Origin of the sequence: Streptomyces sp. NPDC048352, from assembly GCF_040651895.1 — a bacterium.
Lineage (GTDB): Bacteria > Actinomycetota > Actinomycetes > Streptomycetales > Streptomycetaceae > Streptomyces.
In genome coordinates this window covers 57,672-113,514 of record NZ_JBEZKZ010000013.1, presented here as the reverse complement: position 1 = coordinate 113,514, position 55,843 = coordinate 57,672, and the positions used below count along the sequence as shown (strand labels likewise).

Sequence of the window (55,843 nt, the reverse complement as noted above, 5' to 3'; positions counted from 1 at the left end):
AACGTCCCGGCGCTGCCGGCCGCGACCTGCGCCAACCCGCACGGCGTGGCGGTCCGCGAGGACCTGAACGTCATGGTGGCCAGCGACTTCGCCGAGGCCCGCAACTTCATGACGCCCGACTCGGCGCTGAAGGAGAACCTGGCCCGCCAGACGGTCCGCGTCTTCGACATCACCGACCGCGACAACCCGACGCTGAAGTCGGTGTCCAAGGTCGCCGACGGGCCGCGCGGGGCGCAGGAGCAGCGGGCCTTCTTCCGCGAGTCGCGGGTGGTCATGGAGACCGCGCTGACCAACCGGCCCGGGCACAAGGGTGCGTTCGTCTCCTCGATGGCCGGCGGGGCCGTCTTCTACACCCCCGACATCACGGTGCCCGACCCGCAGTGGAAGGAGGTCTTCGACGACACGACCGCCTACCGCAGCTTCCGGCGCGACAAGGACGTCACCGGCAGCGGCGACAACGGCAGCTGGCTGGCCGTCAGCCCCGACGACCGGTTCCTCTTCCACACGGTGATGGGCCAGTCGGTGCCCTACGGCAAGCCGCTGGAGGAGACCACGGGCATGATCTACGTCCTGGACATCCAGAAGCTCCTCGCCGCCGGCGACGGTGCCACGTGCTCCGTCGACGAGCTGGGCGAGGCGGCCCGGGGCGGCCGTGAGCGGGACTGCCCGGAGCTGGTGAGCACCGTGCCGATCCGCGACGTCAGCTCGGGCGGCCCGCACTGGGGCGCCATGGACAACTTCAGGCGCGGCGCGGACGGCGTCTACCGGGAGACGACGCAGGTCAGCCGGATCGCGGTGGCCAACTACTTCGTCGCCGGCTCCTTCGGCGGCGGCGGTGACCACCGGGTGTGCATGTTCGACGTCGACCGGCGCGGCAGGGTGTCCCTGGACCGGTCCTTCCGGGACGAGAACACCGGCAAGCCCTGCGTCGGCTTCGACCGTGCCTCCTGGCCGCACGGCGACTTCGGCGACGCGCAGCCGCACGGCGTCCTGTTCGTGGTGAGCGACAGCGTCGTACGGCGGTGAACGCGGTCCTCGCGGCGGCGGTCGTCCTGACCGCCGCCCTGGCGCTGGGCGCGCTGCTGCTCCTGCGCACGCGGCTGCTCGCACGCCGTACCACCGCCTCGGCGTACTTCGCCGCGGCGGTGGCGTGCGCGGTCCTCGCGGGGGCGTGGGGCGGGCCGCTGCTGCCGGGGGATGCGGGCGGGGCGGGGCCGGTGTCGGCCGGGCCGCTGCTCGGCTCCCTCGGGATGGGCGGCGCGCAGGTGCCGGTGCTGGTGGTGCCGAACCGGCCGGGGTACAACCTGGTGGGCGTCGCCGCCCCCGAGGCCTCGGCCGGGACGGACCGGGAGCGGCTCGTGCGGGGCGGCCGGCGGCCCGGCTCGGCGCTGACCTGGGTACCGGTCGAACTGCCCGCGGGGCCCGGGCGGGTGTGGGTCTCCGCCGGCGGGTCGCTCGCGCCGCTGGCGGTGGACACGGGCCGCGCGGGCGGGAGGGCCGCGCCGGCCGGGCTGAGCGGCGCCGACGGGCCGGAGTGCGCGAGCGCCGCCGCCGGTGCGGTGCTGGGCGGCAGCGCGGAGCCGCCGGCCGGGTGCCCGGCCGACGCGCTGGCGGAGGCGGACGCGGCCGCGCTGCGGGAGACCGTGGGCTTCCTCGCCGGGCGCGGGACGCGTGCGCTGGCCCTGGTGGAGGACGACTCGCCGCGCGGGCGGGCCGCGGCCGCACAGGTGCGCGGCGCTGCGGCCCGCGCGGGGATCGCGGTGGGCAGGCCGGACTCGACCCGCCGGCCCCTGGTGGTGACCTCCGGCTGGGCCGGCGCGGACACCGCCGTACGCGACGTCGAGGCGGGGCGCGCCGTCGCCGAGGGCACCTACCTGGCGCCCTGGCTGCTGAGCGCACCGCTGCTCTCGCCGAGCGCGGGCCAGCTCATCCCGTTGCGGTACGCGCCGAACGGCCCGGCCGCCGTGGAGTACGCGGCGGCGCTCGGCGCCCGGCTGCCGGGCGAGGTCCCGACCGCCGCCGGGTACGAGGCGTGGCGCGCGGCCCGCGGCTCTGCCGGGCCGGCGCCCGCGAAGCTCTACGCCGCCGCGGTGCTCTACGTACCCGGCAGCGGGGGTCCGGCCGCGGGCGGCGGACACCACCACACCGAGTCCGCGAGCTGGCTGCCCAGCGGAATGATCGTCCCCGTCGCGGGCCTCGGCACCACCCCTTGAGGAGGAGCAGGACCATGACGGAAACAGTCGCCGCGCCACCGGTCCGGACCGCCGGATCCGCGCGCCCCGCCGCCGCGAAGCGCCCCGAGGGGCAGTGGGCGCTGGGCGGGCGCGCACCGCTCAACGCCAACGAGGAGTTCAAGGCGGTCGAGGACCCGCTGCTGGTGCGCGAGCGCATCGAGCGGATCTACTCCACGTCCGGCTTCGCCTCGATCGACCCCGACGACCTGCGCGGCCGGATGCGCTGGTGGGGCCTGTACACCCAGCGCAGGCCCGGGATCGACGGCGGCAGGACCGGCTCGCTCGCGCCGGAGGAGCTGGAGGACGAGCACTTCATGATGCGGGTGCGCAGCGACGGCGGCACCCTGGACGCCGCCCAGCTGCGGGCGGTCGCCGACGTCTCGATGCGCTTCGCCCGCAACACCGCCGACGTCACCGACCGGCAGAACATCCAGCTGCACTGGGTGCGGATCGAGGACGTCCCGGCGATCTGGCGGCGGCTGGAGGAGGTCGGGCTGTCGACCACCGAGGCGTGCGGGGACTGCCCGCGCGTCATCGTGGGCAGCCCGGTGGCGGGGGTGAGTACCGACGAGGTGCTCGACGCGACCCCGGCCGTACGCGAGATCGCCGCCCGCTACGTCGGCGACCCCTCCCTCTCCAACCTGCCGCGCAAGTACAAGTCGGCGGTGTCCTGGCTGCCGGACGTCCCGTACGAGATCAACGACTTGGCCTTCCTGGGCGCGGTCCATCCGGAGCACGGTCCGGGCTTCGGCATGTGGGTGGGCGGCGGCCTCTCGACGGTGCCGATCCTGGCGCGGCACGTCGGCGTCTGGGTCCCCCTCGCCGACGTCCCGGACGTGTGGGTGGCGGTGGCCCGCCTCTTCCGCGACTACGGCTACCGGCGGCTGCGGGGCCGCGCCCGCCTGAAGTTCCTGGTCGCCGACTGGGGGGTGGAGAGGTTCCGCCGGGTGCTGGAGGAGGAGTACCTGGGCCGCCCCCTCCTCGACGGCCCGGCCCCTTCCCTCCCCCTGGCGCCGATCGACCACATCGGCGTACACCGGCAGCGCGACGGCCTGTGGTACGTGGGCGCGGCGCCGGTGGCGGGACGCCTCTCCGGCACCAGGCTCGCGGCCCTGGCCGACCTCGCCGAAGCGCACGGCAGCGGCCGGGTACGCCTGACCCCGTACCAGAAGCTCCTGGTGCTGGACGTGTCGGACCCGGAGCCGCTCGTCACGGACCTCGCCGGGATCGGCCTCCAGGCCCGCCCGTCCCCCTGGCGTCGGAACACGATGGCGTGCACGGGGATCGAGTACTGCAAGCTGGCGATCGTCGAGACGAAGGAACGCGCGGCGACCCTCGTAGCGGAGTTGGAAAAGCGCCTGTCGGGCGAGGAGGCAGCCCTCACCATCAACGTGAACGGCTGCTCGAACTCCTGCGCCCGCACGCAGGTCGCGGACATCGGCCTCAAGGGCCAGCTGGTCCCGGACGAGACCGGCCGCCAGGTCGAGGGCTTCCAGATCCACCTGGGCGGCACCCTGTCCCTCTCGGCGGACCAGGAAGGCACCTTCGGCAAAAAACTCCGCGGCCTCAGGACCACGGCGGCGGACCTCCCCGACTACGTCGAACGCCTGACCCGCACCTACCTCGCGCACCGCACGGACCCGTCGGAGTCCTTCACGGCGTGGGTCACCCGATGCGACGAGTCGGCCCTCCAGTAGGGAACCGGCGTCCCGGGGGAATCCAGCCAGGGCGTATGGCGCCCACCGCCGGTGACGCCCATCCCGTACCTCGCGACTCCGGGCCGACCGGCGGCAATCCACCAGGCGTGGGCCCGGCCACGGCCCACGGCGACAGCGTGCTCGTGCCGGACCGGGCCACCTGTCCGGCCCCCACGACCTCGTCAAGGTCTCCCGCCACCCGCTGGGTGGAGATGAGCATGTACGACCCGTGCGCGGCGAACCGGCCCACGGCGCCACCGTCCGCGCCCTTGTCGAGGCCGAGAGTGCCGTAGGAAAGCCATGCGCCGTCCCACGGGGTGACGATGCGCCCGCCCGTCCCGGTCTGCTCCAGCCATGCGGGAGGGACCGGTGGCGGTGGCGGAACGGGCCGGCCGGGTTGACTGCCGTCGTCTCCGATCGGACTGCGGTGCTCGCCCATGAACTCTCCCTTCATCGGTGATCAGGCGGGCTGGACGTTGCCGACGGCGGTGGTGAACTCCCGCCCGGACACGCCCCGGATGTACGCGAGCTCCATCCAGCGCTCGATGCCGGTGTCGGAGACGTTCTCGTTGACGACGGCCATCAGCTCGCCCTCGACACCGGACGCGATGTCGCGGACGCGCTTGCGCAGCAGCCGGTGCGGCACGTACTCGTACTGCTCACTCATCCGACACCGTTCCGAAGGCGCTGCTGAAGCGTTCCCAGCCGGCCAGCGCACGGTCCAGGAGGTCAGGGCTGGGGTGGGAAACTGCCGCGATCCCCAGGCCCCTCTCGTCGGGGGTGTCGAGGCTCAGCACGCTGCGAGGGTGGTATCGGTCCACCAGACCGGGGGGCTCCGGGCCCAGAGCACGACGGGTACGGTTCACCAGTCGACCTGCTTCCTTCAGGTTGGCCGTGCCCCGGGACCGTTGGCGCGGTCGCCGGGGTCTTTCGGGCAGTTGCCCTCCGTCAAGGAAAGCGTGCTGACCGGCCCCCTGGAGGGGCCTCCCTACGGGCCATCCGGGGGGCCAGAATGGGGGCCAGACGGGAGGCACCATGGCGGCGGAAAGCATTGGCCAACTGCTCAAGCGGCTTCGCAACGAGCACGGTTGGACACAGCAACAGGTAGCCGACGAGTACTGCCGGGTGTCCGGCACCGTCACGAAGGACGCCCGCGAGGTCGGGCGCTGGGAGCGTGACAAGCGCCTCCCGACCCCGGAGACGCGCCGCCATCTCTCGAAGGTCTTCGGCGTGCCGGCGACGGACCTGGACCGGGCTGCGGCGGCGGCCCGCCGGGCCCGACAGCATCAGGCGTCTTCCCCCGTGGGCCAGCCGGTCATGGCAGAGGCCGCCGGAATGGACCGCCGGACCTTCGTAGGCAGCGTGACGGCCGCTGCGCTCACCACCGCAATGCCCGTCCCGCGACATGTCGATCCGGCGCTGATCCCGTACTTCGAGCAACAACTCGACGGGCATTACCGCGCGGACATGCTGCTCGGACCCCGCGCCCTCATCGGGACCATCAGCGCCCAGTGCGACCTCATCAGCCAACTGGTCAACGCGGCGGAAGGGCCCACGCGGCAGCGAATGGCTCGAGTCGGGGTGCACTACGCCGCCTTCGCCGCGTGGCTCTATCTGGATGCCGGCGATCCGGTCACAGCCCTGCGTTGCCACGACGTCGCCCAGGAGCTCGCTCACCGGTCACGAGACCGGGAAGCCGTCGCATGCGCGCTGGTGGACCGCGCCATGGCACGCACCGACCAGGGCATGGGAACGGCCGTGGTGGACCTCTGTGAGGGGGCGCTCATGGACGCTTCACTCCTCTCGCCGGAAGTCCAGGTCTTCGCGCTGCAACAACAGGCTCACGGCGCCTCGCTCCTCGGTGACCGGCAGCAGGTGGACGAGTTGCTCGACCGCGCAGGACGACTGCTCGACGCGGTCGATGTCGAGGCGTGGGGTACGGCTTGTCTGCGGACACCGCACTACGTCGAAGTGCAGCGTGCCACCTGCTACGGACGCCTCGGCCTGGCTCACGAAGCCGACTGGTTGTGGGAACAGATCATTCCCACGGCTCCACCCGCGTCACGTCGGGATATCGGCGTGTGGACGGGACGGCAAGCGGTCGCCGCCGCTGCTCTGCGTCAGCCGGAGCGGGCGGTGGAGCTTGCGCGGCACGCTGCCGGGATCGTTGTGGAGACCGGTTCGGAACGGGCCCGGCGCGAGCTGGTCGCCGTGGGAGCGGGAATGGCTCCATGGCAAGCTGAGCCGTTCGGCCAGGCCTTGGCAGAGGTGCTGGCACCCATCGGCAAGGGGTTTGACCATGGCTGAAGCTCTGTCAACGGAGCAGATCGAGGAGCGCATCAAGGACCTGAACGGCTGGTCCACGGACGGCCGGAGGATCACGCGCTCGTACTCGGTCCCGCACATCCAGGGCGCGGCGTTCATCGTCCACATCGCGGCCATCCAGAACGACCTCGGACACCACTCAGACGCAACCCTCGGCTACAAGACGGTGCAGGTCTCGATCAGTTCGAGCGACCTCGGCGGGTACGTCGCCGAACACGACATCGAGCTGGCCCGCCGCATCGAGGCAGCGGCACTGGCGCACGGCGCGATCTGAACGAGCGGGAGGGGACATCGCATGACGACCCGACTGCGTCGGTTCACCGACGTGGAGCAGGCCCGCGGCCCGCTGATCGAGGCGTACGCCGAGGTACGCGCACCGCTGCTGCACTTGCCGAACTACGCCGTGCCCACCCTCGCCGAGCGTCTGGAGCGCTACGGCCGTACGCCCGGCTTCGCGGCCGTGCTCGCCTTCGACGCCGAGGACCGGGCGGTCGGGTACGCGTACGGCAACACCGTGGAGGCCGGGGACCTCTGGTGGAAGCGGATCGGCGACCTGGACGCGGAGTACACCCGTACGCGCACCCTGGCGCTCAGGGAAATCGGCGTGACGGTTCCCCACCGGGGGACGGGCCTGGCCCGGCGCATCCATGACGCGCTGCTGGCCGGCCGCGCGGACCGGTACGCATCGCTCATGGTCAACCCGGCCGCCGGAGACGGAAAGGTCCAGCGGGTCTACGAGTCGTGGGGCTACGAGGCGATCGGCCCCGTCCAGCCCGCCCCGGACTCCCCCGTGCTCACGGCAATGGTCCGGGGTCTGTAGTGGAGAACACCATCCGGCGTCAGAAGGAGCGTGGCGACCTGGATGAGCTGATCGCCGACTTCGAGGAAGCCAACGGCCCCGCCGATCCCGAAGCGGTGGCCGCCAAGCGGGCCAAGCTCACCGACGGCACCGGCAAGGCATGACTCCAGCCCTGGGCCGGGGCCATGGACGAAAAGTGCCCGGATGCCCGGCAGAGCGGCCCCCGGCCCCTCGCCTCATCGCTGAGAAACCCGTCCCTCCCCCTCTGGACCGTGACCGTTCTTTCGGGGGCTTCCCGGCAGTCTTTCGGCTTTCCGGGGCGGGACGGCATGTCAAGGGGCGCCGAAGGCGATCACGCAGTGACGCGACGAAGGAGCGCCCTTGACGGGCCGGCCCGAACCGGAATGACGATGGGACTGCCGGGAAACCCCCGAACCGGCTGCGAGACCGCCGCAGGGGGTCCCGCTCACCACCCCACCGGCCCGCACCCGGGGAGGCGGGTGGGCAGACACCGCCCGGCCCCACCCCGTAGCCGTCAGCCAGTCGCCCGTTCCTCCGCCAGGGCCTCCAGAACAACCTGCACGCTCCGGTCCACGTCCTCCGTCGTCGTGCGCCAGTTGACCACCGAGATGCGCATCGCCGCCCGGCCCTCCCATACCGTGCCGCCGAACCAGCAGGTGCCGCTGCGCTGGATGCGGGCGATGACCCGGCGGGTCGTCTCGTCGTCGTCGCCGAAGCGGACCAGGAGCTGGTTCAGGACGACGTCGTTGAGGAGTTCGACCCCCGGCACCCCGGTCAGGCGGTCCGCGAAGCGGCGTACGTGGGCGCAGCAGCGTTCGACCAGGTCGGCGACGCCCGAGCGGCCCAGGGTACGCAGGGCGGCCCAGACCGGGAGGCTGCGGGCGCGGCGGGAGAAGTCCGGGACCCATTCGATGGCGTCGCGTTCGCCGTCGGTGCCGGGCGGGAGGTAGCCGGCGCGTTCGTTGAGCATCGCGGCGCGGTGGGCCTCGGGGTGGGCGATGACGACGATGCCGCAGTCGTAGGGGACGTTGAGCCACTTGTGGGCGTCCAGTGCCCAGGAGTCGGCGCGCTCCACGCCCTCCACGAGGGGGCGGAGCTTCGGGCTGGCCGCGGCCCACAGGCCGAAGGCTCCGTCGACGTGGACCCAGGCGCCGTGGCGGTGCGCGATGTCGCAGATCTCCCCCACGGGGTCGACGGCGCCGGAGTTGACGTCGCCGATCTGCGCGCAGACGATGACCGGCCCGTCGATCCCCGCGAGGGTGGTCTCCAGTTCCGCCGGAACCATGCGGCCCTTCTCGTCCACCGGCACGTTGCGGATGCGCGCGGTGCCGAAGCCGAGGTAGCGGGCGGCCAGGTCGATGGTCATGTGGTGCTGGGCCCCCGCCACGATGGCCACGTCGGGCGCGCCGCCCAGGCCTTCGCGTTCGACGTCCCAGCCGGCCTCGGCGAGGAGTTTGTGCCGGGCGGCCGCCAGGGAGGTCAGGTGGGCCATGGTGCAGCCGGTGGGGAAGCCCACGGAGGCGTGGGCGGGCAGGCCCAGCAGCTCCAGGACCCACTGCGCGGCGACGTCCTCGGCCACGGCGATGGCCGGGGAGAGGTTGTAGAGGCTGGCGGTCTGGTCGTACGCCGCCACGAGCCAGTCGGTGGCGATGGCGACGGGCAGGGTGCCGCCGGTGACGTAGCCGAAGTAGCGGGGGCCGTTGGCCGTGGGGATGCCGCCTTCGGCCACCGCGCGGCCGAGTACTTCGATGGTCTCCGTCGGATCGGCCGGTCCGGAGGGCAGCGGGCCACCGAACATTTTCAGCAATTGTTCGGAGCCGGCAGTGGCACCCACCGGCCGATCGGCGAGACCCGCCAGATATTCGGTGGCCTGCTGATAGGCCAATGCGAGAGGCGCACTGTCTGCTGTGGTCATACGGCAAAGCTAGGCGGCTGGTACTGACGTGCGACTGACTCAAATGGACTGAAGGAACAGAAACTTGGACGGCGGAGGCCGTTGGACTGTATTACTTTCTCCTGTGCCCCGGACCGATCCGGCCGGGCCACCCGTGCCGAGCCATGAGACATGAGGAGTCCCGATGTCCGACGAGCAGACACGCAAAGTCATCGAACAGTTCAACCAGGCTTTCCAGCTCCACGACCCCGGCCTGCTGAAGGACATCCTCGCCGAGAACTGCCGGCTGGAGAACTCCGGCCCCGCCCCCGACGGCACGAAGCACGTCGGGTATGCCGAATGCCTCCAGTTCTGGACCGCGATCGCGGGCAACGACAACATGACCTTCGAGGTGGAGGACGTCTGGACGGCCGGGGAGCGCGCCGTATGCCGCTGGACCCTGCGCTGGGGCGGCGGTGCGCGGGACTTCGTGCGCGGGGTGAACGTGCACCGCCTGGAGAACGGCCTGCTCGCCGAGAGCTTCGGCTACGTCAAGGGATAGAACGGCGGGAAAGGAAGGGGCGCGGGCCGGAATTCCGGACCGCGCCCCTTCCTCCTGTACGGCGCGTGCTGTACGGCGGGTGCTGTGCGGCGGGCGTCAGTCCGCCAGCTGCGACACGATCATCACGCAGTCCTCCAGGGCCCTGGTGGCGTGCCCCTTGCCCTGGGTGTCCTCGACCAGCTGGGTGTTGCCGGGGACGAAGGTGCGCCAGGTGCCGTCGCTGACCCCGCACTCCATCCGTCCGCTGACCAGCGTCATGATCTGGCGGCGCGGCGCCGGGTGGAAGTCGCCGAACCAGCCGGCCGGGATGTAGAGGTAGACGGCCTGCTTGGCCGGCACGCCCTCGGAGACGAAGAGCGACGGCGCGGGCGGGGCGAAATTGACGGCCGTCACCTCCAGCGTCTCGTCGATGAAATGCGATTCGCCGTTCTCGTCGTTGTAGAGACGCGATACGGAAATTTTGGCGGTCTCGGCGCTCACGGGAACTCCCCTGTACCTGGTGAAGTGAAGAAGTCCGATCGCCCTTCACTATCCCAGTCGGCACTGATGGGCCCCTGACCGGGCGGCGGAATTCACGTCTCAGAAATTCATCAGCCGCGTGTCAGCCGCACCGTGCCAAGCTGAGGGCAGAGAAAGGCCGTTGGAGAGGTACCCAAAGCGGCCGAATGGGGTCCGGCTCCGCGCCGGACGGGCTCTGCCCACGCAGGTTCGAATCCTGCCCTCTCCGCAGGTGCTCATCCCAGGCACGCGCATCCCGATCCGACGACCAGGGATGCGCGTGCTTTGGCATGAGGGGCCCCGTGCACGCGAGCACGGCAGGGCCCCTTCGGCGCCCCTCTCGTCCCCGGCTTCGCGGAGCGAGCGCAGCACGCCCGTCCGCCCGCGCGTCCGCGTGACGGAGACGTATGTCCTTCCTCTTCCCCGACCCGGCGCGACCCCGACCACGGCGTCGTCTTCCCGAGGGACCCCGAGAGACATGGAGACGCAGTTGCCCACCAGCGACCACCCCAACGTTCCCACGATCCGCAGGACCGACGCCGCCGCGCTCGTGGACGAGGTCTCGTCCTGGCTGACCGTCGACGCCGACGAGATCGACGCCAAGTTCCTGGGCGAGCGCGCCCGCGTCGTCGAGGCCGTCACCGAGATGAACGCCGCCGCCGTCGCCGGCCCCGGCCGCGACGACGCCCACTACCACCAGCAGCTCCTGCTGTCGCGCATCTACCAGACGGTGATGCAGATACCCGACCGGCCGAGCGCCGAGGGGTCGGTGCTGCTGCACGAGGTGACCCGGCTGCTGGAGAACGCCACCCTCCAGGCCGAGGACGCCCACCTGGAGCCCGGGCTGCTGGAGTCGGCGCCGACCGAGCCCAGGCAGTTCCTGTCCTGGCTCAAGGGGCTCGTCCGCAAGCACCGGGCGTTCAAGCACCCGTACTACACGGACTTCATCAACCGCGAGGCGCAGAGCGAGGACCTGCGCACGTACGTCATCCAGGAGTCGCTGATCGACGGCCGCTTCGACGACTTCCTCGCGATGATGCAGATCGGCACGGCCGGCGCCAGCAAGATGGAGATCGCCGCCAACTACTGGGACGAGATGGGCAACGGCGAGCCGGAGGCCGTGCACACCCACCTCTTCAACAAGATCTACGAGGTCTTCGACGTGCGCCCCGAGGACCTCGAGGCCGCGATGACCACCACCGACCTGCACTCGGGGAACCTCGCGGTGCTGCTGTGCCGCTACCGGCACCTGTACCCGGAGGCGGTCGGCTTCCTGGGGATGACCGAGTGGCTGGCGCCCGACCGGTTCCGCAACGTCGTCCGGGCCTGGGAGCGGCTGGGTCTGCCCGAGGTCGGGATCACCTACCACCGGCTGCACATCACCATCGACTCCCAGCACGCGGCGGGGTGGTTCCACAACGTGGTCATCCCGAGCGCCGACACGGCGTACATGCGCCGGGGCATCGCCCGCGGCGCGCTGTGGCGCGCCAACTCCTCCGCCCGTCACCTCGACGAGCGCCTGGAGCTGGCACGGCCGGCGTCCGCGCGCACGCCCGTCGCCGCGGGCTGAGCCGTGTCCCTGCGGGAGCACGGCTTCGCGCTCGTCGGGCTGGGCCCCGTCCCCGGGGCGGTCGCCGTCGCCTTCCGCGAGCCTCCGTACCGCGTCGTGCGGCTGCGGATGTCGTGGACGGCGGACGACGACTGGCTCTTCCTGCCGGTCCCCTCGTACGAGGCTCCGTACGACGTGCCGTACGAGGGGACCGAACGGCGCCTGGAGGCGGGGCTCGCGGCGCTGCTGCGGCGCACCCTGGGCGGGCCGTGGCTGGACGTGCACACCGACTGGCTGATCGAGCTGCACCTGCTGCGCACCGTCGCCCCGGCCGGGGCGGCGGTCCCGGTCCGGCTGCCCGGGCCGGTCCCGGGCGCCGGCGGGTTCGCTCTCGTGGCGGTGGTCGGGCGGACCGGGGCCGGGACGGCCCGGTCCCGGCTGTACGGGCCCGGCGGGGCCGCGCCCCTGCTGGATGCGGCCCCGGCGCCGGGGCAGGGGCTGTTGTGGGACCGGCGGGCGGTCGGTCGCGAACGCCACGAACTGCGGGCGGGCCCCGGCGGGCCGGTGGTCCAGGACGTCCTGGTCGCCCACGCGTCCCGTCCGGCCGGCCCCGAACCGGCCCTGCGCCGGCGCCCGATGCTGGTCCGCGGCCCGGCGGGCACCCTGCTGCACACCCGCCCGGCCCTGCGCTGAGCGGCCCCGGGCGGCGGGGCCGGGGCACACGAAGGGGGGCGGTGAGGTGGAATCCTCACCGCCCCCCTTCGCACGCCCCGCGCCGGGCTACTCCCCGGCCTCCCGCAGCAGTTCGTCCAGGCGGGTGAGGGCGGCCTCGCACAGGCGGGCGGCCTCCGGGTCGTCGGGGGCGGCCGCGCAGGCCTGGAAGCGGTCCACGAGCAGCAGTCCCTGGGTCTGGATCTCCTCGGACATCACGTACGACCTCCCTCTCAGACCGCGTTGCAGGCGCGGAAGACGTGGACCAGCGCGGGCAGGCTCGCGCCGTGCTGGAAGGCGATGTACTCCGGCAGGACCGCGGAGGGCGCCCACTTCTGCTTGTACTCGAGCTGCGTGCGCGCCGGGTAGATGTGCGCGCCGTGTTCCCACAGGTGCTCCATGAACCAGTGGAAGCCCCGGCTGTGGCCCGGGAACTGCGGCGCCGTCAGCGAGGTGAAGGGGGTGAAGCCGAAGTGCAGCCAGCGGGTGCCCTCGGCCGTGAACACGTCGATGGCGGCCTTGTTGAGGGCCTCCATCACTCCCGGCGGGGCGTCGGGCCGCCGGCGGCTCAGGTCGTGCATCCAGCCCGGCTGCGGGCCGTAGACGGGGGCGTAGGAGACGTAGCCGATCAGCTGTCCGTCGCGGACGGCGGCGAACAGGCGGCGCAGGTGCTGGTAGCGGCCGCCGGTCTGGCCGACGAGGAACTCCAGCGGCTTGGCGCCTTCGCCCTTGGTGGAGAGCCAGGCGGTGTCGAGTTCCGCGATCCGGTCGGCGTAGGCGTCGTACTCGACCTCCGCGATGTCCAGGCCGCTGCGCAGGGCGCGGGAGATCTTGTTGCGCAGCTGCATGAACCGGGTGCCGGCCAGGGTGAACGCCTCCAGGTCGACGGCGTACGAGGCGCCCATCTGGTTGACGGTGAAGCCCTGGTCGACGTAGACGTCGGCGTCGGCGCCCTGGAGCTGTACGGACACGACCTCGCGGCCCTGTTCGGCGGCGAAGGCGGTGAAGCCCGCCAGCAGCCGGGCCCGGGGGCCGCCCGGACCCGCGGGGGCGAAGGGGGCGAACGGGCCGCCGAACTGGACCAGGTAGCGGCCGACGGGGCGGTAGACGATCACCCCGGGCACGTCCGGGAGCCGGAAATGGCTGTTCCCGTCACTGAAGGCAAAATAGGCGCTCGGATTTCCCGCGTCCGCGTACTGCCGGATGGCGTCGAGCGCGACATCCGTCTCCAGAACCGTTTCCGTCATTTCAGATCCATTCTCGCGCCGGCAGATTCTTCACTTATGGCATGCGGAGCCCTCCCCCACAACCCCCGCCGGGTCTTCCGGTCAGCCGTCCGTCAGCGGAGGGTCAGTTGAAAACGCTGGTCAGAAGAGCGTCAGGCCTCAGTCAGATAGCGGGTGAAAGACTTCTCACCTCATATTGACTTCCGGATCACGGGGAATCCCCGCCGGTGCGGAAGAGAATTCCGAGACAGCCCGAGGAGAACACGGCGATGCGTTCCCTGACGACAGCGCGCGGGATCTGCGAGCAATTCCACGCAGGCCTTCTCGACGCACTCGAAGAGCTGCCGCTCATGGCCCGGGAGGGTGCGGACAGCCCCGTGCTGGAGCTGTACCGCGAGCACGGCGGTCCCGGGCTGCTCGTGCCGGCCGCGTACGGCGGCGCGGCCGCCTCCGCGCTCCAGGCGGTGCGGGTGCAGCGGGCGATCGCCGCGGCCTCGCCCTCGCTGGGCGTGGCCACGGTGATGCACCACTTCACGGTGGCGATGCTCTTCCGCCTGGCGGAGGTCGCGGACCGGCTCACCCCGGCCCAGCTGAAGCTGATGTCGGCGGTGGCCTCCGACGGGCTGCTGCTGGCGTCGGGCTGGGCGGAGGGGCGTACCGACCAGAACATCCTGGCGCCGGCGGTCGTGGCCGACCGGGTGCCGGACGGCGGCGGCTACCTGGTCAACGGCTCGAAGAAGCCGTGCAGCCTGTCGCGTTCGATGGACGTGCTGACGGCCAGTGTGATGGTGGCGCACGACGACGGGCGCTCCTCGCTGGCGCTGATGCTGATCCCCGCCTCCTCCCCCGGCATCGAGACCCGGCCGTTCTGGGCCACGCCCGTGCTGGCCGCCTCGCAGAGCGACGAGGTCCGGCTGACCGACGTGGAGGTGCCGGAGGACCTCGTCATCCACAGCACCCCCGAGGACGCCGAACGGCTCGACGACCTCCAGACGGCCGGCTTCACCTGGTTCGAGCTGCTCGCCACCTCCTCGTACGTGGGCGCCGCGTCCGCGCTGGTCGCGCAGGTGCTCGACGGCGGCCGCGGCAGCGCGCCGGAGCGCGCGCAGCTGGCGGTGCGCCTGGAGGCGGCGGTGTCGCTGGTGGAGGGAGCGGCCCGGTCCCTGGAGGACGGGACCGAGGGCGACGAGGCGGTCGCGGCGGTGCTCACCGCCCGCTACGCGACGCAGGACCTGCTGGCGCGGACCGTCGACCAGGCCGTCGAGATGCTCGGCGGGATGGCCTTCATCCGCTCCGGGGACGTGGCGTACCTGTCGTCCGCGGTGCGCGCCCTGGCCTTCCACCCGCCGTCGCGCGCGAGCGTCGCCGCGGAGCTGGCCGGCTACTTCGCGGGAGGACCGCTGCGCCTGTCCTGACCGTTCGGCCCGCCCGCAGCACACCGCAGCCCGCCCGTCGGAAGGACGGCCCCCATGGACATCAAGAACCCGGTGGAGTCACCGGTCACCTTCAGCCTGCACCGCCTGGAGTACCTGGTCGCGTTCGCCGTGACGATCGGGTTCATCCTGTGGCACTTCACGGACATCAACTGGTTCGCGGCGATCGGCCTGTTCCTCTACATCGACCTGATCGGCTACATCCCGGGCGCCGTCGCCTACCGGCGCAGCGCCGACGGCCGGATCCCCAAGGCCTACTACGTCCTCTACAACACGATGCACAGCCTGCTGTCGGTCGCCGCCGTCGGCCTGCTGTGGATGTGGCTGATCGGGCCGGAGTGGGCGCTGCTGGCGCTGCCGTTCCACGTCTTCGGCGACCGGGGCGTCTTCGGGAACTTCCTGAAGCCGTTCGGGCTGCCCTTCGAGCCGGAGGACACGCCGCTGGTGCACCAGGTGACGGCGATGCTCAAGCGCCGCTCGGCCACCGCCGGGCGGGTCCCGCTGCCGTACGAGGAGCACCCCGCGACCGTCGCCGCCACCGCCCCGGCCGTCGGGGTGACCCGGTGAGCCGCTACCCGGCCTGGCTCACCGACCGCTCCCCCGCCGCACCCGCCGAGGGGTACGAGGACCCGGAGGCGGCCCGGCTGGCGCTGCGCCGGCTGGCGTCGAGCGTGACGGTGCTGACGGTGAGCCGCGACGGCGTCCGGCACGGCACGACCGCCAGCGCCGTGGTCACCCTGTCCCGGGACCCGCTGGTCCTCGGCGCGTGCCTGCGGCCGACCTCGACCTTCGCGGCGATGGTCCGCCGGGCGGGCCGCTTCTCGGTGAACGTGCTCGGCTCGGCGCAGCAGGACGTGGCCCGCCGCTTCGCGAACCCCTCGCGGCCGCTCGGCGACGCCCAGTTCGAGGGCTTCGACTGGACCACCGACCCGCTCACCGGCGCCCCGCTGATCGGCGGGAGCCTGGCCCACATGGCGTGCCGGGTGCTGGGCTGGCACCAGGTCGGCGACCACGACATGCTCCTCGCCGAGGTCACGGGCGGCCGTCACGCCGTCGACTCGCCGATGCTGAGCTTCGCCGGCCGCATGCACAGCGCCTGCGTCACCCCCGCCGCGTCCGTCCCCGTTCCCGCTTCCCCCAGTGAGGTCGCATCATGAGCACCGCTTCGCAGGTCCCCGTCGAGGCCGACTGGGACCGCGCGCCCAACCTGCTCGACGGGGCGCAGGAGATGACCCTGACCGCCGAGGAGTGCGATCTCGGGTACTGGCTGTCGGCCGTCGCGCAGGGGACGCTGCGCGGGCGGGCCGGGGCCGGGCACGCCGCCGAGACGCCGGCGCACATGAAGGAGGACGGGCCGCTGCGGCAGGCGCTCGTGCTGGAGCTGGGCAACCGGTCGCTGGCCGAGTCCCGGGCGGTGGAGGTGCTGTCCCACTACGTGATCGGCGCGCCCGGGGTGGTGGAGCAGGAGTTCTTCACCACGCAGGTGGTCGACGAGGCCCGGCACGCGATGATCTTCCGCAAGCACCTGGTGGACCTCGGGGTGCCCGCGGCGGGGCTGCTGGGCTTCATCAGGGAGCAGGGCGCCGACTACACGCGGCGGGTGCTGAACCCGATCGCCGAGTTCGCCACGTCCGTGGTGCGCGACGAGGGCGACTTCATCGGCGCCGTGGCGGTGTTCACCATCGTCATCGAGGGGGTGCTGGCGCCCGCCGCCGAGCTCAGCGAGCGCAAGTGGACCCTGCTGGACCCGGCCGCCGCGGAGATCGCGCGCGGGGCGTCCATCGACGAGATCCGCCACCTGACGGTGGGCAGCTCGATCGTCCGCGAACACCTGGCCCGCACTCCCTCGTACCGGCCGCGGCTGATCGAGCTGATCCGGCGGGGCCGGCGGCTGTGGGACGAACTGCCCTCGGAGGAGTTCGTGCTGGAGCGCGAGGAGCTGTTCCAGGAGGGCATGTTCGCGCACGCGGAGCTGCTGGAGGGATACGAGGTGTTCCCCGGCTGCAGGCTGCTGGAGACCACCCCCAAGCAGCGCTACGACCTCGCCGAGCAGTGGACCGACGACATGGCCGAGGTGCGGCTGCCGTACATGGGCGTCCCGGAGGCCGTCGACATCATCCGCAACCACCCGAGGTGATCCGGTGACCTCCACGATCCCCGTCGGCACGACGACGGGGGAAGCCGCCGCCGGGCCGGGGCTGCGGCGCACGCTGACGACGCCCCGGATCGTCTTCCTGGTCGTCGCCGCGGCCGCGCCGATGTCCGGGGTGGTGGGCTCGGTGCCCCTCGCCTACGCCATCGGCAACGGCGCGGGCGTCCCCGCCACCTTCGCCCTGGCCGGCCTGATACTGCTGTGCTTCTCCGTCGGGTACGCGGCGATGAGCCGGCACGTGGTGGGCGCGGGCGGCTTCTACACGTACATCGGGCAGGGCCTGGGGCGGCCGCTCGCCGTCGCGGGCGGGCTGACGGCGGTCGTCGCCTACACGGCGGCGGTCGCGGGCGTGGCCGGGGCCTTCGGGTACTTCGCCGAACTGGTCTCGGCCGCCCACGGCCTGCCGGTGCCGTGGCCGGTGTGGACGGGCGGGGCGCTGGCCCTGACGGCGGTGATGGGCTACCGGCGGATCGACCTGAGCGCGCGGCTGCTGGCGGTGCTGATGGTCGCCGAGGTGGCGGTGCTGGGTCTGCTGGCGCTGGCCATCGGGGTGCGGCACGGCGCGGACACCCTGCCGGCCGCCGCGTTCCGGCCGGACACCGTCCTCGCGCCGGGGCTCGGGGTGGCGCTGATGTTCGCGCTGATCTCGTACGTGGGCTTCGAGGCGGCCGCGCTGTACGGGGAGGAGAGCCGGGACCCGCGCCGCAGCGTGCCCGTCGCCACGTACGCGTCGGTCGTGCTCATCACCGTCTTCTTCGCGGTGATCAGCTGGGCGGCGGTCGGGGCGGTCGGCGCGGACCGGGTCGCGGACACCGCGGGCAGGGAGCTGGGCGACCTGTTCTTCCGGCTGTCGGACGACTACCTCGGCACCTTCGCGACGGGCGTGATGCAGGTGCTGCTGTGCACCAGCCTGTTCGGGGCGCTGCTCGGGCTGCACACCGCCGCGAACCGGTACCTGTTCGTCCTGGGCCGGGAGCAGGTGCTGCCGGGCCCGCTGGCGCGGGTGCACCCCCGGCACGGCTCCCCGCACCGGGCGAGCACGGTGCTGTCGGTGGCCACGGCCACCGTGTGCGCCGCCTTCGCGCTCGCCGGGGCGCATCCGTACACCAACCTGGCCACCACGATGCTGGCGCTCGGCACCGTCGGGATCGTCGCCCTCCAGGCGGCGGTGGCCGTGGCCGTGCTGGTGTTCTTCCGCCGCCACCCCGAGGCGCACTGGTGGCGCACCCGGCTGGCTCCGGTACTGGCCCTGGCCGGCCTGCTGGGGGCGCTGCGGCTGCTGCTGGGCAACTTCGCGCTGGTCACCGGGACCACGTCCGTCTGGGTGAACCGGATCCCGTGGCTGATGGCGGGCGCCGCCCTCGGCGGGCTCGGCTACGCCTGGTGGCTGCGGGCCCGCTCGCCCGCCCGTTACCGGGCCGTCGCCACCGCACACGTCACCGACGAGGACTGAGGAGCCGTCATGCACGACCCCCACAGCCTGCTCCAGGAGGCGGCCGAGGCCGATCTGGCCCGCCGCGGACACGTCCTGGACCGGGCCGCCCTGCGCGACCTGACCGAACGGCGCGCCCGGCTCGTCGCCGAGCGCGACAAGCTGCGGGCGGAGCAGAACCGCTCCGCCCGGGGAGGGACCCGCCCCGACGAGGCCGCGCGGGCCCGGATGGCGGAGGCCAAGGAGCGCCTGCGGTCGGTGTCGGAGGAGCTCCGGGAGGCGGAGGAGCAGCTCGGCGCGCTGCTGTCGGCGGTGCCCAACCGGCCCGGCCCGGACGTGCCCGACGGGACCGAGCAGGACCCGCCGGTGGTGCGCCGCACCTGGGGGGAGGTGCCCGGCTTCGCGTTCACCCCGCGCGACCACGTGGACATCGGGACCCGGCTCGGGATCCTGGACCAGGTGCGCGCCGCCAGGCTGTCGGGGTCCCGGTTCGCCGTGACCCGGGGGGCCGGGGCCCGGCTGGAGCGGGCGCTGGCCGCGTTCCTGCTGGACCTGCACACCACCGAGCACGGGTACACCGAGCACGGGGTGCCGCACCTGGTGACCCGGGAGACGATGACGGGCACCGGGCAGCTGCCGAAGTTCGAGGACGACCTGTTCCTGACGACCGCCGCCGACCGGGACCTCCTGCTGATCCCGACGGCGGAGGTGCCGCTGGTCAACCTGTACCGGGGCGAGACGCTCCAGGAGGGCGGGCTGCCGCTGGCGCTGACCGCGTGCACGCCCTGCTACCGGGCGGAGGCCGGCTCGTACGGCCGGGACACGCGGGGGCTGGTGCGGCTGCACCAGTTCGAGAAGGTCGAGCTGGTGCGCATCTGCCGGCCGCAGGACTCCGCCGCGCAGCTGGAGCTGCTGACCGGGCACGCGGAGACGGCGCTCCAGCGGCTGGGCCTGGCCCACCGGGTGGTCGAACTGCGGGCCGGCGACCTGGGCTTCGCCGCCCGGCGCACCTACGACATCGAGGTGTGGCTGCCGGGCCAGGGCACCTACCGGGAGATCTCCTCCTGCTCCGACTGCGGGGACTTCCAGGGGCGCCGGGCCGGCATCAGGGTCCGCGGCCGGGACGGGCGCAAGGAGTTCGCGGCGACGCTGAACGGTTCGGCGCTGCCGGTGGGCCGTACGCTCGTCGCGGTCCTGGAGCAGTACCAGCGCGCGGACGGCTCGGTGGCCGTGCCGCCCGCGCTGGTCCCGTACACCGGTTTCTCGGCGATCGCCGCGGACGGTTCGCCGGTGGTCAGCGCGCCCTGAGCCCCGGTCCCCGGGCCGGTGCCCGGGCCCGTACGAGGTCACCGGCCCGGTCCGGGTCGGGCCAGGTCAGGACGGTGACCGGGGGCAGTTCCCGGGAGACGAAGGCGGTCATCGCCCACGGCGAGTCCTGGCGGGTGGGCTGGAGCGCGGTGTGGCCGTGCCAGGGCCGGGTGCCGTGCCCGGATATCCCGCGCAGGGTGACCGAGCCGTCCGGGCCGAAGGCGAGGTCGACCTCCCCGGCCCCGTCGGTGAGGCCGCGCCCGGTGGCCTTGACGGCGGCCTCCAGCAGGGTCCAGGCGTGGAAGAAGGTCTCGGGGCCCACGCCGTCGGGGACCTTGGGGTAGACGAAGGTGAGCACGTCCAGGCTGGTGCCGGCCGGGCGGACCAGTTCCACGTCGACGCCGATGGGTCCGGTCTCGGTGGCGCCGAGCAGGAGCAGGCCGTCGGAGCGGGACCAGCTGACGTGGGTGCCGGGCTGGTCGGGCAGGTAGGGCTTGCCGGCGGGGTCGTAGTGGATGCGCAGGTCGTGCGCGTCGAGGCCGAGGCGTTCGGCCAGCAGGCGCCGGACGGTGAGCCGGGCGCGGTAGAAGCGGTGGGCGGCACGCGCGTGGACGAACTCGGCGCCGCGCCGCAGTTCGTCCTCGGTGAGGCCCTCGGGATAGTTCGCGCTGATGTCGGTGGGGGCGACCTGGTCGAGGTCGACCAGCCATGCGTCCATGACGCTCCTTTCTCGGACACGTCCCTGCCGTGGACGGCTACAGGGTGAACACCTGCGTGCGGGAGCGCGCGGGGTCGCCCGGGCGGAGGTGGAGCCGTCCGGCCGCCGGGAACACCACGGCCGCGGCGACCGTGCGTTCGACTCGGATGTCGCCCCGGTCGGGGACGCGGACGGGGGGCCGTGCGAGCAGCGCGAAGTGGTCTTCGGCGTCCGCGTCGCCGGGGAGGGCGGCGAGCCCCTCGCGGGCGGCGGCGAGGCGGCGCAGCGAGGAGTTGCGGGCGAAGACGTTCAGCTCGTCGGCGGGGGCGAAGTCGGGGTGGAGGTAGTGGTTGGTGTGGGCGAGTTCGCCGGGGGCCGCTTCGGTGACCCGCAGTTCGCCGTCGAGGTGTTCGGCGTACAGGACCCGTTCGCGGTCGCAGAGCAGGAGGGAGCGGGAGCTGGCCAGCGGCAGGCCGGCGAGGACCTTCAGGGCCTGGGCGGTGTCGGCGGCGGTGTCCAGGAGGTGGCGGATGGCCAGGTACGGGGGGACGCCGGGACGCCAGGTGCCGCCGAGGACGAGGTTGAGTCCGACGGCGAGGCCGTCGCTGTTGACGCCGAGGTAGCCGAGGAGTCCGGCGAAGCTGAGCACGAGGGAGCGCCGGGCGGCGCCGGCGCGGGCGGTCTCCAGGACGGCGATGTGCGTGTCGAGATTGCCGCTGAGGTCGACGGTCTGGGCGAGGACGGGCGGGGCGCCGGGCCGGGTGCGGGCGTAGGCGGTGCAGTCGCCGCCGGAGCGGACCGCGGAGTAGCCCGTCAGTTCGCGGCGCAGCTGGAGCAGCCAGGCCTCGTCCCGGCTGATCCGGGCTCCGTCGGCGAGGCCCGCGACCTCCTCGGCGAGGTCGGGCAGGGCCGCCTCGACCGCCTCCCGGTGGGCGGTGATCGAGGGCAGCAGGGAGGCCGGGGTCAGGGGCCGGTCGACGAGGTGGGCCAGGCGTGCCACGCCGTCGTCGAGGAAGGCCCGCAGGGGCGCGGCCAGGGCCCGGCCGTGGGCGCGGCCGATCTCGTAGGGGGTGCCGGAGGCCCGTACGAGGGTGATGGCGGGGCCCGTCGGGTCCTCGTTCATGCCGGTACGGCCTTCCTGGGGCCGAGCGCGAGGAGGGCGCGGACGGCGGGCCATTCGGAGCGCAGGACGCTGTAGAAGACGGCGTCGCGGCGGCGGCCGCCGGGCATGTAGTTGAAGCTGCGCAGGACGCCTTCCTCGGTGGCGCCGATGTTGGCGAGGCCCCGGCGGGCGCGGGTGTTGAGGACGTCGGTCTTGAACTCGGCGCGTTCGGCGCCCAGTACCTCGAAGGCGTGTTCCAGCAGCAGGGCCTTCGACCAGTGGTTGACGCCGCGGCCGCGGAAGTCGCGGCCGAGCCAGGACCAGCCGACTTCCAGGCGCCGGTCGGCTTCGGCCATGTTGCCGAAGCTCATGCTGCCGGCGATGCGGCCGCTGTCCTTGTCGGTGATGGTCCACACGGCGCGGCGGCCGGCGGCGTGGTCGGCGAGCCCGGCGTCGAAGAAGGCCTCGAAGTCGGCGTCGGTGGCGACGGCGGCGACGAAGTAGCGCCAGATGTCGGGGTCCATGGCCACCGCCCGGACGCCCTCGCGGTCGGCCTCGGTGATCGGGGTGAGACGGACCCGGTCGTTCTCCAGGACGGCGGCGGTGTGCTCGGTCCAGCTCAGGGCGCTCATGGTTCAGGCTCCGGTGGTGGCGTGGTGGTGGCGGGCGAGGGCTTCGGTGACGTCGCGCAGGGTCTTCATGGCGGCGAGGTCGTGTTCGGTGAAGTGGGCGAGGTCGACGCCGGTCTCCTCGCAGACCTCGGTGAGGAAGAGGACCTTGTTGAGGGAGGTCAGGCCGTAGGCCGAGACCATGTCGGCGTCGGGGTCGACCTCCTCGGGCTCGACCTCGGGGATCAGGACGAGGGAGAGCTGGTCGCGGGCAGCGGCCTCGATCTCGGCGCGTGCGTCGGCGGTGTCAGGCATGGATTCCGGCCTCCTGGGTGTGCAGCGGGGCGTGGTAGGCGGCCCGGATGTCGGGGCGCTTCGGCTTGTACTGGGAGGTCAGCAGGCCGCCTTCGATGCTGAACGGCGGATCGGCGACGATGACGCGGCTGATCCGCTCGTCGGCGGTGGTGGCGGCGTTGACGGCGGCGAGGCGGGCGGCGATGGCCTGGTGGTCGGCGGGCCGGCCGGCCGGGGAGACGACGGCGACGAGCTCGGTCTGGGTGGGGCTGAACAGGACGCATTCGGCGATCGCCGGGTCGGCCCGCATGAGTTCCTCGATGGGGCGGACGATGACCTTCTTGCCGTTGTCGAGGACGATGACGTCGTCGGCGCGGCCGTGGACGAAGAGGAAGCCGTCCTCGTCGAGGTGGCCGAGGTCGCCGGTGCGGACGGTCCCGTCGGGTGAGAAGACCTTCTCGGAGTCGCCGGGGCGGGCGTAGGCGTAGTGGTTGTTGACGGGGTGGGTGCTGCGGACGCTGATGACGCCGTCCTCGCCGATCAGCACCTCCTTGCCGCGCAACGCCCGGCCGACGCTGCCCTCGCGGTGGGCGCCGGGGTGGTTCTTGGTGACGATGCAGGTCTCGTTGAGCCCGTACCCCTCGTAGAGCGGCAGGCCCGCGGTGTCGTTGAAGAACCGCAGGACGGCGGGTGAGGCGGGGGCGGAGCCGGTCCACAGGTAGCGGATCCGGTCCCCGAAGAGGGTGCGCGCGACCTGGGCGGGGGTGCGGCCGGCGGGCCGGCGCAGGCGGGCCTCGATCTGGCGGCGGGCGCTCTCGTAGAAGGCGGGGACGCCCATGACGACGGTGGGGCGGACGCGGCGCAGGGTGGCGAAGGCTGCCTCGTAGGTGGTGACGGTGACGTCGTGGCCGTGCAGCAGGGCGGAGTACACCCAGTAGCGCTGCTGGAGGAGGGAGAGGGGGAGGAAGACGAAGAGGTGGTCGTCGGGGGTGTGGTGGAAGATCTCCTGGACGGCCTTCAGGGAGCTGTCCATGCTGCCGGCGGTGGCGCCGAGGCCCTTGGGGATCCCGGTGCTGCCGGAGGTGAACTTGAGGGTGGTGACGTCCTCGGAGCGCCAGGTGACGGGCGGCAGGGGGGTGTCGGGGCCGTCGCCGGGGGCGGCGAGGTCCCACAGGCCGTCCATGGGGAGGGTGTCGGGGACGCCGTCGGCGCGCTGGTCGGTGCAGAGCAGGTGGAGGGCGTAGTCGTCGAGGAGTTCGGGGGACGGGGTGAACTTGCCGGGCTCCAGGCCGGCGGTCTGCGCGCCGAGGCGCAGGGCGGCCAGGTCGAGCAGCACCCATTCCAGGCTGTTGGCGGCGAGGATCCCGATGCGGTCGCCCGGGCCGATGCCGTGGTGCTCGCGCAGGTGGCGGGCGAGGTGGCCGGAGCGGGCGTGGAGCTCGCGGAGGGGGATGGTGCGGGTGCCTTCCAGGCGGGCCACGTGGAGGTGGCCGCCGGTCGGCTCCGCCGTGGTGATGCGGTGGATCGTGTCGGGGACGGTCGTGTGCCGGCTGCCGGCCGGTGGGGGCTGTTCGCGCAGTTCCCCGCGCCCCTGATCGGGTACCGCCGGCTGTCGGCTGCCGGTTTGCTGTGGCTGGTCGCGCAGTTCCCCGCGCCCCTGATCGGGTACCGCCGGCTGTCGGCTGCCGGTCTGCTGTGGCTGGGCGCGCAGTTCCCCGCGCCCCTGATGGCGGGTCATCGGTCGGCCGCCGGGGTGAGGGCCGTGGCCATGGCGCGGACGGTGTCCGCCTCGGTGAACTGGTCGAGGGTGAGGGTGACCCCGAACCGCTTGCGGGCCGCCGTCAGGATGCGGGCCGCGGCGATGGAGTCGCCGCCGAGGGAGGCCAGGGTGTCGAGGGCGCCGATGTCGGGGCGGCGCAGGACGGTGGACCAGATGTCGCAGAGGATCTTCTCGGCCTGGGTGGCGGGGGCGCTGCCGCCGCCCTCCCGGCCGGCGCCCTCCTCGGCGCCGAGCGCGGCGAGGCGCGTACGGTCCACCTTGCCGTTGCCGGTCAGCGGCAGCTCGTCGTGCCAGAGCACGGCCGCCGGGAGCATGTAGTCCGGCAGGTCGGCGCGCAGGGCCCGGCGCAGTTCGGTCAGGTGGGGGCGGTGGCTGCCGGAGGGGACCAGGTGGGCGATGAGCCGGCTGCCCTGGGCGGCGACGACCGCGCGGGAGACCTCGGCGAGTGCCGCGAGGCGGGTCTCGACCTCCCCGGCCTCGATCCGGTAGCCGTTGATCTTGATCTGGAAGTCGGTGCGGCCGAGGATCTGGATGCTGCCGTCGGGCAGGTACCGGCCGAGGTCGCCGGTGCGGTAGAGGCGTTCGCCGCGCCCGGGGTCCTCGTAGAACCGTTCGGCGGTGCGCTCCGGGTCGCCCCAGTAGCCGCGGGCGAGTCCCGTGCCGGCGGCGGTGATCTCGCCGGTGACCCAGTCGGGGGCGTCGAGGCCGTCGCGGTCCAGGACGTAGGCGCGGTTGTTGGCGTTGGGACGGCCGTACGGGATGGATCCGCTGCCGTCCTCGTCCTCGCCGACGGGGTGCAGGATGTTCCAGACGGTCGTCTCGGTGGGGCCGCCGAGGGAGACGACCTCCAGCCCGGGCATCATCGCGCGCAGCTGCGCGGGCAGGGCGGGCGGGAGCCGGTCGCCGCTCATCATGACGAGGCGCAGTCCGGGCGGTACGTCGCCGTCGGCGCGGGCCTGGCCGTGGAGCAGGCCGACGACGGCGGGGACGGAGTTCCACACGCTGACGTGGTAGAGCCAGCACAGCTCGAGCCAGTGGGCGGGGTCGGCGGCCCGGTCGTGGTCGGGCATGACCAGGGCCGCGCCGGCCGACAGGGCGCCGAAGACGTCCCACACCGACAGGTCGAAGTGGAAGGCGCTGACGGCCATGAACCGGTCCTCGGAGGTGATCCGGAAGCGGGCCTGGCAGTCGGCGACGACGTTGGCGACGCTGCGGTGGGTGACCATGACGCCCTTGGGGGCACCGGTCGTGCCGGAGGTGTAGAGGACGTACGCGAGGTCGTCGGGGCCGGATCCCGGCAGCCGGTCGGGGACCTCGGCGCGGCCGGAGCAGGGGCGGGTGAGGTCGTAGGCGGCCATGGAGCCGGTGGAGGTCCAGCCGGTGTTGGTCAGGACGCAGCGCACCCGGCCGTCGGCGAGCATGTACTCCTGGCGGGCGGCGGGCAGGCCGGCGTCCACGGGCAGGTAGGCGGCTCCGGCGAGGACGGTGGCGAGGATGCCGACGACCTGCTCGGGCCCGCGGTGCATGACGAGGCCGACGAGTTCGCCGCGGCCCACGCCCTGTTCGCGCAGCCAGGTGGCGGCGGTGGCGGCCCGGTGGAGGAGTTCGCCGTAGCTGACGGTGCGGTTCGCGGTGAGGACCGCGGGGGCGGCGGGGGTGCGGGCGGCCTGGGCGACGATGGCGTCGCCGAGCATCTCCTCGGGCCGTGCGACGGCGGTGTCGTTGGCGGCGGCGCGGCGGGCGCGCTGGGCGGGCGGCAGCAGGTCGAAGGCGTGGTGCTGCCAGGCGGCCCCGTCGGTGAGGGTGTGCAGCAGGGTGCGGTAGCCGTGGGCGAGGTCGTCGAGGAGGCCCTCGCAGAAGAGTTCGTCGATGCCGTCGAGCTGGACGACGAGTTCGCCGTGCTGTTCCATCGCGAAGGCGTTGAGCCACACCTGGGGGGTCTGGCTGACGGAGAAGACCTCCTTGCCGAAGAGTTCCAGGGCCGAGCCGTCGACCTCGCTGCTGACGTGTCCGATGGCGCTGTTGAAGGTGTAGGGCATGCGGGCGCCGGCCACGCCGCCGCGGCGGCGGGCCAGTTCCTTCAGGACCTCGATGCCGGAGAAGTGCCGGTGGTCGATGTCGGTGTGCAGGCGGGTCTGGAGGGCCCGGGCGCGGGCGGCGAAGGGCTGGGAGCGGTCGATCTCGGCCTCGACGAGGAGGGTGTCGGAGAACTGGCCGATGGCCTCGAAGACGCGGGGGTGGACGGGCGGCCGGTGGGCGACGGTGGTGGTGAGGGTGAAGCGCTCCCCCGCGCCCCAGGTGGCGAGGGTCTCGGCGTACGCGGCGAGCAGCAGCGCGGAGGGGGTGAGCCCTTCGGAGCCGGCGCGTTCCTTCAGGGCGGTCCAGGCGGCGCGGTCCAGGCGGACCTCGCGCTGGGTGAAGCGGGTGCCGGTCAGTGCGGCGGGGCTGGTGCGCAGGGGCAGGTCCGGGTGGGGGGCGAGGTCGTCGGCGCGTTCCATCCAGTACGCGCGCGAGCGCCGGGCCGGGGCCCGGTCGCGGGCGGCTTCGAGGGCGGCGAGGTAGTCCTCGTAGGGGAGTTCGTCGTGGACTTCGGCGGTGGGGTTCTGGTAGGCGTGCCACCAGGCGCGGAAGAACAGGAACATGCTGATCCCGTCCATCACGAGCCCGTCGTGGCCGACGTGGAGCACCGTCTTGTCATCGTCGAGGATGGTGGCGTCGACGGTGAGCAGCGGGGCCTGGTCGGCGGGGAGCACCTGGTGGGAGCGCATCTCGCGCAGTTCGGCGCGGATCAGCTCCTGCTGGCGGGGGCTGTGGGCGCGCAGGTCGAGGACGCCGATGCGCGGGGAGGCGGCGTCGCCGTGTTCGGTGGCCTGGCGTTCGTCGGAGAGGAAGCGGGAGCGCAGGGCGCTGTGGGCGGCGACGACGGTGTCGAGGGAGGCCTGGAGCCGGTCGAGGTCCCAGTCGCCCTCGATCTCGTGGAAGACGTGGCTGGAGACGTCGCCGATCTCGAAGACGCCGCTGCGGCCCAGGTAGTAGCTGCGCTGGAGGGGGGTGAGGGGGAAGCCGGGGCCGTGTTCGGCCTCGCGGGCGAGGTGGGCGACGAGGGCGGGCTTGGCGGCCTTGACGCGGGCGATGAACTCGGTGTCCATCCGTTCGCGGTTGCCCTGGAGGCGCAGGTCGCCGTCGGCGAGGGCGACGGACAGCCCGCGCTCGGCTATCTCGCGCAGGATCCGGCGGGTGTTCATCGGGCCTCCCCGGAGGTCAGGGCGGCGACGGCGGAGGGCTCGGCGCGTTCGGCGATGACGGCGGCGAGTTCGGCGAGGGTGCCGCCGTGCAGGAGTTCGTCCATGGAGAGGTCGACGTCGAGGGCGTCGAGGATCTGGTACTGGACGGTGACGGCCTGGAGGGAGCCGGCCGCGAGCTGGGTGAGGGTGCGGTGGGCGATCTGTTCGTCGTCGGCGAGCCGCAGGGCGGTACGGGCGATGCGGGTGAGCCAGGGGGTGAGGGGCGGTTCGGCGTCGGGGGCGGGCTGGAAGAAGACGGCGTCGGCGAGGGCGAGTGCGGTGCCGGGCGTGAGCAGTTCGACGGTACGGGGCCACGCGCTCGGGGCGTCCTGGCCGAGGGCGGCGGCGAGGCGGGCGGCGAAGCGGGGCATGACGGGGGCTGCGGCGTGCGCGAGGAGGCGGGCGGCGGCGAGTTCGAGGGCGACGGCGGTGCGGTTCTCGTCCTCCCAGCCGGGGGTGTCGGTGAGGAGGCCTTCGGCGCGGGCGAAGCGGGCGGTGTCGCGGACGATGCCGTCGAGTTCGGCGGCGGCCTGGTTGAGGGAGAAGGCGTCCCTGCCGAGGGCCGCGGTGACGGCGGTGAGGCGGCTGCCGAGCCGGGCGAGGAAGGCGGTGTGCTCGGGGGTCCAGTTCCCGGCGTCGGGGGCGCGGCCGCCGTGGTGCTTGGCGACGCGGGCGCCGAGGTCGGTCAGCCACTGCTGCCAGGTGCCGATGAGGGTGTCGGCGAGGACGGCCTCGTAGGCGGCGCGCCGGAAGTCGGTGCGCAGGCCCTCGGGCCGGGTGGCGGCGAGGAAGTAGCGGACGGAGTCGACGGTCTCGGGGCTGAGGACCTCCTTGCCCCAGATGGCGTGCCGGCGGCTGGTGGAGAACTTCTCGCCGTCGAGCAGGTAGAACTCGTTGACGTGGTAGTCGATGTCGGGGGTCCAGCCGGGGAAGGCGAGCCGGTACAGGACGGGGTAGAGGACCGAGTGGTAGAAGCTGTTGTCGTAGCCGAAGAAGTGGACGATCTTCCAGTCGGGGGCGGGGTCGGCGGCCCGCCAGGGGCGGCCGAGGCGGGCGCCCAGTGACTGGATGCCGTGCAGGAACCCGTAGCTCATCTCGGGCCACACCCAGATGACCTGCCCGTCGGTGTCGCCCTCGCGCGGCTCGACGCCCCAGTCGGAGGGGTGGGTGAGGGGGATGTCGAGGGCGGGGCGGCGGAAGAGCCGGTCGGCGAGTTCGCGCAGCCGGGCGGGGACGCGGCCGCGACGGTGGTGGGCGCGGACCTCGCCGGCGTGGGCGTGCAGGGGCAGGTTCCAGCGGGCGGCGGGCGCCCGGCGCGGGGCGGCGGTGGAGGCGGCGCCGGCGGGGCGGGGGTCGGTGAGGTCGGCGACGGTGTTGGGCTCCCCGCACTCCTCGCAGAGGTTGCCGGAGGTGGTGCCGCCGCAGCCGGGGCAGCCGCCTCGGACGTCGGCCTCGTAGAGGTAGCGGCCTTCGGCGGCGTCGTAGAGGGCGTCCCGTTCGGTGACGGCGATCCCGCCGGAGGCGGTGAGGCGGCTGAAGAAGTCCTGGACGCCCTCGCGGTAGCCGGGGTCCTGGTCGGTGACCGTGTACTGGTCGACGGGTATGTCCATCAGCCGCAGGGTTTCGGCGATCTCGGCGCTGTAGTGGGCGGCGGTCTCGGCGGGGGTGCGGCCGTCGGCGCGGGCGGCGCCGAGGACGTAGCTCTGGTAGTCGTCGCTGCCGGTGAGGTGGTAGGCCTCGGCGCCGTTCATGCGCTGGAAGCGGGTGAAGGCGTCGGCGCCGAGGTAGGGGCCGGCGAGGTGGCCCAGGTGCAGGTCGCCGTTGGGGGTGGGCGGGGTGGAGAAGACGAAGACGGGACGGTCGCCGAAGCCGGCGGGGGCGGCGGCGCGGGCCGCGGCCCGTTCGGCGTCGCGCCAGTACTGGGTGAAGAAGACGAGGTCGCCGCCGTCCCCGGCGGTGTCGTCCTGGCCGGGGTTCCTCAGGACGTGGGACTCGAAGGGCTCGAAGAGGACGACGGTGCCGGGGGCGGCCGGGTGGCGTGCGCCGTCGACGACGAACTCGCCGCGGCCCCTGACGATGACGAACAGCTCGCTCTCGTCGTGGTGGTGGCCGTCGGTGGCGCCGCCGGGGGCGACGCGGCCCCAGCCGGCGCCGGTGCCCAGGCCCTCCACGCCGCTCATGCCGATGCCGAAGGCCTGCTCCAGGGCGCCGGCGTCATAACTCGCGATGATCATGTCGTGGCCTTTCGCGGGGACGGGAGGGAGGGGATCAGGTCGGCGGCGCGGGCGGCGAGCGCAGGGGCCAGCCGGTAGCCGGAGCCGCCGGCCGCGCCCGCGAAGACGAGCCGGCCGTAGGGGTCGAGGCGGGTGACGAGGGGGGTGCCGGCGGGCCCGTACGCGTCGCAGAAGACCCGGCCGGAGCGGCAGTGGGCGGCCAGGCCCGGGGCGTAGCGGGTGAGCAGGGCGCGGGCTTCGCGCAGGTGGCCGGCGGTGAGCGCGGGGTCGACGGTGGCGGGGTCGGCGTCCCATTCCCGGCAGGTGTAGCTGAACAGCCAGTGCCCGCGGTGGTGGAGGGGCAGCAGGAAGGCGTCCTCGGCGTCCAGGACGAGGGCCCGGTCGCCGGGGGCGGGGGGCACCTCCACGTGCAGGGCGACGATCTTCTTGACGCGGGCTCCGAGCGGGGCGACGAGGTCCCGCCAGGCGGGTTCCGCGAGCCAGGGGCCGGGGGCGATGACGACGTGTCCGGCGGTCAGGGTGGCGCCGCCGGTCAGGGTCAGGCGGGCGCCTCCGGGGCCGGCGGCGACGGTCTCGACGGCGACGCCCTCGTGGAAGGAGACCGCGGGACGCAGCTCGGCGGCGAGGAGCTGGGTCAGGGCGGGGACGTCCGCGTACTGGCAGCCGTCGCCCTCCCAGGCGCCGAAGTCCCGGGGCAGTGCGGGGACGGCGGACGGCAGTTCGGTGGTCCAGCGGAGCTTGGCCTCGGGGAGGTAGGTCTCGCGGAGGCGGTCCTCGGCGGCCTCGGGGGCGAGGACGGTCATGCCGAGGGGGTGGATGGGCAGGTCGGGGCGGGCGGTGTGGAGGTCGGCGTAGTAGCGCTCGCTCTCGGCGGCCAGGGTGCGGACGGTGTCGTCGGCGCCGCGCGGGAAGTGCAGTCCGGCGGAGCGGCGGGTGGCGCCGGAGCCGATCATGTCGCGGTCGAGGACGGTGACGGTGACGGTCCGGTCGCGGGCGAGGACCTCGCGGGCGACGAGGACGCCGAGGATGCCGGCGCCGACGACGGCGACGTCGGTGCGGGCTCCGGCGGGGCCGCCGCTGTGGGCGGCGGTGGTCCGGTAGACGGCGGGGTCGGAGGGGTCGGCAGGTGCCGGCGCGGTCGTCGGGCGGGCGGCCGGGTCCGCGGCGAGGGTGCGGCAGGCGCGGGTGCTGTGGGTGTTCATCAGGCGCTCCACCGTTCTTCCTGGGGGCCCTTGGAGGACCATTCGATGAAGGAGGCGAGCTGCTCGTCGCCGCGGACGCCGCACAGCCGGTCGGCGATGCGCCGGCTGCGCCAGGCGTTGAGGCTGAGGTTGGGGTCGGCGAGGCCGCGCTGGCCGCGGACGCCGTTCTGGACGAAGATCCGTCGGTCGGCGGGCCCGTCCCAGCGGACGGCGTAGTCCTCGTCGACGCGCAGTTCCTCGCCCTCGTGCTCGAGGCGGCCGGTGAGGGGCGCCAGGAAGTCCATGGCGGCGGGCCGGTAGCCGGTGGCCCAGACGACGACGTCGGCCTCGAACTTCTCCACGGACTCGGCCTCGCCGGTGTGGCGGGCGCAGACCTCCCAGCCGCCGAAGGGGCCGGGGCTGACGTCGAAGACCTCGCGGCCCGGGTGCAGGGCGACCAGGTCCTCGTTGCCCTCCACGAACCGGTGGACGTAGATGGTCTGGTAGATCTCGCGCAGCGTGGACTCGGAGATCCCGTCGCTGGTGAGGATGTTGCGGGAGTTCAGCGACTGGCGGCGCTCGCGCGGCAGTCCGTAGAAGTAGTCGGCGTGGCTGGGCATGTAGTAGTCGTTGGTGAAGGGCGAGTCGTCGATGGGGAAGTAGTTCTGCCGCCGGGAGATCCACGAGACCCGGCGGGGCAGGTCCCAGCCGCCGCGGGAGATCAGGTCGAGGAAGGCCTCCGCGCCGGACTGGCCGCCGCCGACGACCACGACCCGCTTGCCGCCGACGTCGCGGGCGGCGTGGACGTAGTCGGCGACGTGGAACTGGGTGGGGCCGAGCAGGTGTTCGCCCTGCGGCGGGATCCAGGGGCGGCTGCCGACGCCGGCGACCACGTTCTCGGCGGTGAGGGTGCGCCGGTCGGTGCGGACGGTGAACACGCCGGCTCCGTCGTCGAAGTCGACCTCGCGGACGTCCTCGCCGAAGACGATGTTCTCGTTGCGGCGGCTGGCCCAGGCCAGGTAGTTGCGGAACTCCAGCCTCGGCACGTCGTCGAACTGGGCGTTGAGGAAGTGGTAGACCCGCCCCTTGGCGTGCAGGTAGGACAGGAACGAGAAGGGGCTGGCGGGGTCGGCGAGGCTGACCAGGTCCTTGAACTGGGAGACCTGGAGGCTGCTGCCGGGGATCTGCTGGCCGTCGTGCCAGCTGAAGGACTCCTTGCGGTCGAGGAAGAGATTGGGTACGTCCGGCCTGCTGTGCAGCAGGGAGGCCAGGCTGAGGTTGGCCGGTCCCACGCCGACTCCCACGCAGCGGAAGTGCGTGATGCCCGGCCGGAAGCTCTCGTGCCCCATGTCGGAACCTCTCGTTCGATTCGGTGGGTGAGGGAGGGAGGGGTGGGTGGGGTGGGAGCGCGGGCCGGGGCCGGCCGTGCGCGGTGGTACGGCGGTCAGGCGGGTACTCCGGTGGCGGTGGAGCCGGTCTCCTCGTGGGTCCCGGCCAGCCCGTGGGCGCCGAGGAAGGCCAGCCAGCGGGCGGCCTCACCGGGGGTCGCGGGGCCGCGGTTGAGGCCGGCGGGGAGGGCGCCGGCCAGGATGCGGGTGACGCCGTAGGCGACGGGCAGGGAGACGCAGCGGGCCATCGCGGACTCGGCGGGGTCGCCGGTGAGGTCGAGCAGGCGCGAGCCGTGCCAGTGCCCGCCGGACCGGGTGCGCAGGTCCAGGGAGACGGACAGGACGACGCGGTCGCGGTCGGCGGGGGTGGTGGGGTGGCGGGCGGCGAGGTCGGCGGCGAGGGCGCGGACGGCCTGGGGGTCGCCGGCGGCGACGGTGTCGAAGACCTGCCGCCAGGCGGCGCGCCAGCCGGCGTTGCGCAGGGTGCCGCGTACGAAGGTGTCGAGGTGCCAGTAGTACGGGATGCCGTACTGGGCGACGAAGGGGAGGCTGTCGCGGTTGGGGTAGGCCTCGAAGTCCTCCCCCGCGAGGGTCAGGGTGCGGGTGGTCTCCCAGGGGCGCGGGGCGGTGACCTCGCCGCCTCCGGCGACGTACCGGGCGGGTGTGCCGAGGGCGGCGAGGACCCCGTACGGGGCCCAGCTGAAGCGGTAGCGGAAGGGTCCGGGGACCGCCGGGACGCCTCCGCAGTAGGAGGTGAACACGGCGGTCGCCGGGGACGGGCCGACGGCCTCGCGGGCCCGGGCGACGAGGTCGTGGGCCATCAGGTGGTCGATGCCGGGGTCGAGTCCGGCCTCGGTGAGGACGACGGTACGGGGCCCCGCGGCCGCCCGCCGCGCCTGCTCGGCCAGCTCCGGGGTGGTGTAGCTGGTGCAGGCGAAGTGGGCGGCGCGTTCGGCCGCCAGGCGCAGCAGCGCGGGGTGTTCGGCGGCCGGGAGCATGGAGACGAGGACGTCGCCCGGGCCCGTCCCGGCCGCGAGGGCGCCCGGAGCGAGGGCGCGGACCTCGGCGCGGCCCGCCAGGCCGAGGGCGGCCAGGCGGGCGGCGGCGCGCTCGGCGGTGCGGTCCCACAGGACCACGCGGCGGGCGCGTTCGCAGACGAGGGACAGGCCCGAGCGGCCGGTGGACAGGCCGGTGCCTATCCAGTGGACGGTGCCGGAGGCCGGCGCGGGCTGCGGGTCGGTGGTCAAGGGGTTGCCTCCTGGGCGTGTACGGCGGCCTCGAAGGTGTGCAGGGCGCGGGCCCAGACGCCGTCCCACTCGGCCAGCCGCAGCAGGTGCGGGGTGAGTTCGGCGGAGAAGGCGGTGCTGGCCTCGACGGGGAGCAGGGAGGGGAGGTTGTCGATGGCGATCAGGTCGAGGGGGCGTTCGCCCTCGCGGAGGGTGCGCACGGGCTCGGTCCAGGTGGTGGTCTCCTCGTAGACCGGCAGGACGTTGCAGTCGGAGGTGACGTCGCAGGTGACGTCGCTGACGAGGGAGAGCCGGCGGGCGGGGTCGTCGAGGTCGGCCTTGGTCAGGAACGGCGGGACGGGGGTGGTGGTCAGGACGGTGTTGACCAGCAGGTCGTGTCCGAGGAGGGCGGGGCGGTCGATCGGGCGGGTCTCGGCGAGGTCCCAGCGGGTGGGGTCGAGCCCGGCCTGGACGAGGGCGTCGCAGGCGCCGCGGCCGCAGCGGCCGAGGGCGCCGATGACCAGGGCGGTGGTGGGGTCGGGGGCGGCCGCGCCGGCGGCGAGGAGGGCGTCGAGGGTGGGGCGGTCGGTGGGGCGCAGCGGTGCGGTGAGGGCGCCGCGGTGGTGCAGGACGGCGAGGGCGGCGCCGAGGTAGCCGGCCCAGTAGCCGAACGCGGCGACGCGGCGGCCGGCTTCGTCGGTGAGGTACTCCATGTCGAGCAGGGCGCCGCCGCCCGCGGTGAAGCGGGAGAGCAGCTCGCGGGCGCCCGACTGGCCCTTGTAGGCGTGGCCGAAGTAGATGTGCCGGTGGCGCAGGGCGGGGGCGCCGGGGCCGGTGGGGAGTTCCTTGAGGCCGAGTACGTAGGCGTCGTCGGGGGCCTGTTCGTGCCAGGACGCGGTGGGGGCGGTGGCGCAGCCGGCGTCGGTGTAGCCGGTGAGGGGGAAGGCGCGCTGGTCCGACTCCTCGACGGTGATCCGGATGCCGGCGGCGGTGAGGCGGGCGGCGTCCTGGGGGGTGAGGGGGGCACGGCGCTCGGTGGGGCGGGCCTCGTGCCGCATCCAGAGGTGAAGACTGTCCGACATGTTCCGGTTTGTCCTGTCTGAAGGCATAGGGGTGGCTGACCCCCGGCCTGATCGCGGTTGCGGGGGCTGCGTCGGCTTCCGTCGGGGACGGCCCGCGCGCTAGAGGAGCGGGATCCGGGCGTTCGCCAGCGGGCGGTAGGCGGGGGTCGCGGTGGTGCCCAAGCCTGCCGCGCGCAGTTCGGTGACGACGGCGGCGGCGAGGGCCGTGGCGAGCTGCCCGCCCGGGCAGCGGTGGGCTCCCGCGCCGAAGGTGAAGACGGCCGGATTCACCCGGCCGGGGGTCAGCGCGTGCGGGTCGGGGTTGACGGCGGGGTCGCGGTTGGCGGCGGCGAGCAGGACGAGGACCTGCTGCCCGGGCTCCACGGTGGAGCCGGCGTGCGTGAACGGTTCGGCGGCGAAGCGGCGGGTGTTCTGGATCGGGGCGTCGTGGCGGACCACCTCGCGCACCAGGGCGCCGGTGTCGGCCCCGTCCGCGCCCCGGGCGAGGGCGACCAGGGTGTTGCCGATGAGCCCGGCGGTGGCGTCGTAGGTCTGGGAGAGGAAGCCGATGGCGTTGGACAGCAGCGGCCCCGGATGCGGCCACGCGTCCCGCCCGGCGGCGGTGACGAGCTCCCGCACCAGCCCTTGCCCTGGCCGGGCGGAGTACGGAACCCGAGCACCCCCGGCACCCGCTCCGGACCCGCACCCGGCCCCGGGCGCGGGCGCGGGCGCCGTGCCGGGCGCGGAGACCCCGTCGGATGCGGGGGATGCGTCCGGCGCGAGCGGTGTCGGGTGCCCGGACCCGGGAGCCGGGGTCCCGGGCGGGGGCGCCTGGGCTTCGGACAGGGACGGGGCCAGGAGGGCGCGGAGGCGCGTGGCGGCGGCCGAAGCGGCCCCGTACTGGTCCTCCGTAGCGGCAGCGGGAATGCACTGCACGAAGTCACCGATGGCTCGGGCCGCCTCCCGCGAGGCGCCGTCGGTCAGGCCGCTGAGGGTGGCCACCACCCGGGCCGGGACGGCGAACATCAGCTCCTCGTACGGGGCTTCGCCGCCCGCCGCCAGTACCTCACGGGTGAGGCGGGCGGCCAGCGAGGCCGCGTACGCGGTGTCCGCGCGGGCCAGCGCCCCGGCCACGACCCCCTTCAGCCGGGCCGCCGCCGCGCCGTCCGTCATCCGTACGAGCTCGCCGAACACCTCCCCGGCGGGCGTCCCCGCGATCCCGGCCGGGACGGGCTCCGCGACGGGCCGCACCCGCAGCGCGCCGCTGCCCAGCACCGCGCGCACCGCGGCCGCGTCGGCGGCCACCCAGGCCCCGAGCGCCTCGTCCCAGGCGAAGGGGCGCTCGGCCACCAGGCGCGCGTAGTAGGGGTAGGGGTCCGCGAGGCGCACGGCCTCGACGGGACTGCTGACGGCGGTGGTGCTCACTTCGTACTCCTAGCTGAACTGTTGGTACGGGCCACTGAGGTCGGAAGACGAAGCGGGGCCGCCGCCCGGGCGGCCCTGCGCATGTCCAAGGATCCCGCTATGGCCATCCTCAACACCTCCGAGGTGCCCTCGTAGATCCGCAGCGAGCGGATCTGCCGGTACAGCCGCTCGGTGACCGAGCCCTCCACGATGCCCGCCGCGCCCAGCAGTTGCACCGCGGCGTCCACCACGCCCTGGGCCGCCTCGGTGGCGTGGACCTTCGCGATGTTGCTGTGCCGGGCGAACCGGCGGCTGCCGCGGTCGGTCTCCCAGGCGGCGCGCGCCACCAGCAGCGCGGCGGCGTTCAGCTGGACCTCCATGTCGGCGAGCGAGGCCTTCACCAGCTGGAGGTCGAAGAGCGTGCCCCCGTACGCCTCCCGCGCCAGCACGTGCGCGAGCGCCGTGTCGAAGGCCCGCCGGGCGAAGCCGAGGGCCGCGGCCCCCACCGTGGTGCGGAACCGCTCCAGCAGGTCGACCGCGACGACGAACCCCTTGCCGGGCCGTCCGAGCACCGCCCCGGCCGGCAGCCGGCAGTCCTGGAAGGACAGGTGCGCGAAGGAGCGCGGGGCGATCGCGTCGATCCGCTCGGCCCGCAGCCCGGGGGTGCCGGCGGGCACCAGGAAGGCCGACAGTCCCAGCGGCCCCGGGCCGTGCCCGGTGCGGGCGATGACAACGAACACGTCGGCGATGGTCCCGTTGGCGATCCACGCCTTGCGGCCGTTCAGCACGTACGAGCCGTCCTCGCCGCACACCGCCTCCAGTCCGACGGACGCCAGGTCCGAGCCGGCCTCCTTCTCGGAGACCGCGAAGGCCCCGATCAGGGTCCCGTCGGCCATCCCCGGCAGGTAGCGGCGGCGCTGCGCCTCGCTGCCGAAACGCAGCAGCGGGGTCGCGGCCAGCGCCTGGACGGAGAAGGCGAAGTCGGCCAGGTCCTCGTTGTAGGCGAGGGCCTCGCGGCGCAGGCACACCGCGCGGAAGTCGTCCACGGGCGCGCCCCGCGGGTCGAGTTCGCTCAGCCAGCCGGCCGCGCCGAGGACGCCCACCAGGCGCCGTCCGGCCGCGTCGGGGTCCAGGGCGCGGATCTCCTCCCACAGCATCCGGTTGCCGTCGCACCAGGCGCCCGCCTGCGCGGCGAGGCGGCGGTGGGAGTCCTCGTAGAAGGGCAGCGCGAGGACCTCGGGGTCGAAACTCGTCGTCGTCTCCATCGCCCCGCTCCTCAGATCACCAGGTCGGCGGGGGCGGCGGCGGCCTCGGCGCGGACCCGTTTCACCAGGGCGTGCTCGACGAAGAAGGCGAAGGAGGCGTAGCCGCGCCAGATCCGGCGCCATTCGCGCTGGACGGCCTCCTCGCCCGACAGGTGCCGGACGTCGTCGAGGTAGGCGACGACGAGGTCGGCGGACTGGCGGGCGTGGCCCGCCGAGAAGTTGTCGATGGACAGGTGGGCCTCTTCGTAGGAGACGTCGAGGCCGTGCCGGCGCAGTTTCTGGATCTCGTGCAGCCGCATCGCGCCGAGGCCGAACATCTCGATGCCCAGGTTGTAGCCGAGGATCTCGTTGTAGAGGCTGTCGGGGAACAGCGACAGGCACAGCTGGTGGATGGAGAAACCGTACAGGTGGTCCGGCAGGTCGCCCTGGTGCAGGAAGGCCTCCTGCCGGATGTGCGGCAGGTCCATGTCCATGCTGGCGAGCACCTTGTGGATGAGCGTGATGTGGTTCTTGGCGGTGTCGCCGCGGCCCATCTCGTCCGCGTAGATGGAGAAGAGCAGGTCGTCGCTGCGCCGCCCGCGCCGGCCGAGGTTGGCGACGCGGTGCGCCCAGGCGCCGTCGATGAGGCTGCCGAGCGCGTACGTCGACTGTTCGAAGACGACCTCGTCGCGGGAGGGGACCTCGGTGAGCGGCTCGTACGGGTCCACGAGCTTGTCCCAGTAGATCCGCTCGACCCGCTCCAGCAGGGCCTCGGGCGTGTACGGGAACCAGGAGGCGTCGGTGAGCAGTCCCGCGGCGCCGTGCTCGAAGAGCAGCTCGGCCCCGGCGAGTCCGGCTTCGGCGCGGGCGCGGGCGGCGGGCAGGACGCCGGGGTGGCGCTCGAAGTTGACGAGGCGGTGGAAGAACCGGCGGTGGTCGCGGGTGTCGGCGAGGGCTTCGGGGTCGCGCACCAGGAGGTCGGCGGGCTCCGCCGAGGCGAGCCGCTCGCCCCAGGCACGGGCCCCGTCCTGCCCGGCGGTGGTGGGGGCCAGGTCCGCGCCGGCGGGCTCGCCGTCGGCGACGGACCGCGCCCAGGCGGCCAGGACGGCCGCCTCGCGCTCGTCGAAGATCCCGAACATGGGGCCGCCGAACTTGATGGACTTCAGGAAGCGGCAGGGGCCGCCGTCGCGTGCGGGCCGGACCTGCCGGGCGGTGCGGAATTCACGGACGAAGGCGGCGGCGTCGAGCCGGCCGCCGTCCAGCCAGTCCGTGAGCCCGCGGGTGCCCAGGCGGACGGCGCGGTGCTGGCGGCCGGCGTGCGGGGCGTGCCGTTCCACGATCCGCGCGACCTTCGCGTCGAGCGACAACCCGTCGTGCCAGGCGGCGAGTTCGGCCAGGGCGGCGGTGTGCTCGCGCTCCAGGCGTACGACCAGGCGTACGGCGGCCAGGGCGCGGCGGCGGTCCTCGGGTCCGGTCGGGGAGCGCCGGGTGTAGGAGAGGTACGCGGCGAGCAGGGGGCGTACGTCGCTCTCGGCGAGCATCGGCTCGCTGCCGAGCAGGACGTCGTCCAGGCCGAGGGCGTGGGCGGCGTAGTGGACGCCGACGACCTCCGGGAGGAAGGAGGCGGGCAGCCGGGACAGCGCGAGGTGGAAGGCGCCGTGCAGGGCGGTCAGCGGCAGGGCGCCGGCGTCGTCGAGGAAGGCGGCGGCCTCCACGGCCGGGAGGAAGACGCCCCGGGCGACCAGGGCCCGGCGACGGCGGGCGGGGAGCCCGGCCTCGGCGGTGCCCTCGCCCTGGAGGCGCCAGTGGTGGCCGAAGAGGCGGCCCACGATCTCCGCGGGCTGGGTGGCGGCCTGGGAGAGGGTGTCGAGCCAGCAGCCGCCGGTCAGCGCGAGGGGGGCGCGCTGGCGCAGGACGGCGGTGCGCACCTCGGGGTCGGGGTGGGTGCGCAGCGGGGCGAGGACGGCGGCGAGTTCGGCGCGGGCAGCCAGGACGCGGGCGGCGACGGCGTCGGCGATCTCGGCGTCTTCGGCGTCTTCCGTGCCGGCGTGCTCGGCGGTGTCTGCGTCGGCCGGGGTGAGGAAGGCGGTCAGGACCCGGCGGGCGGCGAGCAGGACGGCCTCGCTCTCCTGGTCCGAGAGGAGCCGCCGGAAGAGGTCGGCCGGCGGCGCGGTGGTGATCCGGGCGGCCTCGGCGGCGCCCGCCGCCGACGCCTCGACGGGGCCGGACGGCAGCGAGGTGGTCAGGTCGGGGAGGGCGAAGGCGGGGGCGTAGAAGCTCCGCGCCATGTCGAGGGAGGTCTCCTCGTCGGGGGTGATGGGCGCGGTCATGTCAGTGGTCCCCCAGCCGGGCGGTGTGCGTCGTGGCGGCCTGTGCGGAGTGGGGCGCGAGCTTGCGCAGCAGGACGCCGATCCGCACGCCCGGGACGCTGGACGCCAGCAGGTAGTGACCGTGGGCGGCGAGGGCTCCGGCCGCGTCGCGGTCGACCAGGTTGATCAGCGGGTCGGCGGCGAAGCAGTGGCCGGTGCGCGCGATGTTGTCGAGGAAGAGCTGCTCGCGGGTGAAGCCGGCCTGGCGTTCCTTGAGGACGACCAGGGGCTTGTAGAGGTTGGCGTGGAGCACGCCCCGGATGTCGCCGATCTTCATGCCGGCGTCCTCGAGGATCCGTTCGTTGACCTCGCGGGCGAGGTCGGAGCTGATCTCGTTGGACCAGTCGAGCCCTGCGGGGTCCTGGGCGCCGGCGCCCGCGACGATCTCGTACGCGTCGTCGCCGAGCGGCTCGGCGCTGATCAGGCAGGAGGCGGCGCCGTCGCTGAAGAGGGCGAAGTTCTCCATGCGGACGGCTTCGTCGGTGACCCGGTCGGCGGTGACGACCATGACGCGCCGGTGCATGCCGGCGGCCACGTACGCCTGGGCGGTGCGGATGCCCGCGAGGAGGTTGGCGCAGCGGCCGAGGGTGAGCCCGGTGAAGGCGGCGGCGCCGAGGCCGGTGGCGGCCATGACGCTCTCCACGAAGGCGCCGTGGGTGCGCGGGCCGCCGGGGAAGCGGGTGGAGCACAGGATGAGGCAGTCCACCTCCCCGGGGGAGACGCCGGCGCCGTCGAGGGTGGCGCCGGCGGTCTCGGCGGCGAGGGCCTCCAGGGTCTTGGCCGTGCGGTGGACCGTGCCCCAGCCCCACAGTTCGGCGCGCGGGGGCATTCCGAAGCCGCGGGCGCGCTCCAGGAGGCCCTCGACGGTCGTGTGGTCGGCGGCGGTCTCGCCGAGTACGTAGCGGGGCGCGGACAGGTGGACGGCCGAGGCCTCGGCGGGGGCCTCGGCAGGCGCCTCGGCCGGTGCGGAGGCGGAAGGTGGCGCGTACGGAAGGCTCACGGTGCCGGATCGCTCTCTGGGTCGGCGGACGGGGCGGGGGCGGCGGCCAGCAGGGCGTTGGCCTCGTCGTACGGGAGGGCGTCCGCGACGAAGCCGAAGGTGCCCGCCCCGCTGATCTCGCGGGCGGCGCGGGTGAGGGCGCCGAGGGCCGCGCGGGAGAGCGCGGAGCCGGTGCTGATGCGGCGCACGCCGAGGGCGCCGAGGTCGGCGACGGACAGCTTGAGCGCGGCGGTGATCAGGACGTTGACGGGCCGTTCGACGGCGGCGCAGACGGCGCGGACCGCCTCCGCGTCGGGCAGGGCCGGGGCGTAGAGCACGTCGGCGCCGGCGGCCTCGTACGCCTTCAGGCGGCGGATGGTGTCGTCGAGGTCGGGCCGGCCCTGGAAGAAGTTCTCGGCGCGGGCGGTGACGGTGAAGGGGAAGACCAGCCCCTTGGCCGCCTCGACGGCGGCGGCGACCCGCTCGACGGCTTCCCCGAGGGGCCGCACGGGCTCGTCGGCGCGGCCGGTGGAGTCCTCGACGGAGCCCCCGACGAGGCCTGCGGCGGCGGCGAGGCGGATGGTCTCGGCGACGTCCTCGGGCCGTTCGCCGAAGCCGCTCTCGAGGTCGGCGGTGACGGGCAGTGCGGTGGCGTCGACGATCGCGGTGGCGTTGGCGAGGATCTCGGCGCGGCTGAGGCGGTCGGCCCCGTCGGGGCGGCCGAGGCTGTGGGCGAGGCCGGCGCCGGTGGTGGCGAGGGCGGCGAAGCCGAAGGAGGCCAGGATGCGCGCGGATCCCGCGTCCCAGGGGTTGGGGACGACGAACGGGCGGGGACCGGCGTGCAGGTCCCGGAAGGCGACGGCGCGCCGGAGGCGGGCGGCCGGGTCGGTGCTGGGCCGGGTGGTGGGGTGCATGGGATTCCTCGCAGGGGTGCTGTCGTGCGCGGGCTAGATCAGCTCAACGTACGCAGCACCGGCAGGGGTTGCGTCGGCGGCCGCGCGGGCCAGCGGGCGCAGGACGGAGGTGACGGCGCCGGGCCGGTCCTCGAAGTAGAAGTGGCCGCCGTCGGTCCAGTGCCGGTCGGGCGGCGCGGCGCACTCGCGGGACCAGGCGTCGAGCGCGGCGGCGCCGACGTGCGGGTCCTCGGTGCCGTTGAGCAGGACGACCGGGACGGCCAGCGGGGCGCCGGGGCGGTAGCGGTAGCCGGCGACCATGCGGAAGTCGGCCTTCAGGTGGGGCAGGAGGAGTTCCTGTACGGCCTCGTCCTCCAGCACCTCGGGCGGCAGACCGCCGAAGAAGCCGACGGCCTGGGTGAAGGCGCGGCCGTCGAGCCGGGCCGCTTCGACCACGCGGCGGGTCGGCAGCAGGGAGGGGGCGCTGCAGCCGGAGACGACGAGCCCGGCGAAGCCCCGTACGCCGTCGAGGCGGCGGGCCACCTCGAAGGCGAGGGCCGCGCCGAAGCTGTGGCCGAAGAGGAGGAAGGGCCGGCCGTCGGTGGTGGCGAGGGCGATGGCGGCGGCGGAGCCGTCGGCGAGTGCGGCGAGGGAGGCGGGGGCCGGTTCGCGGAAGCGGTGGCCGCGGCCGGGCGGGCAGACGGCGAGGACCAGCGCGTCGTCCCCGAGCGCGGACTGCCAGCCGAGGAAGGTCCGGGGGTTGCCGCCGGCGTGCGGGAAGCAGAACACGCGTGCCGCGGGGGCCCCGGCCGCTGCGGTCTCGGAGGTCAGGAACCAGGGGGAGGCAACCACGAGGATCAGCCATTCCTTTGCCGGTCGGTCGGTGGCGGGAGGTGAGGCAGTGCAGTACGGGGCTCCGGGGGCGGATCAGTTCCAGCCAACGTCGTCGGTGGAGGAGGGCGTCGGCGCGGGGGTGGTGCCCGGCTGCGGGTTGTTCCAGCCGACGTCATCGGTGTCACCGGCCACGACGTGCGGGTTCGCGTTGTTCCAGCCGACGTCGCCGAGGCGCAGGTGGCTGCCGGAGTCGGCGGGGAAGGCACCCTGGGTGGCGATGCCGGCGACCGTCGTGCCCAGGCCGAGGGCGATGCCCGCGGTCGCCAGTACGACGCGGCCGCGGATTCCCGAAACACGGCCGGCCGGACGAGTCACCTTGTGGTTCTTCCCCATTTTCCCCAGTCCCCTCAAGTCGTTTCGCCTTTGGCCATTCAAAGGAACGCCAAACCGAGGCGGTTTCCGGCGGTGCTGATCTCCGGTGCGCCTTCTCGGTGTTCGTTCCTGCGGTGAGACCAAATCTCCCCTGCCCGCTCGAGACCAGGTAGACCTACGATGGCTCCGGTTTACGCATTGCGGGAACCCACGGGGTCTCAACCGCCGCAGATGCCTGCATATCGGACAGACAGGGGTGGCAAGTGGACGTAGTCAAATACGTCAAAACCGCACATAGCGGTGCACCTGAGGAGCTGTGCGCGGCCGCGGCAGGGGAACCGCAGGCGTTCTTGCGGGAACTCGCAACGCATCTGGGCCTGCTGGCGGAGGAAGCCGCGCAGCAGGCGGCGGCCGGCCCCGCCCGGGCGCCGGCGCCCGCGCCGGCGACGTGCGGGGAGGAGGTGGTCGGGCCCGGCGTCCGCTATCTGCACGGCCTGGGCAGCATCTCGACGGCGATCAACGACGCCCTGTCGTCGGTCCGGCGGGACATCCTCACCGCCCAGCCCGACGGGGCGCGCCCGAGCGCGGTGCTGAAGGACGCCCTGGAATCCGTACGGCGGCACATCGCGGCGGGGATCGCCATGCGGACGCTGTATCAGCACACCACGAGATTCGACGAGGCGACGAAGGAATACGTCCGCACCGTCACGGAATACGGCGCCCAAGTACGGACACTTGAAGAATTCTTCGACCGTCTGATCATTGTGGACGACGTCGCGTTCATTTCGGCAAACGAGGACCGTACCACGGCGATCTCCATTACCGAACCGACTATCGTACGATTTTTGCGAGACACGTTCGACAAGGCCTGGGACCGGGCGAAACCCTTTCCCTTCGTCCCGCTGCACGCCGCGAAGGCGGCGGACGAAGTGGTTCCGGCGATCCGGGAGTCCATCAGCCGGCTGCTCGTGGAGGGCTACTCCGACAAGGCCATCGCACGCCGCATAGGCATCAGCGAGCGCTCCCTCCAGGCCCACATCGCGGCCATCAAGCAGGACCTCGGCGCCCTCAACCGCCTCCAGCTGGGCTACCTGCTGGGCCGCAACGAAGCGACCTACGTGGTGTGAGGCCGCGTGGCGGCCCGTCAGCCGCCGCTCTCGCGGACCACCCAGTCGAGGTACGCGGCCGAGCCGCCGACGACCGGGAGGACGATCCATTCGGGTACCTGGTAGGGGTGGGTCCGCGCGACCCATTCGGCGAGGGCCGGCAGGCGGTCCCGGCTGGTCTTGTAGGAGACCCGCCACTCGGTGGCCGTCTCGACGCCCTCCTTCCACCGGTAGACGGCGGTGAGGGGGGCGTCGACGTGCGCGCAGGCGGCCAGCCGCTCCTCCACCGCACCCCGGGCGAGCCGCTGCGCCCGGGCCTCGTCGTCGATGGTGGTCTGCGCGATCACGATGTCGGTCGCCACGGCTCTCCTCCCGCCTCGGTCCGGCGACCCTAGCCAGCCGGACCCGCTCCTGGCCAGCGCCTCGTTCAGGCGGTGCGGGCGGTGATGTCGCCGTAGGCGGTGGTGGCGTGGATGGTGAGGGCGGGGGTGCCGCCGGTGTTCTGGAGGGCGTTGTGGATGCGGCCGTAGGAGGTGCCGGCGTCGAGGGAGGCGGTGACGCCGGGGGCGGCGCCGACGGAGATGTCGCCGTGCTCGGTGCGCAGGGTGAGGGTGCCGGCGGTGGCCTCGGTGACGGCCAGGTGGCCCTTCTGGGTGCGGAGGTCGGCGGAGCCGGACAGGCGGCCGACCGTGATGTCACCGGCGGCCAGGGTGATGCGGGCGCCGGCGGTCTCGTCCAGCTTGACGGTGCCGTGGGCGCTGTCCAGGGTGACCTCGCCGAGGCGTCCGACGCCCCGGATCTCCGCGCTGGCCGTCTTCGCCTCGACGTGGGAGCCGGCCGGGAGCTGGACGGTGACCTCGACGGCTCCGGAGGCGCCGAACGCCTGGTTCCTCTGGGGGGTGCTGATGCGCAGGACGCCGTCCCGGTAGTCGACCGTGGTCTCCTCGGCGGCCTTCACGTCGCGGCTCTTGCCGGCGTTCGCGGGCAGGACCTCGACGGTGGTGTCGGCGCGGTCGGCGGCGATGAAGCGGATGTTCCCGGCGGGGACGTCGAGGACGGTGGTGATGGCGGCGGGGGTGGTGAACTTCTGCATGGTGGCCGTTCCTTCGGGCTCGTTGTTTCCGACGACCGAAAAGCTACGGCGCGTTCAGCAACACGGCAACGCATGCGTTGCGCATGACCTCTGTTGATGCAGGTCAGAGCGTTAAAATCGTTGCAACGCCCGTAAATTCAACGCAACGATCCTTCTCCGGCCGTTGCAACGGACAGGAGTTGAACGCTACGGGACGTCCTTGACGAAGACGATCCCGTCGGCGGCCGCCAGGTGGGCCGGGTCGAACGGGGCGTAGCCGAACCAAGGGGATACGCGGGGCTGCGGGCGCCCGTCGCCGAGTGCGGCCGCCAGCGACCGGGGGTCGACGACGCAGCGGTCCTCGGTGCGCGCGTACAGGAGCCCTTCGAGGGTCTCCGGCGGCGGCGCGTCCACACCCCGGTGCCGGAGCGTGCCGAGGGCCGTGGCGACGAAGGCGTACTCCTCGCCGAGCCTCGCGCTCACCAGCGCACCGGCGCTCCACCACTCCAGGAGCTCGCCGCCCATCCGCATCGAGCTCTTCTCCCGTTGGAGGTGCGCGTTGTGGGCGTGGACGAACACCGGCCCGCGTTCGGCGAGGGCGAGGAGGTTCTGGGCCATCATCGCGTCCCGCACCCCGACCAGCCGGGTCATACGGGCGGGCGAGGCGTCGGCCATCCAGTGGTGGTAGCGCAGCAAGCCGAGCGCCGTGCGCCCGTACAGCCGCGCCCGCTCCCAGTCCTCCCGCGAGGCCGCCGCGACCAGCGACGGCATCCGCTCGTCCAGCAGGGCGGCCAACTCATCTGCGTACAGGCGGAGTTGGAGGGCATCGGCCGAGCGCCCCACGGACCGGGCCGGGTCCGTCATCGCAGCGGGTTCGGTCCACCGGCCGTCTGCGCCGAGCAGGCGGTCGAGCGTCTCCCGCGTGCAGGGCAGCAGGTCCGCGTCCACCCGGGCCGCGAGGAAGCCGTGCAGTGCGGTGAGGGCCTGCCGGGGGCTCGCGGCGCCGGTGATCTCCAGCGGGCCGTCGAAGCCGGCGAAGCGCAACTGCTCGTCCTCCGGACGGCCGTCGTTGTGGGCGCGCATCCAGCGCACCAGCTCGCGGTTGGCCGCGGAGGTCCCCCAGCCGTGGCTGATGCCGTGCTCCGTGACCTCGTCCAGGGCGCCCGCACCCGAGGTGACGTGGTCGTCCACGACCAGGCCCCCCATGCAGTCGCTCTCGATCGCGATCGTCCGGTAGCCCTCTTCGACGAGCTGCCGGAAGAGCTCGTTGCGCAGTTCGAGCAGGGTCTCCTCGCCGTGGGTGGGCTCGCCCAGCGCGAGGAGGCGGGGCCGCTCCGGAAGCACGCGCAGGACGGCGGCGGCGTCGACGGCATGGACGGCGTCCTTGATACGAGTCGTCATGCCTTCAACGCTATCGTTGAACCTCCGGTGGAAACTTTTGCGGTGAACGAGCAGGGACATGGCCCAGAACCTTAAAAGCAAGGATCGGCTCAGGCCGGTCGATCTGGCCCGCGGCCACGGCCTCTCCACGCAGGCGGTCCGCAACTACGAGGAAGCCGGCATCCTCCCGGCCGCCGCCCGCACGCCCCACGGCTACCGCACCTACACCCCGCTGCACGCGGGGGCGCTGCGCGCGTTCCTCGCCCTGGTGCCCGGGCACGGCCACCGGACGGCGACGTCGATCATGCGGGCCGTCAACCAGGGCTCCGTCGACGAGGCGCTGCGCCTCGTCGACGAGAGCCACGTCCAGCTCCTGGAGGACCGGCGGACCCTGCACGCGGTGGAACGCGCCCTCCGCGACCTGCACGCGGCCCCGGCGCCCGAGACGCCGGGCGGCACGTTCATCGGACCGCTGGCCGGCATGCTGGGAATCCGGCCCGCGACGCTGCGCAAATGGGAGGACGCCGGGCTGGTGCGCCCGCGCCGCGACCCGCGGACCGGGTACCGCGTGTACGACGAGGCCGCCGTCCGGGACGCCCGCCTGGCCCACCAACTCAGGCGCGGGGGCCACCTGCTGGAGCAGATCGCCCCGCTGATCGCCCAGGTCCGCACGGCCGGCGGGCTGGAGCCCCTGGAAGCCACCCTGCACGACTGGCACACCCGCCTGTCCACCCGCGCCCGGGCGATGCTGACGGGCGCCGCCGAACTGGAGGCCTACCTCCGCGCCCGGGGCTGAGAGCTGTCCCGTACTGGGTCCACGAAGGCCGTGTTGGGTGCCCGGTCGCCGTGCGGCCCACTCGCCGGTCAGACGTCTGCGTCGGCAGCTGGCGGCACGAAGATCTGATCATTTAGCTCGATCGGGGCTGATGGGTCGGATTCGGTCGAGCAGTGGACCGGCGGCGTGGATGATCTTGGGCGGGACGCCACCCCTTTGGGGCATATGGAGGCTCCGGGGCGTTCTTTGCCGATTCTGGAGGATTGATGCGACACCCTGTCTCCCGTCTCAGGACGCGGGCGCTGGCGGTCGGGCTCGCCCTGGCGGCGGCCGCGCTCGTGCCTGCGGGCTCCGCTGGTGCGGCTGATCAGTACGAGTGGGCCGCGCTGGGCGACTCGTACACGGCCGGCGGTTTCGTCGGGACCCCGCAGCCGGCGCTCGGAGATCCGTCGCGGGACGGCTGTGACCGCACCAGCGACGCCTACCCCGGCCTTGTCGAGCGGCAGCTCGACGAATTCCCGCCGGGCAAGCCCGTCCACCTGACCAACGTCAGCTGCGGCAACGCCACCATCGCCGACATCGCCACGGCCAGGCAGACGCCGATCAGCCCGGTCCAGCCCCCCGCCGGAGGCTGGCCCGCCGTGGACCCGCAGATCCAGCGGGCCAAGCTCAACGACCAGACCGACGTCGTCACCATCGGCGTCGGCGGCAACAGCCTGCCCTTTGGCGGCATGCTCCTCAAGTGCCTCGAACTGGGCGCGACGCCCGGCAAGTCCTGCCGCGATTACTACACCACCCCGCCCGAGGGGGAGGAGAGCATCCAGGACAAGCTCGCCCGAGTCCAGGACGAGTACATCCAGATGCTGGCCAAGGTGCACGAGGCCGCACCCAACGCCAAGGTGATCACCGTCGGCTACCCGGCCGTCCTGCCGGAGGACGGCAGCACCTGCAACCGAGCGTCCCTCACCGAGCTGAGCTGGATCAAGCACGCCGACATCGACTGGCTCCGTGACGACGTCCTCAAGCCGCTGAACAGCACGATCCAGCGGGTCACGTCGTTCTTCGGCGACCGCTACGTCGACGTCTACTCCTCCAGCGTGGGTCACGACGCCTGCCAGCCCGCGGACACCAAGTGGGTCGAGGGAATCTGCGGCAACGCCGCGGACTACTGGCCCACCAAACTCGCCGGCACCGCGCTGAACTGCGGTCTCGTCAACAAGCGCGTCACCCTGGTCCACCCCAACGGTGAAGGACACGCCAACACCGCCGTACACGTCGAACGAGCCGTCCGCATCGCTCTCCTCGACCACTGACCGACCTCCCACCGGCGCCAGTGCCCCGGCCCCGCGGAACCGCGGACCGGGGCACTCCGGCCAACCGCCGCGACGGGCGTCTTCCTTGCTGTTCGGGGCGTCGAAGTCGGCGGCGGACCGCATCATCGACCACCTCGGCCCCCGGGACAGCCCGGGGGTGACCGCAAAGTCCCTCTCTTCCGGATCACGCCGGCTGCTTCGCCGCGGCCACCGCCTTCGTGGGCCGCGCCGGCCGGCTGCGCGACACCGCGACGCCGCCCAGGCAGATCGCGCCGCCCACCAGCGTCAGCCAGCCCGGGACCTCGTCCAGCAGGGCCCAGGCGATGAGGACCACCACGGCCGGCACCGCGTACGTCGTCGCCCCCATCTTCCCGGCGGTGGTCCGGGACAGGGCGTACGTCCAGGTGGTGAAGGCGAGGGCGGTCGGGAAGAGCCCCAGGTAGACCATGTTGAGGGTGGCGGACAGGGGCGCCCGCGGAAGTTGTTCGAGGAGCTGCCCGGCGAAGGGCAGGGTGCAGACGGTGCCGACGAAGCAGCCGTACGTCGTCACCTGGAGCGGGTTCGCGTACCGCAGCGCGGGCTTCTGCGAAACCACCCCGGCCCCGTAGGCGAGCGCGGCGACCAGGCAGAGCAGCACACCGGTCAGGGACGAGGCGCCGCCCTTCGAGGTGGACATCCCCACGACGACCGCCCCCGCGAAGGAGACGCCCATCCCCGCCAGCAGCATCGGCGGGAACCCCTCCTTCAGCATCCACCCGCTCAGCAGGGCGATGACGAGGGGCCCGATGTTGACCACCATGGCGGCGGTGCCGGCGTCGACGCCCTGTTCACCCCAGTTCAGCGCCACCATGTACAACCCGAACCACAGCACCCCGGAGGCCATGATCCCGGGCCACGCCTGACGCGGCGGCAGCGGCGTGCGTTTGACCAGCAGTACGGCGCCGAGCGCCACCGAAGCGGTCAGCAGCCGGCCCAGCGCGAGCGCGCCGGGACCGAAGTGCTCCGCCGACGCGCGGATGGAGACGAACGCGGAGGCCCACATGGCGACGGTGACGGAGGCGGCCGCGAGGGCACGCCGATCGGTCCTGGTTCGAAAGGCACCAGCCGTTTGGTCCATGCCGGCCAACGTACCGACGGCCACCGGCCCTGCCTAGGTCGTCTCCGGCGTTCGCGCCATGGCGGCAGAGAGCCGTCAGAAGGCCGTCAGGGGGCGCTCAGCGGGGCATCAGAACGGCCCGCCGACCGCCGCCGGACGCCGGTGCGGCAGTCCCCCGGCGCGGCGGCAGGTGGATGCGCCGGATCCGGGAGCCGACCCGGGCGGCGGGGCTCAGCCGGCCTTCTCGCACGCGTCCGTGAGCAGCAGCTTCTTCTGCGGTTTGCCCATCGCGTTGCGGGGGATCGCGGGGACGAAGCGGACCTCGCGCGGGCGCTTGTGCACCGACAGGTGCGCGGCGACGAAGTCGGTCAGTTCGGCGCCGGTGACGCCCGCGGCGACGACGAAGGCGACGATCCGCTGGCCGAGGTCCGCGTCCGGGACGCCGACGACGGCCGCCTCGGCCACATTGGGGTGGTCCAGCAGGGCGTTCTCGATCTCGCCGGCGCCGATGCGGTAGCCACCGGACTTGATCATGTCGATGGAGGCGCGGCCCACGATGCGGTGGACGCCGTCCTGAGGGTCGACGGCCGCGATGTCACCCGTGCGGAACCATCCGTCGGCGGTGTACGCGGCCGCGGTCGCCTCGGGCCGGCCCAGGTACCCGGAGAACAGCGTGGGCCCGGTCAGCTGGAGTTCGCCGATCTCGGCGCCCGGCTCGGCGGCGATGCGGGTGCGGATCCCGGGGAGCGGCGTGCCGACGGTGCCGGGGCGGACCTCGCCGCCCGCGCGGCCGCTGACGGTGATCAGGGTCTCGGTCATCCCGTAGCGCTCGACGGGGCGGTGGCCGGTGAGGCGCTCCAGGTCCCGGAAGACGGGCGCGGGCAGGGCGGCGCTGCCGGAGACGAGGAGGCGGGCCCCGGACAGCGCGGCGGCGGACTCCGGTTCGGCGGCGATACGGGACCACACGGTCGGCACCCCGAAGTACAGGCTGCCGCCCGCGGCGGCGTAGGCCGCCGGGGTCGGGCGGCCGGTGTGCACGAGGCGGCTGCCGGTGCGCAGGGCGCCGAGGACGCCGAGCACGAGGCCGTGGACGTGGAACAGCGGGAGCCCGTGCACCAGGGTGTCCTCGGCGCTCCACTGCCAGGCTCCGGCGAGGGCGTCGAGGTCGGCGGCCAGGGCGGCGGCGGTCAGGACCACGCCCTTGGGCGGGCCGGTGGTGCCGGAGGTGTACAGGATCAGCGCGGGGTCCTGCGGGCCGCCGCCGCGGGGCGGGGCGGCAGCCCGCCGGGCGAAGTCGACGCCGATCTCGACGGCGCCGGAGTCCCGCAGGACGTGTTCGCGTTCGGCGGGGCCGGCGTCCGGGGGCAGCGGTACGAAGGGCACCCCGGCCAGGAGCCCGCCGACGGCCGCCGCCACGGTCTCCAGGGAGGCGGTCGCCGTCACGGCGAAGGCGGGGGCTCCGGCGACGTCGGCGGCGACGGCGCCCGCCGCCCCGAGCAGTTCCTCGTACGAGGCGGTACGGCCGGCGACGCACAGGGCGTCCTCGCGGTCGCCGTACGTCCCGTCAAGCGCGGTCAGCACGCGGCTCCTCCCGGTCGGTGGGCTGGCGGACCCCAGGCTACGTCCCCCGGCCGGCGACCGGCCCGAGCGGCCCTCGTCCCGGGCGGGGGGAACGGGCCCGCCCGGCGGCGCGCTGCCCGGCCGCCCGGGCCCGGCCGTGTGCCGTGCAGCCGTTCCGGAGCGCGGAGACGGTCGGCAGGGTGCGGCTCGAGACGCTGCGCGAAAGGCCGCCCCGGCCGGCGGGCCGGGGCGGCCGGGGGGCCGGGGGGGGCGGGCTCAGATGACGCCCTGGGCCAGCATCGCGGTGGCCACGCGTTCGAATCCGGCGATGTTGGCGCCCGTGACGTAGTCGCCCCGGGCGTCGTAGCGGGCGGCCGTCTCGTACGCGACCTCGTGGATCCCGCTCATGATGGCGGCGAGTTCCGACTCGACCCGGTCGCGGGTCCAGGCCGCGCGGCCCGCGTTCTGGGCCATCTCCAGGGCGCTGACCGCGACGCCGCCCGCGTTGGCGGCCTTGCCCGGGCCGAAGGCGACGCCCGCCGCCTGGAAGAGGTGCACCGCCTCGGGGGTGGTGGGCATGTTGGCGCCCTCCGAGACCGCCTTGACGCCGTTGCCGATGAGGGCGCGGGCGTCGTCGGCGCCGAGTTCGTTCTGGGTCGCGGAGGGGAAGGCCAGGTCGGCCGGCACCTCCCAGACCCGGGCGCCGGGGACGAACGTGGCGGAGGGGCCGCGACGGGCCGCGTACTCGCTGACGCGTCCCCGCTCGACCTCCTTGACCTGCCGCAGCAGCGCCAGGTCGATGCCCTTGTCGTCGACCACGTAGCCCTGCGAGTCGGAGCAGGTCAGCGGGTGGGCGCCGAGCTGCTGAAGCTTCTCGATCGTGTACAGGGCCACGTTCCCGGAGCCGGAGACCACGGCCGTCAGGCCGTCCAGGGACTCCCCGCGCACCTTCAGCATCTCGGCGGCGAACAGGACGCTGCCGTAGCCGGTGGCCTCGGGCCGGATCGCGGACCCGCCCCAGCCCTGCCCCTTGCCGGTCAGCACCCCGGCTTCCCAGCGGTTGGTGATGCGCCGGTACTGGCCGAACAGGTAGCCGATCTCGCGGCCGCCGACGCCGATGTCCCCGGCCGGGACGTCGGTGTGCTCGCCGATGTGGCGGTGGAGTTCGGTCATGAAGGACTGGCAGAAGCGCATGACCTCGGCGTCGGACCGGCCGTGCGGGTCGAAGTCGCTGCCGCCCTTGCCGCCGCCGATGCCGAGCCCGGTCAGCGCGTTCTTGAAGATCTGCTCGAAGCCGAGGAACTTCACGACGCCGATGTCCACGGAGGGGTGGAAGCGCAGGCCGCCCTTGTACGGGCCCAGCGCGCTGTTGAACTCCACCCGGTAGCCGCGGTTGACGTGGACGTGCCCGTGGTCGTCCGTCCACGGCACCCGGAAGATGATCTGCCGCTCCGGCTCCACGAGCCGCTCGACGAGCCCGGCCTCGGCGAACTCGGGGCGCGCCGCGAAGACGGGGGCGAGGGTGTCCAGCACCTCCCGTACGGCCTGGTGGAACTCGGGCTGGGCGGGGTTGCGGCGCTCGATGTCGGACCGCAGTGCGTCCAGCCTGTGCTTCGGGTCGGTCACGGTCTGATTCCTCTCCGGCGTCCTGGCGGGCGTGCGGGCCCAGCCCGGAGGGTACCGCGCGGCGGGGCCGCCCTTGGACAGGCCATCCTGCCTGCACCCGCGGCGCGTTGGGCTCGTGCGATGCGACGAGGGGTGGCGCGGGTACGACCGTGGGATCGGCCGGAGAGGGGCGCGCACCAGGGTGGACGGGCCGCGGATGGGCGAGAATCCGGCCAACGGGGTGCGGCAGGTGCCGTACGTCCGACACGGCTACCTGCACGGGGGACAACGTGGAAACGGCACGGTTCGCGTCACTGATCGCTGCGACGATCACCATGGGCCTGGTCAGCGGCCTCTTCTACGGCTTCTCGGTGGCGGTGATGCCCGGGCTGCGCGCCTCGTCCGACCGCACGGTGGTCGAGACGATGCAGCGGATCAACGTGGCCATCCTCAACGGGTGGTTCCTGCTCGGCTACGTGGGTGCGCTGCTGTTCACCGGGCTGGCCCTGGGCCTGCACCTGCCGGGTGGCGGGCGGCACGCGCTGGTGCCGCTGGCGGGGGCGTTCGTCGCGTACGTCCTCGCCATGGTGGTCACCGGCCGGGTGAACATCCCGCTCAACAACGCCCTGGAGCAGGCCGGCCCGGCGGACCGGATCGCCGATCCGGCCGCCGTGCGCCGCGCGTTCGAGGGACGCTGGGTCCGCGCGAACGTGTGGCGCACGGCCTTGTGCACGGTGGCGTTCGGACTGCTGGCGTGGGCCCTGGTCCTGCACGGGCAGCACGCCTAGGCGGGGTCTTTCGGATCAGGCCGGATCGGGCCGGGTCAGCCCGCGGCGGCACGGGGCGCGCCGCGCCCGCGGTCAGCGGGCGGTGGCGCGGCCGTGGAGGAGGAGGGCCCGGGCGAGCGCCGTGAGGGCGGCGGTGCACAGCAGGGTGCGCAGGATGTTGGTGGTGACCCAGGTGCCCTTGAACTTCTCCAGCACCGCGAAGTCGGTCAGTCCCGCCGCGTCGCCCGCGTCGGCGAGCTCGTTGTTCAGCGGGATGTTCACCGCGAAGGTGATGGCGAGGACGACGAGGTAGGCGAGGGCGGCGGCGGCCGCCCACACCGCCGGCCCCCGTCTGCCCTGGCGGTGCGCGACGACCGCGGCGGCGGCGGTGGCGAGCAGGGCGAGGACGAAGGCGCTGCCGAAGAGGCCGTTGCCGTCGATGGCGGCGTTGAAGTTCTGCATGGCGGTGACGTACGTACGGTCGTCGCCGGCGGCCAGTCCCGGCATCACCGAGACGTCGAAGGCGAAGAACAGACCCGCCATCAGGCCGATGAGGACGGTGGAGAGTCCGAGCAGGAGGGTGGCGGCCCTGCTGGTCGCGCTGGGCGGTGTGCCGTGTTCCGGGTTCATGGATGCGTCCTCGCCTACTGGCTGGTTACCGGCGGGCCCCCTGCCCGCACGCGCAGTGATCGTGGCATCAGAACCGGTGCCGTACCAGCGGTTTCCCCGAGAAAGCCGGACGGTCCGGGGAGTTCTCCCCGGCCCGTCCACATGGCGGAATACCGACGGCGGGTCAGCCGTGGACCCGACCGAGGTCGAGGCCGGCGGCGTCCGCTGCCAGGGCCGCCACGTCGTCCTCGCCGCCGGCTCCAGCCGCGCTCGCTGCCCGGCCTCACCACCGCTGCCGTGCGCGGTACGGTCCTTGGGGCGCCGCGCCTCGTGCGCACCGGGCGCGGCGGCCGGCTTCAGGCGTTCTCGAGTCCTCCTCCACCGGCGGCGCGCAGCATGTCCCCCGCACGACCTCGCGGCGGTGCGGAGGGGTGGGGCGACGACGATGGCCGAGGACACGCGTGGTACGGCGCAGGGGGGCCTGGCCGTCCTCTTCACCGGGCAGGGCAGCCAGCGGCTCGGGATGGGCCGCGGGCTGTACGGGACGTTCCCCGTGTTCGCCGATGCCTTCGACGCCGTGTGCGCGCAGCTGGGCGGCGGGCTCAAGGAGGCCGTCTTCGGCGAGGACGCCGACGCCCTGGACCGGACCGGGACCGCGCAGGCGGCCCTCTTCGCGGTCGGGGTCGCGCTGTACCGGCTGGTCGAGTCGTGGGGTGTCGTACCGCGGTTCGTCGGCGGGCACTCCGTCGGTGAGATCGCCGCCGCGCACGTGGCGGGGGTGCTGTCGCCGGCCGGCGCCGCCGCGCTCGTCAGCGCGCGGGGACGGCTGATGGAGGCGCTGCCCGAGGGCGGGGTGATGGTCGCCGTCCAGGCGGGCGAGGACGAGGTGGCGCCGCTTCTGGTGCCCGGCGTGGCCATCGCCGCCGTCAACGGGCCCCGGGCCGTCGTCGTCTCCGGCGCGCGTGCGGCCGTACGGGACGTGGTCGCGCGGCTCGCGGAGCAGGACGTCAAGTCGAAGGCGCTGCGCGCCGGCCACGCCTTCCACTCGCCGCTCATGGATCCGATGCTGGAGGAGTTCCGCGCGGCCCTCGCGGGCATCGAGTTCCGGCTGCCCCGGATCACCTTTGTCTCCGCGCTGACCGGCACCGTCGTCACCGACGAGGTCGCGCGGCCCGACTACTGGGTCCGCCACGTGCGCGGAGCCGTCCGGTTCCACGACGCCGTCCGCACCCTGCGGGCCCGGGGCGCCACCACCCTCCTCGAACTGGGCCCCGACGCGGTCCTCACCACCATGGCCCGCGCCTGCCTGGGCGACGGCAGCACCGCTTTCGTCCCGGCCCTGCGCCGCGGCCGGCCGGAGGAGCAGACGCTGGTCGGCGCGGTCTCCGCGCTGCGCCGCCGGTCCGGGGCCGGCCGGCCGCCCCGGGTGCCGCCGGAGGCGTACGCGTTCGGGCAGGCGGGGCGCCGGCCGGAGTCCGGGACGGCGGCGGCGGTGCGTGCGCCTGCCGCACTGCCCGCCGGGGCGGCGGGCGGGGGCACCTTCGCGGGGCTGCTGCGCGGGGCCCGGGCGCAGGGCCGGACCGCCGAGGGCGCGGCGCTGCTGATGGCGGCGGCCGAGCTGCTGCCCGGCTACGACGCACGGTCGGGGGTGGAGCGCTGGCCGGCTCCGGCGCGGCTGGCGCCGCCGCGGGAGGGGGCGGCGGACGTGTTCGCGTTCCCCTCCCTGGGCGCGGCCTCCGGCCCGCACGAGTACCGGGCGCTGGCGGCGGCCCTGGACGGCCGGCGGGGCC

The 55,843-nt window shown here is 73.7% G+C and carries 52 protein-coding genes and 1 tRNA gene (2 of these 53 only partly in view); 22 read left to right on the top strand and 31 right to left on the bottom strand.

Going from position 1 to position 55,843, the window contains the following annotated elements:
• The 3 genes in view from AB0D45_RS10250 to AB0D45_RS10240 are tightly spaced (at most 14 nt apart) and all read left to right on the top strand, a layout consistent with a single transcriptional unit that may run on beyond the window.
• Positions 1-1,026, top strand: the 3' portion of a protein-coding gene (locus tag AB0D45_RS10250; RefSeq protein WP_362456810.1) for a hypothetical protein. The gene continues 720 nt to the left of window position 1, outside the view; 1,026 of the gene's 1,746 nt are visible here — the last part of the coding sequence; its start codon lies beyond the left edge, outside the window; its stop codon occupies positions 1,024-1,026.
• Positions 1,023-2,213 (top strand): hypothetical protein, encoded by a 1,191-nt coding sequence (locus tag AB0D45_RS10245; RefSeq protein ID WP_362456807.1) that lies wholly within the window; start codon positions 1,023-1,025, stop codon positions 2,211-2,213. The genes AB0D45_RS10250 and AB0D45_RS10245 overlap by 4 nt, the downstream gene beginning before the upstream one ends.
• Positions 2,214-2,227: 14 nt before the next feature.
• Positions 2,228-3,931, top strand: a complete 1,704-nt coding sequence (locus AB0D45_RS10240; protein WP_362456804.1) for a nitrite/sulfite reductase — start codon at positions 2,228-2,230, stop codon at positions 3,929-3,931.
• A gap of 460 nt (positions 3,932-4,391) precedes the next feature.
• Here the strand turns inward: AB0D45_RS10240 and AB0D45_RS10235 are convergent, their stop codons facing one another.
• Positions 4,392-4,598 carry a hypothetical protein gene (locus AB0D45_RS10235; RefSeq protein WP_362456801.1) on the bottom strand — a complete coding sequence of 69 codons (207 nt, stop codon included), beginning with the start codon at positions 4,596-4,598 and terminating at the stop codon, positions 4,392-4,394.
• Positions 4,591-4,728, bottom strand: coding sequence for a hypothetical protein (locus tag AB0D45_RS10230; protein ID WP_362456798.1), 138 nt, complete (start codon positions 4,726-4,728; stop codon positions 4,591-4,593). The genes AB0D45_RS10235 and AB0D45_RS10230 overlap by 8 nt, the downstream gene beginning before the upstream one ends.
• A 238-nt stretch (positions 4,729-4,966) precedes the next feature.
• Here AB0D45_RS10230 and AB0D45_RS10225 point away from each other — a divergent pair, with 238 nt between their 5' ends.
• Genes AB0D45_RS10225 through AB0D45_RS10210 form a run of 4 tightly spaced genes read left to right on the top strand, consistent with a single transcriptional unit; the run spans position 4,967 to position 7,219 of the window.
• Positions 4,967-6,238: a helix-turn-helix transcriptional regulator gene (locus tag AB0D45_RS10225; RefSeq protein WP_362456795.1), complete on the top strand. Its 1,272-nt coding sequence runs from the start codon at positions 4,967-4,969 to the stop codon at positions 6,236-6,238.
• Positions 6,231-6,530, top strand: a complete 300-nt coding sequence (locus AB0D45_RS10220) for a 4a-hydroxytetrahydrobiopterin dehydratase (protein WP_362456793.1) — start codon at positions 6,231-6,233, stop codon at positions 6,528-6,530. The genes AB0D45_RS10225 and AB0D45_RS10220 overlap by 8 nt, the downstream gene beginning before the upstream one ends.
• Before the next feature lie 21 nt (positions 6,531-6,551).
• Positions 6,552-7,076, top strand: coding sequence for a GNAT family N-acetyltransferase (locus AB0D45_RS10215; RefSeq protein WP_362456790.1), 525 nt, complete (start codon positions 6,552-6,554; stop codon positions 7,074-7,076).
• Positions 7,076-7,219, top strand: coding sequence for a hypothetical protein (locus AB0D45_RS10210; RefSeq protein ID WP_362456787.1), 144 nt, complete (start codon positions 7,076-7,078; stop codon positions 7,217-7,219). The genes AB0D45_RS10215 and AB0D45_RS10210 overlap by 1 nt, the downstream gene beginning before the upstream one ends.
• A gap of 371 nt (positions 7,220-7,590) precedes the next feature.
• Here the strand turns inward: AB0D45_RS10210 and AB0D45_RS10205 are convergent, their stop codons facing one another.
• On the bottom strand, positions 7,591-8,874 hold the full coding sequence (locus tag AB0D45_RS10205; protein ID WP_362456784.1) for an aminotransferase class V-fold PLP-dependent enzyme: 1,284 nt from the start codon (positions 8,872-8,874) through the stop codon (positions 7,591-7,593).
• A 280-nt stretch (positions 8,875-9,154) separates the two neighbouring features.
• Between AB0D45_RS10205 and AB0D45_RS10200 the strand changes: the two genes are divergently transcribed.
• The gene (locus AB0D45_RS10200) at positions 9,155-9,511 is read left to right on the top strand and encodes a nuclear transport factor 2 family protein (protein ID WP_361608282.1); all 357 of its coding nucleotides are present in this window, start codon (positions 9,155-9,157) and stop codon (positions 9,509-9,511) included.
• 96 nt (positions 9,512-9,607) lie between these two features.
• Here the strand turns inward: AB0D45_RS10200 and AB0D45_RS10195 are convergent, their stop codons facing one another.
• Positions 9,608-9,991: a hypothetical protein gene (locus AB0D45_RS10195; RefSeq protein WP_361608284.1), complete on the bottom strand. Its 384-nt coding sequence runs from the start codon at positions 9,989-9,991 to the stop codon at positions 9,608-9,610.
• Between the two features lie 162 nt (positions 9,992-10,153).
• On the opposite strand from AB0D45_RS10195, the gene AB0D45_RS10190 reads away from it, so the two are divergent.
• The 3 genes from AB0D45_RS10190 to AB0D45_RS10180 all read left to right on the top strand — a co-directional run bounded on the left by AB0D45_RS10190 (position 10,154) and on the right by AB0D45_RS10180 (position 12,251).
• A tRNA-Arg gene (locus AB0D45_RS10190) sits at positions 10,154-10,238 on the top strand.
• Between the two features lie 249 nt (positions 10,239-10,487).
• Positions 10,488-11,579 (top strand): iron-containing redox enzyme family protein, encoded by a 1,092-nt coding sequence (locus AB0D45_RS10185; RefSeq protein ID WP_362456781.1) that lies wholly within the window; start codon positions 10,488-10,490, stop codon positions 11,577-11,579.
• A gap of 3 nt (positions 11,580-11,582) precedes the next feature.
• Complete coding sequence (locus AB0D45_RS10180; RefSeq protein WP_362456778.1) at positions 11,583-12,251, top strand: hypothetical protein; 669 nt, start codon at positions 11,583-11,585, stop codon at positions 12,249-12,251.
• Positions 12,252-12,338: 87 nt separating this feature from the next.
• On the opposite strand, the gene AB0D45_RS10175 is transcribed toward AB0D45_RS10180, so the two are convergent.
• Entirely contained in the window at positions 12,339-12,485 is a 147-nt protein-coding gene (locus tag AB0D45_RS10175; RefSeq protein ID WP_361602107.1) for a hypothetical protein, read from the bottom strand.
• A 17-nt stretch (positions 12,486-12,502) separates the two neighbouring features.
• A complete protein-coding gene (locus AB0D45_RS10170; RefSeq protein WP_362456776.1) occupies positions 12,503-13,516 on the bottom strand; it encodes a DUF2156 domain-containing protein in 1,014 nt (337 codons plus the stop codon).
• A gap of 248 nt (positions 13,517-13,764) precedes the next feature.
• On the opposite strand from AB0D45_RS10170, the gene AB0D45_RS10165 reads away from it, so the two are divergent.
• The 6 genes from AB0D45_RS10165 to serS are packed head-to-tail and all read left to right on the top strand — an operon-like array spanning position 13,765 to position 19,820.
• The gene (locus AB0D45_RS10165) at positions 13,765-14,910 is read left to right on the top strand and encodes an acyl-CoA dehydrogenase family protein (RefSeq protein ID WP_362456773.1); all 1,146 of its coding nucleotides are present in this window, start codon (positions 13,765-13,767) and stop codon (positions 14,908-14,910) included.
• A gap of 54 nt (positions 14,911-14,964) precedes the next feature.
• Entirely contained in the window at positions 14,965-15,495 is a 531-nt protein-coding gene (locus tag AB0D45_RS10160) for a hypothetical protein (protein ID WP_361602116.1), read from the top strand.
• The gene (locus AB0D45_RS10155) at positions 15,492-16,085 is read left to right on the top strand and encodes a flavin reductase family protein (RefSeq protein WP_362456771.1); all 594 of its coding nucleotides are present in this window, start codon (positions 15,492-15,494) and stop codon (positions 16,083-16,085) included. The genes AB0D45_RS10160 and AB0D45_RS10155 overlap by 4 nt, the downstream gene beginning before the upstream one ends.
• Complete coding sequence (locus tag AB0D45_RS10150; RefSeq protein ID WP_362456768.1) at positions 16,082-17,065, top strand: VlmB-like protein; 984 nt, start codon at positions 16,082-16,084, stop codon at positions 17,063-17,065. The genes AB0D45_RS10155 and AB0D45_RS10150 overlap by 4 nt, the downstream gene beginning before the upstream one ends.
• 4 nt (positions 17,066-17,069) lie before the next feature.
• On the top strand, positions 17,070-18,533 hold the full coding sequence (locus tag AB0D45_RS10145; RefSeq protein ID WP_362456765.1) for an APC family permease: 1,464 nt from the start codon (positions 17,070-17,072) through the stop codon (positions 18,531-18,533).
• Between the two features lie 9 nt (positions 18,534-18,542).
• Entirely contained in the window at positions 18,543-19,820 is a 1,278-nt protein-coding gene (gene serS / locus AB0D45_RS10140; RefSeq protein WP_361602128.1) for a serine--tRNA ligase, read from the top strand.
• Here serS and AB0D45_RS10135 read toward each other — a convergent pair.
• The 18 genes from AB0D45_RS10135 to AB0D45_RS10050 form a co-directional block, all read right to left on the bottom strand.
• On the bottom strand, positions 19,807-20,538 hold the full coding sequence (locus tag AB0D45_RS10135) for a 4'-phosphopantetheinyl transferase superfamily protein (protein WP_362456763.1): 732 nt from the start codon (positions 20,536-20,538) through the stop codon (positions 19,807-19,809). The genes serS and AB0D45_RS10135 overlap by 14 nt on opposite strands.
• 37 nt (positions 20,539-20,575) lie before the next feature.
• Positions 20,576-21,640, bottom strand: a complete 1,065-nt coding sequence (locus AB0D45_RS10130; RefSeq protein WP_362456760.1) for a C45 family peptidase — start codon at positions 21,638-21,640, stop codon at positions 20,576-20,578.
• A complete protein-coding gene (locus AB0D45_RS10125) occupies positions 21,637-22,251 on the bottom strand; it encodes a GNAT family N-acetyltransferase (protein ID WP_362456758.1) in 615 nt (204 codons plus the stop codon). Before AB0D45_RS10125 ends, AB0D45_RS10130 begins: the two co-directional genes overlap by 4 nt.
• A gap of 3 nt (positions 22,252-22,254) precedes the next feature.
• Positions 22,255-22,542, bottom strand: coding sequence for a phosphopantetheine-binding protein (locus AB0D45_RS10120; RefSeq protein ID WP_362456756.1), 288 nt, complete (start codon positions 22,540-22,542; stop codon positions 22,255-22,257).
• Complete coding sequence (locus AB0D45_RS10115) at positions 22,535-24,259, bottom strand: AMP-binding protein (RefSeq protein ID WP_362456753.1); 1,725 nt, start codon at positions 24,257-24,259, stop codon at positions 22,535-22,537. The genes AB0D45_RS10120 and AB0D45_RS10115 overlap by 8 nt, the downstream gene beginning before the upstream one ends.
• Positions 24,256-27,546 carry an amino acid adenylation domain-containing protein gene (locus tag AB0D45_RS10110; RefSeq protein ID WP_362456751.1) on the bottom strand — a complete coding sequence of 1,097 codons (3,291 nt, stop codon included), beginning with the start codon at positions 27,544-27,546 and terminating at the stop codon, positions 24,256-24,258. Before AB0D45_RS10110 ends, AB0D45_RS10115 begins: the two co-directional genes overlap by 4 nt.
• Entirely contained in the window at positions 27,543-29,819 is a 2,277-nt protein-coding gene (locus AB0D45_RS10105; protein ID WP_362456749.1) for a class I tRNA ligase family protein, read from the bottom strand. Before AB0D45_RS10105 ends, AB0D45_RS10110 begins: the two co-directional genes overlap by 4 nt.
• Entirely contained in the window at positions 29,816-31,021 is a 1,206-nt protein-coding gene (locus tag AB0D45_RS10100; protein WP_362456746.1) for an FAD-dependent oxidoreductase, read from the bottom strand. Before AB0D45_RS10100 ends, AB0D45_RS10105 begins: the two co-directional genes overlap by 4 nt.
• Positions 31,021-32,349, bottom strand: a complete 1,329-nt coding sequence (locus AB0D45_RS10095; protein WP_361602155.1) for a SidA/IucD/PvdA family monooxygenase — start codon at positions 32,347-32,349, stop codon at positions 31,021-31,023. Before AB0D45_RS10095 ends, AB0D45_RS10100 begins: the two co-directional genes overlap by 1 nt.
• A 95-nt stretch (positions 32,350-32,444) precedes the next feature.
• Entirely contained in the window at positions 32,445-33,635 is a 1,191-nt protein-coding gene (locus AB0D45_RS10090; RefSeq protein WP_362456742.1) for a saccharopine dehydrogenase C-terminal domain-containing protein, read from the bottom strand.
• Positions 33,632-34,696, bottom strand: coding sequence for a saccharopine dehydrogenase (locus AB0D45_RS10085; RefSeq protein ID WP_362456739.1), 1,065 nt, complete (start codon positions 34,694-34,696; stop codon positions 33,632-33,634). The genes AB0D45_RS10090 and AB0D45_RS10085 overlap by 4 nt, the downstream gene beginning before the upstream one ends.
• 99 nt (positions 34,697-34,795) lie before the next feature.
• Complete coding sequence (locus tag AB0D45_RS10080) at positions 34,796-36,100, bottom strand: cytochrome P450 (RefSeq protein ID WP_362456736.1); 1,305 nt, start codon at positions 36,098-36,100, stop codon at positions 34,796-34,798.
• On the bottom strand, positions 36,097-37,344 hold the full coding sequence (locus AB0D45_RS10075; protein WP_362456733.1) for an acyl-CoA dehydrogenase family protein: 1,248 nt from the start codon (positions 37,342-37,344) through the stop codon (positions 36,097-36,099). Before AB0D45_RS10075 ends, AB0D45_RS10080 begins: the two co-directional genes overlap by 4 nt.
• Positions 37,345-37,355: 11 nt before the next feature.
• Positions 37,356-39,653: an iron-containing redox enzyme family protein gene (locus AB0D45_RS10070; RefSeq protein WP_362456730.1), complete on the bottom strand. Its 2,298-nt coding sequence runs from the start codon at positions 39,651-39,653 to the stop codon at positions 37,356-37,358.
• A gap of 1 nt (position 39,654) precedes the next feature.
• Positions 39,655-40,692, bottom strand: coding sequence for a 3-oxoacyl-ACP synthase (locus tag AB0D45_RS10065; RefSeq protein ID WP_362456727.1), 1,038 nt, complete (start codon positions 40,690-40,692; stop codon positions 39,655-39,657).
• Positions 40,689-41,585, bottom strand: coding sequence for an isocitrate lyase/phosphoenolpyruvate mutase family protein (locus AB0D45_RS10060; RefSeq protein WP_362456724.1), 897 nt, complete (start codon positions 41,583-41,585; stop codon positions 40,689-40,691). The genes AB0D45_RS10065 and AB0D45_RS10060 overlap by 4 nt, the downstream gene beginning before the upstream one ends.
• Before the next feature lie 33 nt (positions 41,586-41,618).
• Complete coding sequence (locus AB0D45_RS10055) at positions 41,619-42,416, bottom strand: alpha/beta fold hydrolase (protein WP_362456721.1); 798 nt, start codon at positions 42,414-42,416, stop codon at positions 41,619-41,621.
• A 75-nt stretch (positions 42,417-42,491) separates the two neighbouring features.
• Positions 42,492-42,791, bottom strand: coding sequence for a hypothetical protein (locus AB0D45_RS10050; RefSeq protein ID WP_361602182.1), 300 nt, complete (start codon positions 42,789-42,791; stop codon positions 42,492-42,494).
• A gap of 242 nt (positions 42,792-43,033) precedes the next feature.
• On the opposite strand from AB0D45_RS10050, the gene AB0D45_RS10045 reads away from it, so the two are divergent.
• Positions 43,034-43,897 (top strand): helix-turn-helix transcriptional regulator, encoded by an 864-nt coding sequence (locus AB0D45_RS10045; RefSeq protein WP_361602185.1) that lies wholly within the window; start codon positions 43,034-43,036, stop codon positions 43,895-43,897.
• Between the two features lie 17 nt (positions 43,898-43,914).
• On the opposite strand, the gene cutA is transcribed toward AB0D45_RS10045, so the two are convergent.
• The 3 genes from cutA to AB0D45_RS10030 form a co-directional block, all read right to left on the bottom strand.
• On the bottom strand, positions 43,915-44,238 hold the full coding sequence (cutA, locus tag AB0D45_RS10040) for a divalent-cation tolerance protein CutA (protein WP_362456717.1): 324 nt from the start codon (positions 44,236-44,238) through the stop codon (positions 43,915-43,917).
• A gap of 65 nt (positions 44,239-44,303) precedes the next feature.
• Positions 44,304-44,969 carry a DUF4097 family beta strand repeat-containing protein gene (locus AB0D45_RS10035; protein WP_362456715.1) on the bottom strand — a complete coding sequence of 222 codons (666 nt, stop codon included), beginning with the start codon at positions 44,967-44,969 and terminating at the stop codon, positions 44,304-44,306.
• A 186-nt stretch (positions 44,970-45,155) separates the two neighbouring features.
• The gene (locus AB0D45_RS10030) at positions 45,156-46,349 is read right to left on the bottom strand and encodes an erythromycin esterase family protein (protein WP_362456713.1); all 1,194 of its coding nucleotides are present in this window, start codon (positions 46,347-46,349) and stop codon (positions 45,156-45,158) included.
• A 58-nt stretch (positions 46,350-46,407) separates the two neighbouring features.
• Between AB0D45_RS10030 and AB0D45_RS10025 the strand changes: the two genes are divergently transcribed.
• Positions 46,408-47,124 carry a TioE family transcriptional regulator gene (locus AB0D45_RS10025; RefSeq protein ID WP_362456710.1) on the top strand — a complete coding sequence of 239 codons (717 nt, stop codon included), beginning with the start codon at positions 46,408-46,410 and terminating at the stop codon, positions 47,122-47,124.
• 245 nt (positions 47,125-47,369) lie between these two features.
• A complete protein-coding gene (locus AB0D45_RS10020; RefSeq protein ID WP_362456707.1) occupies positions 47,370-48,416 on the top strand; it encodes an SGNH/GDSL hydrolase family protein in 1,047 nt (348 codons plus the stop codon).
• A 184-nt stretch (positions 48,417-48,600) separates the two neighbouring features.
• Here the strand turns inward: AB0D45_RS10020 and AB0D45_RS10015 are convergent, their stop codons facing one another.
• The 3 genes from AB0D45_RS10015 to gdhA form a co-directional block, all read right to left on the bottom strand.
• Positions 48,601-49,533 (bottom strand): DMT family transporter, encoded by a 933-nt coding sequence (locus AB0D45_RS10015; protein WP_362456704.1) that lies wholly within the window; start codon positions 49,531-49,533, stop codon positions 48,601-48,603.
• 210 nt (positions 49,534-49,743) lie between these two features.
• Positions 49,744-51,093 carry an AMP-binding protein gene (locus tag AB0D45_RS10010; protein ID WP_362456701.1) on the bottom strand — a complete coding sequence of 450 codons (1,350 nt, stop codon included), beginning with the start codon at positions 51,091-51,093 and terminating at the stop codon, positions 49,744-49,746.
• Positions 51,094-51,348: 255 nt separating this feature from the next.
• Positions 51,349-52,698, bottom strand: coding sequence for an NADP-specific glutamate dehydrogenase (gene gdhA, locus AB0D45_RS10005; RefSeq protein WP_361601856.1), 1,350 nt, complete (start codon positions 52,696-52,698; stop codon positions 51,349-51,351).
• Positions 52,699-52,967: 269 nt separating this feature from the next.
• Here gdhA and AB0D45_RS10000 point away from each other — a divergent pair, with 269 nt between their 5' ends.
• The gene (locus AB0D45_RS10000; RefSeq protein WP_362456698.1) at positions 52,968-53,465 is read left to right on the top strand and encodes a DUF1772 domain-containing protein; all 498 of its coding nucleotides are present in this window, start codon (positions 52,968-52,970) and stop codon (positions 53,463-53,465) included.
• A 72-nt stretch (positions 53,466-53,537) separates the two neighbouring features.
• Here the strand turns inward: AB0D45_RS10000 and AB0D45_RS09995 are convergent, their stop codons facing one another.
• Positions 53,538-54,074 carry a DUF1772 domain-containing protein gene (locus tag AB0D45_RS09995; RefSeq protein ID WP_362456696.1) on the bottom strand — a complete coding sequence of 179 codons (537 nt, stop codon included), beginning with the start codon at positions 54,072-54,074 and terminating at the stop codon, positions 53,538-53,540.
• 424 nt (positions 54,075-54,498) lie between these two features.
• Here AB0D45_RS09995 and AB0D45_RS09990 point away from each other — a divergent pair, with 424 nt between their 5' ends.
• Positions 54,499-55,843: the 5' portion of an acyltransferase domain-containing protein gene (locus AB0D45_RS09990; protein ID WP_362456693.1), read on the top strand. It continues 542 nt past the right edge of the window; only the first 1,345 of its 1,887 coding nucleotides appear in the window; the start codon lies at positions 54,499-54,501; the stop codon falls past the right edge of the window.

Bases quoted from the DNA above. Each gene is read 5' to 3' on its own strand.
- AB0D45_RS10035 (WP_362456715.1), bottom strand. From the start codon at position 44,969: ATGCAGAAGTTCACCACCCCCGCCGCCATCACCACCGTCCTCGACGTC.
- AB0D45_RS10060 (WP_362456724.1), bottom strand. From the start codon at position 41,585: ATGCACCCCACCACCCGGCCCAGCACCGACCCGGCCGCCCGCCTCCGG.
- AB0D45_RS10125 (WP_362456758.1), bottom strand. From the start codon at position 22,251: ATGAGCGCCCTGAGCTGGACCGAGCACACCGCCGCCGTCCTGGAGAAC.
- AB0D45_RS10185 (WP_362456781.1), top strand. From the start codon at position 10,488: ATGGAGACGCAGTTGCCCACCAGCGACCACCCCAACGTTCCCACGATC.
- AB0D45_RS10205 (WP_362456784.1), bottom strand. From the start codon at position 8,874: ATGTTCGGTGGCCCGCTGCCCTCCGGACCGGCCGATCCGACGGAGACC.
- AB0D45_RS10075 (WP_362456733.1), bottom strand. From the start codon at position 37,344: ATGGAGACGACGACGAGTTTCGACCCCGAGGTCCTCGCGCTGCCCTTC.
- AB0D45_RS10130 (WP_362456760.1), bottom strand. From the start codon at position 21,640: ATGAACGAGGACCCGACGGGCCCCGCCATCACCCTCGTACGGGCCTCC.
- AB0D45_RS10165 (WP_362456773.1), top strand. From the start codon at position 13,765: ATGCGTTCCCTGACGACAGCGCGCGGGATCTGCGAGCAATTCCACGCA.
- AB0D45_RS10160 (WP_361602116.1), top strand. From the start codon at position 14,965: ATGGACATCAAGAACCCGGTGGAGTCACCGGTCACCTTCAGCCTGCAC.
- AB0D45_RS10120 (WP_362456756.1), bottom strand. From the start codon at position 22,542: ATGCCTGACACCGCCGACGCACGCGCCGAGATCGAGGCCGCTGCCCGC.
- AB0D45_RS10220 (WP_362456793.1), top strand. From the start codon at position 6,231: ATGGCTGAAGCTCTGTCAACGGAGCAGATCGAGGAGCGCATCAAGGAC.
- AB0D45_RS10235 (WP_362456801.1), bottom strand. From the start codon at position 4,598: ATGAGTGAGCAGTACGAGTACGTGCCGCACCGGCTGCTGCGCAAGCGC.
- AB0D45_RS10115 (WP_362456753.1), bottom strand. From the start codon at position 24,259: ATGACCCGCCATCAGGGGCGCGGGGAACTGCGCGCCCAGCCACAGCAG.
- serS (WP_361602128.1), top strand. From the start codon at position 18,543: ATGCACGACCCCCACAGCCTGCTCCAGGAGGCGGCCGAGGCCGATCTG.
- AB0D45_RS10070 (WP_362456730.1), bottom strand. From the start codon at position 39,653: ATGACCGCGCCCATCACCCCCGACGAGGAGACCTCCCTCGACATGGCG.
- AB0D45_RS10095 (WP_361602155.1), bottom strand. From the start codon at position 32,349: ATGGGGCACGAGAGCTTCCGGCCGGGCATCACGCACTTCCGCTGCGTG.
- AB0D45_RS10170 (WP_362456776.1), bottom strand. From the start codon at position 13,516: ATGACGGAAACGGTTCTGGAGACGGATGTCGCGCTCGACGCCATCCGG.
- AB0D45_RS10050 (WP_361602182.1), bottom strand. From the start codon at position 42,791: ATGGGGAAGAACCACAAGGTGACTCGTCCGGCCGGCCGTGTTTCGGGA.
- AB0D45_RS10030 (WP_362456713.1), bottom strand. From the start codon at position 46,349: ATGACGACTCGTATCAAGGACGCCGTCCATGCCGTCGACGCCGCCGCC.
- AB0D45_RS10240 (WP_362456804.1), top strand. From the start codon at position 2,228: ATGACGGAAACAGTCGCCGCGCCACCGGTCCGGACCGCCGGATCCGCG.
- AB0D45_RS10175 (WP_361602107.1), bottom strand. From the start codon at position 12,485: ATGTCCGAGGAGATCCAGACCCAGGGACTGCTGCTCGTGGACCGCTTC.
- AB0D45_RS09995 (WP_362456696.1), bottom strand. From the start codon at position 54,074: ATGAACCCGGAACACGGCACACCGCCCAGCGCGACCAGCAGGGCCGCC.
- AB0D45_RS10150 (WP_362456768.1), top strand. From the start codon at position 16,082: ATGAGCACCGCTTCGCAGGTCCCCGTCGAGGCCGACTGGGACCGCGCG.
- AB0D45_RS10015 (WP_362456704.1), bottom strand. From the start codon at position 49,533: ATGGACCAAACGGCTGGTGCCTTTCGAACCAGGACCGATCGGCGTGCC.
- AB0D45_RS10085 (WP_362456739.1), bottom strand. From the start codon at position 34,696: ATGTCGGACAGTCTTCACCTCTGGATGCGGCACGAGGCCCGCCCCACC.
- AB0D45_RS10225 (WP_362456795.1), top strand. From the start codon at position 4,967: ATGGCGGCGGAAAGCATTGGCCAACTGCTCAAGCGGCTTCGCAACGAG.
- AB0D45_RS10025 (WP_362456710.1), top strand. From the start codon at position 46,408: ATGGCCCAGAACCTTAAAAGCAAGGATCGGCTCAGGCCGGTCGATCTG.
- AB0D45_RS10110 (WP_362456751.1), bottom strand. From the start codon at position 27,546: ATGAACACCCGCCGGATCCTGCGCGAGATAGCCGAGCGCGGGCTGTCC.
- AB0D45_RS10215 (WP_362456790.1), top strand. From the start codon at position 6,552: ATGACGACCCGACTGCGTCGGTTCACCGACGTGGAGCAGGCCCGCGGC.
- AB0D45_RS10200 (WP_361608282.1), top strand. From the start codon at position 9,155: ATGTCCGACGAGCAGACACGCAAAGTCATCGAACAGTTCAACCAGGCT.
- AB0D45_RS10135 (WP_362456763.1), bottom strand. From the start codon at position 20,538: ATGGACGCATGGCTGGTCGACCTCGACCAGGTCGCCCCCACCGACATC.
- AB0D45_RS10105 (WP_362456749.1), bottom strand. From the start codon at position 29,819: ATGATCATCGCGAGTTATGACGCCGGCGCCCTGGAGCAGGCCTTCGGC.
- AB0D45_RS10020 (WP_362456707.1), top strand. From the start codon at position 47,370: ATGCGACACCCTGTCTCCCGTCTCAGGACGCGGGCGCTGGCGGTCGGG.
- AB0D45_RS10100 (WP_362456746.1), bottom strand. From the start codon at position 31,021: ATGAACACCCACAGCACCCGCGCCTGCCGCACCCTCGCCGCGGACCCG.